Source organism: Vibrio sp. Evd11 (assembly GCF_900382755.1).
In the GTDB taxonomy this organism is placed as follows: domain Bacteria; phylum Pseudomonadota; class Gammaproteobacteria; order Enterobacterales; family Vibrionaceae; genus Vibrio; species Vibrio lentus.
Window position 1 is genome coordinate 1 of record NZ_OSDX01000024.1, and the last position, 57,671, is coordinate 57,671.

General features: G+C 44.5%; 54 protein-coding genes (1 of these 54 running past the window's edge). 30 read left to right on the plus strand and 24 right to left on the minus strand.

All coding sequences use genetic code 11. The features are described 5' to 3' along the window. Nucleotides 1-109: 109 nt before the first annotated feature. Nucleotides 110-688 (minus strand): hypothetical protein, encoded by a 579-nt coding sequence (locus tag ED652_RS12085; protein ID WP_122054944.1) that lies wholly within the window; start codon nucleotides 686-688, stop codon nucleotides 110-112. A gap of 206 nt (nucleotides 689-894) precedes the next feature. After that, a complete protein-coding gene (locus tag ED652_RS12090; RefSeq protein ID WP_122054946.1) occupies nucleotides 895-2,493 on the minus strand; it encodes an isocitrate lyase in 1,599 nt (532 codons plus the stop codon). A gap of 141 nt (nucleotides 2,494-2,634) precedes the next feature. Here ED652_RS12090 and ED652_RS12095 point away from each other — a divergent pair, with 141 nt between their 5' ends. Together ED652_RS12095 and ED652_RS12100 are read left to right on the plus strand one after the other, a co-directional pair. Continuing rightward, the gene (locus tag ED652_RS12095) at nucleotides 2,635-3,588 is read left to right on the plus strand and encodes a LysR family transcriptional regulator (protein ID WP_009845781.1); all 954 of its coding nucleotides are present in this window, start codon (nucleotides 2,635-2,637) and stop codon (nucleotides 3,586-3,588) included. Between the two features lie 155 nt (nucleotides 3,589-3,743). Further along, nucleotides 3,744-5,930, plus strand: coding sequence for a malate synthase G (locus tag ED652_RS12100; RefSeq protein WP_122054947.1), 2,187 nt, complete (start codon nucleotides 3,744-3,746; stop codon nucleotides 5,928-5,930). A gap of 195 nt (nucleotides 5,931-6,125) precedes the next feature. On the opposite strand, the gene ED652_RS12105 is transcribed toward ED652_RS12100, so the two are convergent. After that, nucleotides 6,126-7,553: an NAD-dependent succinate-semialdehyde dehydrogenase gene (locus tag ED652_RS12105; RefSeq protein ID WP_122054949.1), complete on the minus strand. Its 1,428-nt coding sequence runs from the start codon at nucleotides 7,551-7,553 to the stop codon at nucleotides 6,126-6,128. Between the two features lie 147 nt (nucleotides 7,554-7,700). Then, nucleotides 7,701-8,483: an IclR family transcriptional regulator gene (locus ED652_RS12110; protein WP_016784285.1), complete on the minus strand. Its 783-nt coding sequence runs from the start codon at nucleotides 8,481-8,483 to the stop codon at nucleotides 7,701-7,703. Between the two features lie 153 nt (nucleotides 8,484-8,636). Between ED652_RS12110 and pta the strand changes: the two genes are divergently transcribed. Further along, nucleotides 8,637-9,710 (plus strand): phosphate acetyltransferase, encoded by a 1,074-nt coding sequence (pta, locus tag ED652_RS12115; RefSeq protein ID WP_122054950.1) that lies wholly within the window; start codon nucleotides 8,637-8,639, stop codon nucleotides 9,708-9,710. Nucleotides 9,711-9,775: 65 nt separating this feature from the next. Then, nucleotides 9,776-10,543, plus strand: coding sequence for a sulfite exporter TauE/SafE family protein (locus ED652_RS12120; protein WP_122054952.1), 768 nt, complete (start codon nucleotides 9,776-9,778; stop codon nucleotides 10,541-10,543). A 175-nt stretch (nucleotides 10,544-10,718) separates the two neighbouring features. Here ED652_RS12120 and ED652_RS12125 read toward each other — a convergent pair whose 3' ends face one another. Then, nucleotides 10,719-12,437 carry a cobalamin biosynthesis protein CobT gene (locus tag ED652_RS12125; RefSeq protein WP_122054953.1) on the minus strand — a complete coding sequence of 573 codons (1,719 nt, stop codon included), beginning with the start codon at nucleotides 12,435-12,437 and terminating at the stop codon, nucleotides 10,719-10,721. Between the two features lie 3 nt (nucleotides 12,438-12,440). Continuing rightward, complete coding sequence (locus ED652_RS12130) at nucleotides 12,441-13,424, minus strand: MoxR family ATPase (protein WP_165906415.1); 984 nt, start codon at nucleotides 13,422-13,424, stop codon at nucleotides 12,441-12,443. Between the two features lie 262 nt (nucleotides 13,425-13,686). On the opposite strand from ED652_RS12130, the gene xsc reads away from it, so the two are divergent. From xsc to ED652_RS12180, 10 genes are all read left to right on the plus strand, one after another. After that, the gene (gene xsc, locus ED652_RS12135) at nucleotides 13,687-15,498 is read left to right on the plus strand and encodes a sulfoacetaldehyde acetyltransferase (RefSeq protein WP_004731917.1); all 1,812 of its coding nucleotides are present in this window, start codon (nucleotides 13,687-13,689) and stop codon (nucleotides 15,496-15,498) included. Nucleotides 15,499-15,852: 354 nt separating this feature from the next. Further along, nucleotides 15,853-16,668 (plus strand): FRG domain-containing protein, encoded by an 816-nt coding sequence (locus ED652_RS12140; protein ID WP_122054955.1) that lies wholly within the window; start codon nucleotides 15,853-15,855, stop codon nucleotides 16,666-16,668. Between the two features lie 264 nt (nucleotides 16,669-16,932). Further along, on the plus strand, nucleotides 16,933-17,370 hold the full coding sequence (locus ED652_RS12145; protein WP_016767899.1) for a nuclear transport factor 2 family protein: 438 nt from the start codon (nucleotides 16,933-16,935) through the stop codon (nucleotides 17,368-17,370). A gap of 48 nt (nucleotides 17,371-17,418) precedes the next feature. Beyond that, a complete protein-coding gene (locus ED652_RS12150) occupies nucleotides 17,419-18,885 on the plus strand; it encodes an FAD-binding oxidoreductase (protein ID WP_122054957.1) in 1,467 nt (488 codons plus the stop codon). Nucleotides 18,886-19,002: 117 nt separating this feature from the next. Then, nucleotides 19,003-20,004 (plus strand): TRAP transporter substrate-binding protein, encoded by a 1,002-nt coding sequence (locus ED652_RS12155; RefSeq protein WP_010431300.1) that lies wholly within the window; start codon nucleotides 19,003-19,005, stop codon nucleotides 20,002-20,004. Nucleotides 20,005-20,168: 164 nt separating this feature from the next. Next, a complete protein-coding gene (locus ED652_RS12160) occupies nucleotides 20,169-20,711 on the plus strand; it encodes a TRAP transporter small permease (RefSeq protein WP_004731905.1) in 543 nt (180 codons plus the stop codon). Nucleotides 20,712-20,748: 37 nt separating this feature from the next. Next, a complete protein-coding gene (locus ED652_RS12165) occupies nucleotides 20,749-22,089 on the plus strand; it encodes a TRAP transporter large permease (RefSeq protein WP_017109008.1) in 1,341 nt (446 codons plus the stop codon). Between the two features lie 11 nt (nucleotides 22,090-22,100). Then, on the plus strand, nucleotides 22,101-23,021 hold the full coding sequence (locus ED652_RS12170; RefSeq protein ID WP_122054959.1) for a cache domain-containing protein: 921 nt from the start codon (nucleotides 22,101-22,103) through the stop codon (nucleotides 23,019-23,021). Nucleotides 23,022-23,256: 235 nt separating this feature from the next. Beyond that, complete coding sequence (locus ED652_RS12175; protein ID WP_009845766.1) at nucleotides 23,257-23,829, plus strand: malate synthase; 573 nt, start codon at nucleotides 23,257-23,259, stop codon at nucleotides 23,827-23,829. A gap of 495 nt (nucleotides 23,830-24,324) precedes the next feature. Further along, the gene (locus tag ED652_RS12180) at nucleotides 24,325-25,932 is read left to right on the plus strand and encodes a BCCT family transporter (protein WP_009845765.1); all 1,608 of its coding nucleotides are present in this window, start codon (nucleotides 24,325-24,327) and stop codon (nucleotides 25,930-25,932) included. 222 nt (nucleotides 25,933-26,154) lie between these two features. Here the strand turns inward: ED652_RS12180 and ED652_RS12185 are convergent, their stop codons facing one another. Then, entirely contained in the window at nucleotides 26,155-27,081 is a 927-nt protein-coding gene (locus ED652_RS12185) for a M14 family metallocarboxypeptidase (protein ID WP_122054961.1), read from the minus strand. A 175-nt stretch (nucleotides 27,082-27,256) separates the two neighbouring features. Here ED652_RS12185 and ED652_RS12190 point away from each other — a divergent pair, with 175 nt between their 5' ends. After that, a complete protein-coding gene (locus ED652_RS12190) occupies nucleotides 27,257-28,162 on the plus strand; it encodes a DUF808 domain-containing protein (RefSeq protein ID WP_122054962.1) in 906 nt (301 codons plus the stop codon). Between the two features lie 134 nt (nucleotides 28,163-28,296). On the opposite strand, the gene pyrC is transcribed toward ED652_RS12190, so the two are convergent. Then, nucleotides 28,297-29,325, minus strand: a complete 1,029-nt coding sequence (gene pyrC / locus ED652_RS12195) for a dihydroorotase (protein ID WP_122054964.1) — start codon at nucleotides 29,323-29,325, stop codon at nucleotides 28,297-28,299. 192 nt (nucleotides 29,326-29,517) lie between these two features. Further along, entirely contained in the window at nucleotides 29,518-29,676 is a 159-nt protein-coding gene (locus ED652_RS12200; RefSeq protein WP_017059962.1) for a YqaE/Pmp3 family membrane protein, read from the minus strand. A 217-nt stretch (nucleotides 29,677-29,893) separates the two neighbouring features. On the opposite strand from ED652_RS12200, the gene ED652_RS12205 reads away from it, so the two are divergent. Next, entirely contained in the window at nucleotides 29,894-31,765 is a 1,872-nt protein-coding gene (locus ED652_RS12205; protein ID WP_122054966.1) for a hybrid-cluster NAD(P)-dependent oxidoreductase, read from the plus strand. A gap of 108 nt (nucleotides 31,766-31,873) precedes the next feature. On the opposite strand, the gene nadE is transcribed toward ED652_RS12205, so the two are convergent. Further along, nucleotides 31,874-32,704, minus strand: coding sequence for an ammonia-dependent NAD(+) synthetase (gene nadE / locus ED652_RS12210; protein ID WP_122054968.1), 831 nt, complete (start codon nucleotides 32,702-32,704; stop codon nucleotides 31,874-31,876). Nucleotides 32,705-32,813: 109 nt separating this feature from the next. On the opposite strand from nadE, the gene ED652_RS12215 reads away from it, so the two are divergent. Beyond that, the gene (locus ED652_RS12215) at nucleotides 32,814-33,335 is read left to right on the plus strand and encodes a nicotinate-nicotinamide nucleotide adenylyltransferase (protein WP_122054970.1); all 522 of its coding nucleotides are present in this window, start codon (nucleotides 32,814-32,816) and stop codon (nucleotides 33,333-33,335) included. 22 nt (nucleotides 33,336-33,357) lie between these two features. Continuing rightward, nucleotides 33,358-33,846 carry a hypothetical protein gene (locus ED652_RS12220; RefSeq protein WP_017109016.1) on the plus strand — a complete coding sequence of 163 codons (489 nt, stop codon included), beginning with the start codon at nucleotides 33,358-33,360 and terminating at the stop codon, nucleotides 33,844-33,846. A 103-nt stretch (nucleotides 33,847-33,949) separates the two neighbouring features. Here ED652_RS12220 and ED652_RS12225 read toward each other — a convergent pair whose 3' ends face one another. Then, on the minus strand, nucleotides 33,950-34,576 hold the full coding sequence (locus ED652_RS12225) for an AraC family transcriptional regulator (protein ID WP_122054971.1): 627 nt from the start codon (nucleotides 34,574-34,576) through the stop codon (nucleotides 33,950-33,952). 175 nt (nucleotides 34,577-34,751) lie between these two features. Here ED652_RS12225 and ED652_RS12230 point away from each other — a divergent pair, with 175 nt between their 5' ends. Further along, nucleotides 34,752-35,858 carry a 1-acyl-sn-glycerol-3-phosphate acyltransferase gene (locus ED652_RS12230; RefSeq protein ID WP_102560482.1) on the plus strand — a complete coding sequence of 369 codons (1,107 nt, stop codon included), beginning with the start codon at nucleotides 34,752-34,754 and terminating at the stop codon, nucleotides 35,856-35,858. 140 nt (nucleotides 35,859-35,998) lie between these two features. Here ED652_RS12230 and ED652_RS12235 read toward each other — a convergent pair whose 3' ends face one another. Continuing rightward, the gene (locus tag ED652_RS12235; RefSeq protein WP_122054973.1) at nucleotides 35,999-36,598 is read right to left on the minus strand and encodes a hypothetical protein; all 600 of its coding nucleotides are present in this window, start codon (nucleotides 36,596-36,598) and stop codon (nucleotides 35,999-36,001) included. A gap of 101 nt (nucleotides 36,599-36,699) precedes the next feature. Here ED652_RS12235 and ED652_RS12240 point away from each other — a divergent pair, with 101 nt between their 5' ends. Continuing rightward, nucleotides 36,700-36,999 (plus strand): YnjH family protein, encoded by a 300-nt coding sequence (locus tag ED652_RS12240; protein WP_122054975.1) that lies wholly within the window; start codon nucleotides 36,700-36,702, stop codon nucleotides 36,997-36,999. Nucleotides 37,000-37,038: 39 nt separating this feature from the next. Here the strand turns inward: ED652_RS12240 and ED652_RS12245 are convergent, their stop codons facing one another. Beyond that, nucleotides 37,039-37,338 (minus strand): YfcZ/YiiS family protein, encoded by a 300-nt coding sequence (locus ED652_RS12245; RefSeq protein WP_122054977.1) that lies wholly within the window; start codon nucleotides 37,336-37,338, stop codon nucleotides 37,039-37,041. Nucleotides 37,339-37,869: 531 nt separating this feature from the next. On the opposite strand from ED652_RS12245, the gene ED652_RS12250 reads away from it, so the two are divergent. After that, the gene (locus ED652_RS12250) at nucleotides 37,870-38,331 is read left to right on the plus strand and encodes a TetR/AcrR family transcriptional regulator (protein WP_017105619.1); all 462 of its coding nucleotides are present in this window, start codon (nucleotides 37,870-37,872) and stop codon (nucleotides 38,329-38,331) included. 406 nt (nucleotides 38,332-38,737) lie between these two features. On the opposite strand, the gene ED652_RS12255 is transcribed toward ED652_RS12250, so the two are convergent. From ED652_RS12255 to ED652_RS12280, 6 genes are all read right to left on the minus strand, one after another. Next, nucleotides 38,738-39,520 carry a heme ABC transporter ATP-binding protein gene (locus ED652_RS12255; RefSeq protein WP_122054979.1) on the minus strand — a complete coding sequence of 261 codons (783 nt, stop codon included), beginning with the start codon at nucleotides 39,518-39,520 and terminating at the stop codon, nucleotides 38,738-38,740. After that, the gene (locus ED652_RS12260; protein WP_122054981.1) at nucleotides 39,520-40,557 is read right to left on the minus strand and encodes an iron ABC transporter permease; all 1,038 of its coding nucleotides are present in this window, start codon (nucleotides 40,555-40,557) and stop codon (nucleotides 39,520-39,522) included. Before ED652_RS12260 ends, ED652_RS12255 begins: the two co-directional genes overlap by 1 nt. 143 nt (nucleotides 40,558-40,700) lie before the next feature. Beyond that, the gene (locus ED652_RS12265) at nucleotides 40,701-41,591 is read right to left on the minus strand and encodes a hemin ABC transporter substrate-binding protein (protein WP_122054982.1); all 891 of its coding nucleotides are present in this window, start codon (nucleotides 41,589-41,591) and stop codon (nucleotides 40,701-40,703) included. Nucleotides 41,592-41,737: 146 nt separating this feature from the next. Next, entirely contained in the window at nucleotides 41,738-42,151 is a 414-nt protein-coding gene (locus ED652_RS12270) for a biopolymer transporter ExbD (RefSeq protein ID WP_122054984.1), read from the minus strand. Continuing rightward, entirely contained in the window at nucleotides 42,148-42,843 is a 696-nt protein-coding gene (locus ED652_RS12275; RefSeq protein ID WP_076666931.1) for a MotA/TolQ/ExbB proton channel family protein, read from the minus strand. The genes ED652_RS12270 and ED652_RS12275 overlap by 4 nt, the downstream gene beginning before the upstream one ends. Before the next feature lie 2 nt (nucleotides 42,844-42,845). After that, nucleotides 42,846-43,646, minus strand: coding sequence for an energy transducer TonB (locus ED652_RS12280; protein WP_122054986.1), 801 nt, complete (start codon nucleotides 43,644-43,646; stop codon nucleotides 42,846-42,848). A gap of 161 nt (nucleotides 43,647-43,807) precedes the next feature. On the opposite strand from ED652_RS12280, the gene hutW reads away from it, so the two are divergent. The 4 genes from hutW to ED652_RS12305 all read left to right on the plus strand — a co-directional run bounded on the left by hutW (nucleotide 43,808) and on the right by ED652_RS12305 (nucleotide 47,391). Next, nucleotides 43,808-45,217, plus strand: coding sequence for a heme anaerobic degradation radical SAM methyltransferase ChuW/HutW (hutW, locus tag ED652_RS12285; protein WP_122054988.1), 1,410 nt, complete (start codon nucleotides 43,808-43,810; stop codon nucleotides 45,215-45,217). Nucleotides 45,218-45,541: 324 nt separating this feature from the next. Continuing rightward, the gene (gene hutX, locus ED652_RS12295; RefSeq protein ID WP_029405101.1) at nucleotides 45,542-46,063 is read left to right on the plus strand and encodes a heme utilization cystosolic carrier protein HutX; all 522 of its coding nucleotides are present in this window, start codon (nucleotides 45,542-45,544) and stop codon (nucleotides 46,061-46,063) included. A 141-nt stretch (nucleotides 46,064-46,204) separates the two neighbouring features. Continuing rightward, on the plus strand, nucleotides 46,205-46,735 hold the full coding sequence (gene hutZ / locus ED652_RS12300) for a heme utilization protein HutZ (protein WP_004731858.1): 531 nt from the start codon (nucleotides 46,205-46,207) through the stop codon (nucleotides 46,733-46,735). Nucleotides 46,736-46,848: 113 nt separating this feature from the next. Continuing rightward, the gene (locus tag ED652_RS12305; protein WP_122054990.1) at nucleotides 46,849-47,391 is read left to right on the plus strand and encodes an ATP:cob(I)alamin adenosyltransferase; all 543 of its coding nucleotides are present in this window, start codon (nucleotides 46,849-46,851) and stop codon (nucleotides 47,389-47,391) included. Between the two features lie 124 nt (nucleotides 47,392-47,515). On the opposite strand, the gene ED652_RS12310 is transcribed toward ED652_RS12305, so the two are convergent. After that, nucleotides 47,516-48,430, minus strand: coding sequence for a chemotaxis protein (locus tag ED652_RS12310; protein WP_122054991.1), 915 nt, complete (start codon nucleotides 48,428-48,430; stop codon nucleotides 47,516-47,518). 170 nt (nucleotides 48,431-48,600) lie between these two features. Here ED652_RS12310 and ppiC point away from each other — a divergent pair, with 170 nt between their 5' ends. Both ppiC and ED652_RS12320 read left to right on the plus strand, forming a co-directional pair. Further along, nucleotides 48,601-48,924: a peptidylprolyl isomerase PpiC gene (gene ppiC / locus ED652_RS12315; RefSeq protein ID WP_122054993.1), complete on the plus strand. Its 324-nt coding sequence runs from the start codon at nucleotides 48,601-48,603 to the stop codon at nucleotides 48,922-48,924. 283 nt (nucleotides 48,925-49,207) lie between these two features. After that, nucleotides 49,208-50,593 carry an alpha-amylase family glycosyl hydrolase gene (locus ED652_RS12320; protein ID WP_122054995.1) on the plus strand — a complete coding sequence of 462 codons (1,386 nt, stop codon included), beginning with the start codon at nucleotides 49,208-49,210 and terminating at the stop codon, nucleotides 50,591-50,593. 309 nt (nucleotides 50,594-50,902) lie between these two features. Here ED652_RS12320 and ED652_RS12325 read toward each other — a convergent pair whose 3' ends face one another. From ED652_RS12325 to ED652_RS12340, 4 genes are all read right to left on the minus strand, one after another. After that, nucleotides 50,903-52,774: a methyl-accepting chemotaxis protein gene (locus ED652_RS12325; protein ID WP_065111416.1), complete on the minus strand. Its 1,872-nt coding sequence runs from the start codon at nucleotides 52,772-52,774 to the stop codon at nucleotides 50,903-50,905. Nucleotides 52,775-53,199: 425 nt separating this feature from the next. After that, nucleotides 53,200-54,570 carry a YjiH family protein gene (locus ED652_RS12330; RefSeq protein ID WP_017105635.1) on the minus strand — a complete coding sequence of 457 codons (1,371 nt, stop codon included), beginning with the start codon at nucleotides 54,568-54,570 and terminating at the stop codon, nucleotides 53,200-53,202. A 229-nt stretch (nucleotides 54,571-54,799) separates the two neighbouring features. Further along, the gene (locus tag ED652_RS12335; RefSeq protein WP_122054996.1) at nucleotides 54,800-55,474 is read right to left on the minus strand and encodes a YoaK family protein; all 675 of its coding nucleotides are present in this window, start codon (nucleotides 55,472-55,474) and stop codon (nucleotides 54,800-54,802) included. Between the two features lie 150 nt (nucleotides 55,475-55,624). After that, nucleotides 55,625-56,107, minus strand: coding sequence for a GFA family protein (locus ED652_RS12340; protein WP_174214629.1), 483 nt, complete (start codon nucleotides 56,105-56,107; stop codon nucleotides 55,625-55,627). Between the two features lie 32 nt (nucleotides 56,108-56,139). Here ED652_RS12340 and ED652_RS12345 point away from each other — a divergent pair, with 32 nt between their 5' ends. The 3 genes from ED652_RS12345 to ED652_RS12355 form a co-directional block, all read left to right on the plus strand. Next, nucleotides 56,140-56,793 carry a hypothetical protein gene (locus ED652_RS12345; protein WP_122055000.1) on the plus strand — a complete coding sequence of 218 codons (654 nt, stop codon included), beginning with the start codon at nucleotides 56,140-56,142 and terminating at the stop codon, nucleotides 56,791-56,793. A 127-nt stretch (nucleotides 56,794-56,920) separates the two neighbouring features. Then, nucleotides 56,921-57,220, plus strand: coding sequence for an isoamylase early set domain-containing protein (locus ED652_RS12350; protein WP_017105639.1), 300 nt, complete (start codon nucleotides 56,921-56,923; stop codon nucleotides 57,218-57,220). Nucleotides 57,221-57,573: 353 nt separating this feature from the next. Beyond that, nucleotides 57,574-57,671: the beginning of a peptidoglycan DD-metalloendopeptidase family protein gene (locus ED652_RS12355; protein ID WP_017109037.1), read on the plus strand. Its footprint extends 1,195 nt past the window's final position; only the first 98 of its 1,293 coding nucleotides appear in the window; the start codon lies at nucleotides 57,574-57,576; the stop codon falls past the right edge of the window.

Genomic DNA, 57,671 nt, shown 5'->3' on the forward strand with positions numbered 1-57,671 from the left:
GACAGCTCTGAAGGATCGTTCAACCGATCACTTTAGTTCTAACTGATCGGCATTACTCCTACTTAGGAGCTATTTTTTCTCCTGAATAGTGCTAACGTAATGAAGCTTATTAGCAGGTCAGTTCTGGCTCTGACAGCTCTTGCACGCAAGCACGGCTGATGTCTTCATCAATGTAGGCCATTCCAAGCTTATTGAGATAATCCATACGATCCGCAGTGCGCAGTTCGATGTCTGGGCCTGCGATGTTGTTCTCTTGATAGATCTCAGTTAAGTGAGCCATGAATTGCTCGCCAACACTCATCATTAATAGGCTCATTGCGCCAACGTCAGGCCTTACTTTGGCACGTTGTTTGTCCGTTAAATTTACCGCTAATACGATAGGGCGTTCTTCACCCTCAAAACGAGTGCTGCGCTCGCGAATAGTTTGCTGAGCCCAGTAGTATGCCAGTTCTTTACTCTGAGTTAAGAAGACGGGCTCAACGGATTCTGTGTAATTATTGCCAATCGTTGCCATGGTTTTTGAAGCGGCTTCATTGAGTGCTTTGTCTCCTGAGCGTTTCAGCCCTTGGTCTTGGATTGAAGCGAGTAAGGCTGAAGATGTGCCGTGATACCAAGTATCACCAGTAGCGAAACCATTTTCTGACAGCAGTGTTTTAGCATCTTGTAGGTGTGTCGGTATTGAAGTCATAGGCACTCTCAATAAATAGGAAAATCAACAAACAGGAATGTGATCAGTTTAAACAGAATTTTTCAGGGTCACAGTGGTGTGGAACACAAATCTGAGGCTTTGAGATGAAGCCGGCAGTACAAGCTTCATCCCAAAACCTCCTCCCTCCCAGCACCTAACAGGGAAAAGGGAGGGGGAGATTCTAGAGGGGGAAACGCTGTTAACGATTAATCAAATTGATTAGACGTATTCGCTTCACCCGCTGCTTTTAGTGCATTTTCACCAGCAAAGTACTCTTTGTGGTCATCACCCATGTCTGAACCAGACATGTTTTGGTGTTTAACACATGCGATACCTTGGCGAATCTCTTTACGTTGAACATTCGCAACATAGCCCAGCATGCCTTGGTCACCGAAGTATTCTTTTGCAAGGTTGTCGGTAGACAGTGCTGCAGTGTGGTAAGTCGGCAGAGTAATCAAGTGGTGGAAGATACCCGCTTCGCGAGATGCGTCCGCTTGGAATGTACGAATCTTCTCGTCAGCGCTTGCAGACAGTTCAGTTTCATCGTATTCCGCACTCATTAGGCTTGCACGGTCGTAAGCTGATACATCTTTACCTGCTGCTGCCATTGCATCGTATGCTTGTTGGCGGAAGTTTAATGTCCAGTTGAATGATGGAGAGTTGTTGTAAACCAGTTTCGCATTAGGGTGTACTTCACGTACGCCGTCCATCATCTCTTTGATTTGACCGATGTGTGGTTTCTCAGTCTCAATCCAAAGAAGGTCAGCACCCGCGTTGATTGCTTCAATACAGTCGAATACACAGCGGTCTTCACCAGTACCTTCGCGGAATTGGTATAGGCCTGAAGGCAGACGCTTAGGACGAACTAGCTTGCCGTCACGGTTGAAGCAAACATCACCTTCAGCCATATCTGCAACATCAATCTCTTCAACATCTAGGTATGAGTTGTAGATATCACCTTGGTCGCCAGGTTCTTTCACTACTGCGATTTCTTTTGTTAGACCAGCACCTTGTGAATCGGTACGAGCAACAATAACGCCGTTGTCTATGCCTAGTTCAAGGAAAGCGTAACGAAGTGCGCGAAGTTTTGCGTGGAAGTCAGCATGAGGAACCGTTACTTTGCCGTCTTGGTGACCACATTGCTTCTCATCGGCTACTTGGTTTTCGATTTGTAGACAACATGCACCTGCTTCAATCATCTGCTTAGCCATTAGGTAAGTTGCTTCTGCGTTACCGAAACCTGCATCGATATCCGCAATGATTGGTACTACGTGTGTTACGTGGTTGTCGATTTTGTCTTGGATTTGGTCTTGTAGATTCACATCGCCCGCTTCACGTGCTGTGTCTAGTTGACGGAACAAGCCACCTAGTTCACGAGCATCCGCTTGACGTAGGAAGGTGTATAGCTCTTCTACTAGGCCAGCAACTGACGTTTTCTCATGCATAGATTGGTCTGGAAGTGGACCGAAGTCAGAGCGAAGTGCTGCTACCATCCAACCTGAAAGGTATAGGTAACGACGGTCTGTCTTGCCATCAAAGTGCTTCTTAATAGAAATCAGCTTTTGTTGGCCGATGAAACCATGCCAGCAACCCAGTGATTGAGTGTATTGAGAGCTGTCTTCGTCGTAAGCCGCCATGTCTGCACGCATAATATCTGCCGTGTATTGCGCAATATCCAGACCTGTTTTGAATTTGTTTTGAGCTCGCATACGAGCTGCAGATTCAGGGTTGATTGCATCCCATGGAGCACCAGCAGCGCTTTTTGCAACTTCAATCTTTTCGATATCTTGTGTAATTTGCGACATAACTATTCCTTAGTTTCACGTGGACATGTTGGCCAATTTGGCGAGGTCATTCGATTTGGATTAAATCTAACCATGGACAAAGAATAACCATGTATGTGATAATTTTGTTAATTTATAGTTATTATATTCGGTATTTTTCTTATGAATATTGCTCGTATAGACCTTAATTTACTTGTGTATTTAGACATGTTGCTACGTGAAAGAAACGTAACACGAGCAGCAAATCAGTTAGGAATCACTCAGCCAGCCATGAGTAATGGCCTGCGTCGATTACGTGATTTATTTGAAGACCCGCTATTGGTGAGAACCAGTGAAGGGATGATACCGACCGAGCGAGCACATAAACTGCAACCATTGATTAGAAACATCTTGGCGAATGTAGAAAAGACATTGCAGCCGACCACGGAATTTAATGCAGAAGACAGTGAACGTGTGTTTCGTATCATGGCGAGTGACTATGCTGAGTCAACCATTATTCAGCCGCTATTGAAAAAGTTGAGCGAGATAGCACCGAAAATACGCTTGGATATTATGACGCCAAGTGACGTGAGTTATCAGGATGTGGAGCAAGGCACTGTTGATATTATCATCAACCGTTTTGACGACATTCCACAGTCGTTCCATCAGATGAGCCTTTGGCACGACGGGTTTTCTTGCCTATTTAGTTGTGATAACCCGATAGCGGACAACTTCGATATTTTGTCTTATCTAAAGGCGCAACATATCTGGGTAAGTAAGACGGGTATGGGCACCGGTGTTGGGATTAACCCAAGCGAAGCGCAAAAGCTTGGTTGGATAGATGAAGCATTAATGCGCATTGGCAAAACGCGTAATATCACGGTGTTCACACGACACTACCTGTCGGCGATTCTCTTCGCTCAACAGAAGAACCTGATCCTGACCATTCCAACCAAAGCGGCACAATTGCAGCGCAACAACCCTCGGTTGTTAATCAAACCTGCGCCATTTGCTATTGAACCCTTTGAGGTGAAAATGGCTTGGAGTCCATTATTACAAACCAATCCTGACCATCAGTGGATGCGCCGATTGATTAAAAGCGTCGCCAATGAAATAGAGAGTGGTGTGACGGAATAACACAGTTTGTAGGGTATTTTTTATATGAATATCCAGTATAACTGGCATAAATTAGCTAAATTTATGTCCGTTGCGTAAGTTTAAATGAGTTATTGAAATTTAAGTCAGTTAAGTAAATATATTGAGTAGTCATCAGTTAGCTTGAGAGAGATTTTATGAGCAGTCGTATTCAACAGGGAAGCTTGAACATTGATAGCACCCTCTACCAATTAATTAATGATCAGGTCATTCCTGGAACAGGCATTGTCGCTGAAGACTTTTGGCAATCTTTTGCAACCATCCTTGAAGATTTGGCTCCAAAGAACCGCGCATTGCTTATTAAGCGCGACGATCTTCAACATCAAATTGACGTCTGGCACCAAGAGCGTGCCGGGCAAGCGCTAGATCCTGTGGAGTACAAAGAGTTCTTACAGCAGATTGGCTACCTCGTACCTGAAGGCGAAGACTTTCAAGTTACCACTGCAAGCGTTGAGCCTGAAATTGCAACACAAGCGGGCCCGCAGCTCGTTGTGCCTATTATGAATGCACGTTTTGCACTTAACGCGGCTAATGCGCGTTGGGGCAGTTTATACGATGCGCTCTACGGAACCGATGTCATCAGTGAAAGTGATGGTGCAGAAAAGGGTGGCAGCTTTAACCCTGTACGTGGCGCTAAAGTAGTGAGCTACGCTCGAGGTTTCCTTGATGACGCAGCACCTCTCAACGGTGTTTCCCATAAAGATGTGACCAAATACAGCATCAGCAACGTCAGCATTGGCAATACACTAACAGCGACCTTAGATAACGGCGAAGAAGTCACTCTAATCGATCGCAACCAGTTCATTGGTTACCAAGGTGATGCGAGTGCGCCTTCAAGCATTCTGCTTAAGCACAACAATCTCCATATCGAAATTCAAATTGACCCGAGCGCGCCAATTGGCAGCGTTGATGTGGCTGGTATTAAAGATGTGCTGGTGGAATCGGCTCTCACCACCATTATGGATTGCGAAGATTCGGTAGCAGCGGTTGATGGTGAAGACAAAGCATTGGCTTACCGTAACTGGTTAGGCTTGATGAAAGGTGACTTACAAGAGTCGCTAGAGAAAAACGGCAAAACCATCGTTCGTAACCTCAACCCAGATCGTCAATACACCAGCGTGACGGGAGGCGAGATCTCGCTGAAAGGCCGCAGCATGTTGTTTATCCGCAATGTGGGCCATCTAATGACCAATCCTGCCATTATTGATGCTGACGGTAACGAAGTACCTGAAGGTATTATGGATGGCATGATCACTTCACTAATCGCGATGCATGATTTAAAAGGCAACAGCGCGTACCAAAACTCGACCGCGAACAGCATCAATATTGTTAAACCTAAGATGCATGGCCCTGAAGAAGTGGCGTTTACCAATGAGTTGTTTGGCCGTATTGAAGATGCATTAGGCCTAGATCGATTCACGATCAAAGTTGGCATCATGGACGAAGAGCGTCGTACCTCTGTGAACTTGAAAGAGTGTATTCGCGCGGCTAAAGACCGTGTAGTGTTCATCAACACTGGTTTCCTAGATCGAACGGGTGATGAAATTCACACCAGTATGGAAGCGGGTCCGTTTGCTCCTAAAACACAGCTGAAAACCATGACTTGGATTGGCGCTTACGAAGATCAAAACGTTGATCTTGGCTTAGCTTGTGGCCTGCAAGGTAAAGCCCAGATCGGTAAAGGCATGTGGCCAGAGCCGGACAACATGGCCAAGATGATGGATGCGAAAATCGGACACCCAAAAGCAGGTGCAAATACCGCTTGGGTTCCTTCTCCAACTGCCGCGACTTTGCATGCTCTTCATTATCACAAGGTGAGCGTACCAAGCCGTCAGAAAGAGCTTCGTGAGCGTGTGAGAGCGAACGTTGACGATATTCTTACTATCCCGTTACTAGGTAATCAAAAGCTGACAGCTAAAGATATCCAAAATGAATTGGATAACAATACACAAGGTATTCTTGGCTACGTAGTGCGTTGGATTGACCAAGGCGTCGGTTGTTCGAAAGTGCCAGATATTAACGATGTAGGGTTAATGGAAGACCGAGCGACATTGCGTATTTCGAGTCAACATATTGCCAACTGGTTACGCCACGGCATTTGCGATGAAGCACAAGTAATGAAAACCATGAAACGTATGGCGGCAGTGGTTGATGGACAAAATGCAGGTGATTCTAGCTACCGCAATATGGCGCCAGATTTTGAAAATAGCATTGCTTTCTCAGCGGCTTGTCAGCTGGTATTCGAAGGCTGCGCTCAACCTAGTGGTTATACCGAGCCAGTGTTGCATGCGATGCGACTGAAGCTGAAAGGAACCGCACAATAAATAATAAAAAAAGTAGTACCCCTATTTGAACCGAGCCCAAGGTGCCGCGCTAATTTAGCGCGGCTTTTTTTTGGTTTTTTTTCGAGGGAGGGGCGAAGCTCAAAAGAGAGGTATTGTTTGGGCTATTCGATGTTTAAGCTTGCTGATGTTTAAGAGTTAGGCTTAGTTGCGACCAAACCTAACTACTTCCGAGATCTAGTTACTACCAAAGCACAGATACTTGATATCCATGTACTCATCGATGCCTTCTTTAGCGCCTTCACGGCCAATACCTGACTGCTTCACCCCACCAAAAGGCGCGACTTCGGTCGAGATCATACCGTCATTAATGCCAACCATGCCGTATTCCAGCGCTTCTGCGACCTGCCATACGCGGTGAATGTTCTGGCTGTAGAAGTAAGACGCCAAACCATAAATGGTATCGTTGGCCATCTCGATGAGTTCTTCATCGGTTTCGAACTTCATCACAGGCGCGACTGGGCCGAAGATCTCTTGTTGAACGATGTCCATGCTGTGTTTCACCTCTTTAAGAACCACAGGCTGAATGAACAAGCCGTCAAGCGCTTGAGTTGGGGTGACAGGCTGCGCACCTTGTTCCATCGCTCGGTCAATCAACCCTTGGATATTTTGTTTCGCCCTTTCACTGATAACAGGGCCAATAGTGACGCCTTCATCTAATCCGTTACCCATTTTAAGCTGCTGAACAGCTTGGTCGAATTTCGCCACAAACTCGTCATGTACCTTGCTATGAACGTAGAAACGGTTCGCACAAACACAGGTTTGGCCTGCATTACGGAATTTTGAAGCCATTGCGCCTTGAACGGCCGCGTCGATATCCGCATCGTCAAACACGATAAACGGTGCGTTGCCGCCCAGTTCCATTGAAGTGCGCTTAATGCCTTTCGCAGCTTGAGCCATCAAGATACTGCCGACTCGAGTCGATCCAGTAAAAGAGATCTTTTTGATCAGTGGGTGTGATGTGAAAAGCTCGCCAATCTGTTCGGGGCTGTCGCCAAGTACGACTTGAAGTAGATCTTTAGGAATGCCCGCTTGGTAAGCCAATTCAACCACAGCAAATGCAGAAAGCGGCGTTTCATCTGAGGGCTTCACAATAAAACTACAGCCAGCAGCAAGGGCAGGAGCAGCCTTACGAGTGATCATCGCAATTGGAAAGTTCCATGGCGTAATGGCACATGCGACTCCGATAGGTTGCTTGATGGTTACCAAGCGTTTGCCTGCGACTGTGCTAGGAATAGAATCACCATAGGTGCGCTTGGCTTCTTCGGCGAACCATTCAATAAAGCTAGCACCATACACCACTTCGCCCGTTGCTTCTGCTAACGGCTTACCTTGTTCAATGGTCATTAGGCGAGCAAGATCTTCTTTGTTTTCAAGGATCAGTTGATGCCAACCACTTAGCATTGCAGCACGGGATTTAGCGGGAATTTTTGCCCACTCTTTCTGCGCAACATGAGCGCGTTCGATAGCGCTCTCTAACTCCGCCTCGGATGAGATTGGCGCATGCCCAATAAGCTCACCCGTTGCTGGGTTTGTGACTGCAACTGCGTTGTTCGCTTCTGTCACCATAAAAGAGAGTAAGTGCTGGTTCTTAATGTTTAGCATCGTGATTCCTTTGTTGTGATTACTTTAGACGTGTTGCTTATATGCGGGTTGGCGAGTCTTTAAATGACTTCGACCAAATGTTGATTGGTCGAAGGGCATGGATGTTGATTCGCTAATCTTGGTCATTCTCTGAGATAGATCTGCTCACTAGCCCCAGTTATCAGACTCTATCTTCGCGAGCGCTTTTGCTGCTTTTTGAAGAGCTGGCAGAAACTTGATCGCTTCGTCTGGTTTTACGCGAATCACTGGCGCTTGTATTGCTAAGCCAAGATTGGATTGACCAGTGGAAGACGGTATCAATACAGCGATACAGACTAAACCGGGTAAGAACTCTTCATCATCAATAGCAAAACCTTGGATCTTCGCTTCTTCGATGTCTTTCTCTAATGTCGAATAGTCGGTGATGGTTTTTACTGTGTATTGAGTGAGAGGCACATTTTCGATCAGTCTTCTGCGTTGTGATTTCGACATGTGCGCCAAAAACAATTTGCCTGTGGCTGAGCAATGTACGGGCACGCGAGAGCCTGGTTGTAGATGGAAGCGAAGCGGGGCTTCAGTTTCTGCGCGATCAAGATAGATGATCTCACCGCTCGACAGTGCCGTTAGGTTGCAGCTCTCGCCGACTTCTGCTCGAAGGTTTTCAAGAATAGTGCGTCGTGCGCTGTGCATGGTGCTATTGAACAGCAGGTTTTCAGCAAGCTTTCTGAGTCGAATGCCAGAGCTGTAATGCTTTTCGTCACCATCTCTTTGAATAATACCCGCAGCTTCTAATTGTTGCAGCATGCGGTGCAGAGTTGGTTTCGGTAGTCCGGTTTCTTCGACGAGCCCTTGAAGAGAAATAAACTCATCTTTTTGCGCTATCACCTCTAATAGTGCAAAAAGTCGGAGAGTGGGCGTATCTCCTTGAACTTGTGGTGTTTCTGTTTGCATACAGTGATTCATCCTTGCGATATGTCTATGTATAAGAGTGTACATACCAAATTAAAAATCTTCAATTATCTGAATAAAATTTGACCTTTTTTATTATTTCAATAATATAAATATAAATTATGGAACAATTAATCTCAATAAATGGAATTTAAGATGAAAGCGATTGAACGGATTATTGATAAGGCTCACTTAGATCGTAAGCGAGTGGTTTTAAGCGAAGCAGAAGACCCTCGTGTACTCAAAGCGGCACGATTGGCGATAGATAAACAGCTCGCTTACATCACGCTAGTCGGCGATGAAAAGGCGATTATCGAAGCGGCACAGTTGCACCACATTAATCTCGCTGGCATTCATATTGTTTCACCACAAACATCAGCACTCAAAGCTGTGTTGGCTGAACGGCTCTATGAGCTAAGAAAAGCCAAAGGCATGACTTATGAAGATGCATTGGAGAAGGTCAAAGACCCATTGATTTTTGCCAATTTGATGGTGAGGGAAGGGTTAGTAGACGGCACAGTCAATGGTGCGGTTTACACCACGTCTGATGTAGTACGAGCGGCGCTGCAGATCATTGGGCCAGCACCAGATAGTGAGTTGGTGTCTAGCTTCTTTCTGATGATGTTGTGCGAGCCTTTCCATAATCTTAAAGGTGGCATGATTTTCAGTGATTGTGGTTTGGTGATTAACCCCAACGAAACCGAGCTTGCGTCCATTGCAGTAGCGGCATCAAACAGCGCTCAAACCCTGTTGATGGAAGAACCGAAAGTGGCAATGCTGTCGTTCTCTACCAACGGCAGTGCTAAGCATGAATCAGTCGATAAGGTTCGTAATGCCGCTCAGTTAGTGAAACAACGTTGTCCCGGAATAGCTGTCGATCAGGACGTTCAACTCGATGCCGCGATTGTCACTGAAATAGCCGCGAAAAAGCTGCCCGATTCAGAAGTGAAAGGCCAATCTAACGTATTGATCTTCCCCAATTTAGAAGCGGGGAACATAGGCTATAAGCTCGCAGAAAGATTAGGTGGCGCGGTCGCGATTGGCCCGTTACTGCAAGGATTGAATCAGCCTGCCAATGACTTATCCAGAGGGTGTAGCGCGGAAGATATCTTCAATGTAATTGCGGTGACTGCCGTACAAGCGCAGCAAGGGAAAGTGTCTGACTCTAAGGTTGATACTGAAGTTGATGTTGAAGAAAAAGAAGAGTCGGCATTTGAGTTCCGGTATTAACATCTAGCTCTCGAATCTAGCACTCACATTCGAATCAAACCCAAACAACCTAAATAGGATTGCTAATGGAGTTACCTGTTTTACTCGCCATTCTTGCCACTATTGCGGTGGGTACCTACTTCCAAACTGTCACGGGTTTTGGCCTCGGTATCATCGTGATTGGTTTAACGGTCAGCCTTAATTTGGTTTCCTTACCCGTGATTGCCGCTGTGGTCAGTATTGTGACCTTGTTCAATTGCTTGGTGGCGTTGATGGGTAAGCCACTGCTTGGTGAACTCAAGATTCTGGTGGTGTTAGTCATCGGTATAATCCCCGGCGTATCGATGGGGGTGTTCTTGCTGGATGAGTTGAGCGATTCGGCCACGAATATTCTCCGAGGATTATTGGGTGCGATGGTGTTATTCGCAGGTTTGAGTTTTATGTTCAAACCTAAAACCAGAAAGGATCGTTCGGCAACGGTATCTTTCTTGTTATCTGGTTTTAGTTCTGGGCTCGCGGGTGGGTTATTCGGTATGGCAGGCCCACCGATTGTTTACCATCTCTATCGACAACCTTTTACGCTCGATCTAGTGCGAAGCACACTGCTGATGGCGTTCGCTTGTACGTCGATGTCCCGTACCGTCAATGTCTACGCGGCAGGCGACATGGAACCGAGCATACTATGGTTATCAGCGATCGCTGTTCCCTTGGTGGCGCTTGTCACGATGTTTGCTCGGCGCTTCCCACCACCGTTGTCCAATGATCAACTGAGAAAGTTGGTGTTTATTGTGTTGATGTTGATTGGTGGGTACTTGATGGCGATCTCTGCATGGTCGTTGCTTGCTATTTCTTAGTTGCTTGCTGTTTTTTAGTTGCTTGCTGTCTTTTAGTTGCTCGCTATTTCCTAGTTACCTCTTAGCTGCTTGCTACCTATTAAGAACCTTCCGATAAAAGGCTAGCGGTTTGCTAGCCGATACTTCACAGCTCCCCGAAACGTAACTGCTCAGTGAGTGCTCGTATAAAAAAACCTTAACGCTTTAGCATCTCAAATACGCTCTTAGATAATCCAAATAAGCAGCTCTCTTGCACATCTAAAGTGATGTTACTGCGGTAGTACGGGCTTAAATCGACGCCCATTCCCACACCATGAATCTCGATATGGTTTTTGTTTGATTCACGCTCTATCACTTGTTTGAGATGGTTATCCAAATAGAACTGATCGTTGGCGGTGCTGGTGGCAGTATCCATCGGACAACCGTCTGAGAACACAACCAAAACCTTTCGTTGTGCGGTGTGCTGCTGCAACCGCTGACTAGCGAACTGCACCGCTTCGCCATCAATCCCTTCTTTAAAGATGTCAGCTTTACGAAGGCTGGCAATGCCAAGGCGAGAGCGTCTCCAATGTGTATCAAAATCTTTAAACACAATATGTCGAACTTCGTTTAAGCGGCCTGGGTGTTTCGGCTGACCTTGCTTAAGCCATTGCCGATAAACTTTGCCACCGTTCCAATTATTGGTAGTGAAGCCAATAATCTCAAATGGAATGTTGGCCAGTCCAACGGATTTGAGAATTGTATCCATCAGTAGGCTTAGCTTGTGACTGTGTTTCTGCATTGAACCTGAGCAGTCCATCAAAAACGTGATGGCACATTGATGGGATGCGCCAATGTCTGGTTGATAAAAGACGGTGCGTTCCAATGGCGAAGTGATGAGCTTGGTGATCGTAGTGGCGTTAACAATGCCTTCTTCTAAATGATCCTGACGTCGGTTCGTTTGTGGGGTGGCAACAAAGCGAGTGAGCATAGCGGCTAAACGGCGAGTGTTGACTTGTCTCGCCATGATGTCATCGGTGAGTTTCTGCCTCAGTTCGAGTAATAGGGCGCGCCTGACGAGTTTGTCTGCCGCGATGATTTGATCAAATTCTGAATTAAAGACCTGATAATTGGCACCCGACAGTTCGAATACCTTGCTACTGCCTGTAATGTCGGTATCGACATCTTCATCTTGAATGTCACCATCAACAATCAAGGCAAGCTGCGCAAGGATCTTAATGTCTTCTTCGACCGTAGGCGTGGGCGAGTTATCGCTCTCTTGTTCTTGGGTTATTAACTCTTGCGCAAGGGCTGCAAGCTCATTGGCGCAGTGAGCAAACTGTTGTTGGTCGGTTCTATGTTGCTTTAAGCGCTTCAGGCTGTACCCGAAAGTAGGTACGATGCTGGCGCGAGTCGATTCAATGGTTTCAGCGATAGGTTCCGAAACTGGGACACCGGTTAAGCGGGTGTGGATGACTTGCATCAGTGTAAACAGCAACATGCCGATTCGTGATTCGGTGAAGCCATTCTGATGATATTGGTCGCTCCAATACGCAAAATTGAACTGAATACTGGTGGTTACACCTTTTAGATAAGACGGGATTTGCGATTCAATTCGTACCTGTTCGCAGAAATCATATAACAGACGCTCGACTTCGTTTTTCGGTCGCAATGAATAATGAAGAGCAGCATCTGAAAGCAAGAGTCGTAATGCTGATGAATCGATCTTGCCTTGCATCGAAAGCTTGCTGTTTTTCAACTCATGGCGAGACACAAAGGTGAGATCGTTAGTATGTGCAGACTGATAATAACAGGGACTATTGCCTTTATAGAGACGTTCTCCCCGATAATTCAGACTCAACTCACCACTGATCGCTCTGGCGACAGACACGCCAAGATCGAGGATCTTTTTCTGCTGGGAAGAAACATTGGCCATGGTTTACGACTCCGAGTGGGAATAGTTTTGAGTAGGCGTTTCTAAATCTTCACCAAAGCAACGGAAATAGTATTCGCTAACCAGTTCTTTTTCTTCGTCTTCACAACGATTCAAGAATGACAACCTAAATGCGGTGGCTACATCATCGAATATTTGGATGTTTTCGGCCCAAGTGAGCACCGTTCGCGGAGACATCACCGTAGAAAGGTCACCAGCCCGAAAACCGTTACGCGTTAATCCTGCGGTGGCGATCATTTTCTCAACCAGTTGTCGACCACTCTCATTATTCAGATTTGGAAGCTTGGATAACACGATCTTGGTCTCATGCTGTGGATCTAAATAGTTAAGCGTAGCGATAATGTTCCATCTATCTAATTGACTGTGGTTAAGCACTTGAGTGCCCGAATACAAACCTGAGAAGTTACCCAAGCCAAGCGTGTTGCAGGTAGCAAACAGGCGGAAAGAAGGGTGAGGCGTGATCACTCGGTTTTGTTCTAAAGATGTGTATTTTCCGTCTTGCTCTAATAGCTGTTGAATCACAAACATCACGTCAGGACGACCAGCGTCATACTCATCTAACACCAACGCGATGGGTTGTTGAATGCTCTGAGGAAGAATGCCTTCTTTAAACTCAGTCACCTGCATACCGTCTTTAATGACGATGCTGTCTTTACCTATGAAATCCAAGCGACTTAAGTGTCCGTCTAGATTGATCCGCAAGCATGGCCAGTTCAATCTCGCGGCAATTTGCTCAATGTGAGACGACTTGCCCGTCCCATGTGTTCCTTGAATCAGTGTGCGACGATTGGAGGTGAACCCCGCCAATATCGCGAGCGTCACTTCAGGGTCAAAACAGTAATTAGGGTCGACTTTCGGCACATATTCGCCCGCATGTTCAAATGCCATCACGGTTAGATTGCTGTCGATCCCAAAGCGTTCTCTCACACTTACCGGTTGCGTTGGTATCAATTCCGCCTCTTTCATCATATTTCCCTCTATATAGCTCATCACTTGTCGCTGCTATCGCGATATGAGATCGATTATTAACAGCTCCTCTTAAGTTAATGGCACTTTTTGTACGAAAAACTACCAATAATGTGATCCAGTTTTATTAATTAGAATGAATTGTTCCAATTTAATATAAAAAGTTGACGCGCAAAAATTCTACTACTAAGGTGAAAATGAATTCGAAAAAGAGACAATTCATTCCGAAAAATGAAATTTTGGTTAACTCAAGGAGAATGGAAGAATGAGCGAGCAAGAAAAACGTACGGTTGTTTCCGGCACAGTAACAATGACACCATCAGAAGCGTTCGTTGAAACTATGGTTGCTAATGATGTTACCGACATGTTCGGCATCATGGGGTCAGCATTTATGGACGCAATGGATATCTTTGCTCCTGCTGGCATTCGATTGGTCCCAGTGGTACACGAGCAAGGTGCTGCTCACATGGCAGATGGTTACTCTCGTGTATCTGGTCGTCATGGTGTGGTTATCGGGCAAAATGGCCCGGGTATTAGTAACTGTGTGACCGCGATTGCAGCGGCGTTCTGGGCACATAGCCCGGTCGTCATTGTGACGCCAGAGACAGGCACTAAAACAATGGGCTTAGGTGGTTTCCAAGAGTGTAACCAGCTTCCAATGTTCCAAGAGTTCACTAAGTATCAAGGACACGTAACGCACCCAGACCGTATGGCAGAATACACGGGTCGATGCTTTGACCGCGCAATGAGCGAAATGGGTCCGACTCAACTGAATATTCCACGTGACTATTTCTACGGCGAAACTCAAACCGAGATCCCTAAACCCGCGCGTTTAGACCGTGGCCCGGGTGGTGAGAAGTCTCTGAATGAAGCAGCAGACCTGATTGCTGAAGCGAAATTCCCAGTCATCATTTCTGGTGGCGGCGTGGTAATGGCTGACGCAGTTCAAGAGTGTGCGGCACTGGCAGAAAGGTTAGGCGCACCCGTAGTGAACAGCTACCTACACAATGACTCTTTCCCTGCGAGTCACCCATTATGGTGTGGCCCTCTAGGCTACCAAGGTTCGAAAGCAGCAATGAAATTGATGGCTCAAGCGGATGTGGTTATCGCTTTGGGTACACGCCTTGGTCCATTTGGTACCTTGCCTCAACATGGCATGGACTACTGGCCGAAGAACGCGAAAATCATTCAGATTGATGCCGACAACAAGATGCTTGGCCTCGTTAAGAAGATCTCTGTTGGTATCTGTGGCGATGCGAAAGCCGCTGCGGTTGCTCTCTCTGAAAGATTGGAAGGCCGTGCACTGTTGTGTGATGACAATAAAGGCGCTCGTCAAGATACAGTAGCAACAGAGAAAGCACTGTGGGAAAAAGAGCTTGATGAGTGGACACACGAACGTGACTCGTTCAGCTTGGATATGATTGAAGAAAACTCTCACGAGACTCCGTTCTCTGGTGGTGAATATCTACACCCACGTCAAGTACTGCGTGAGCTAGAAAAAGCGATGCCTGAAGACGTAATGGTCTCGACGGACATCGGTAACATCAACTCAGTGGCAAACAGCTACTTACGCTTTGAAAAACCACGTAGCTTCTTTGCTGCAATGAGTTTCGGTAACTGTGGGTATGCGTTCCCGACCATCATTGGTGCGAAAGCAGCGGCACCTCATCGCCCCGCTATTTCTTATGCAGGCGACGGTGCGTGGGGCATGAGCTTGATGGAAACCATGACATGTGTTCGCCATAACATTCCAGTGACAGCCGTGGTATTCCACAACCGTCAATGGGGTGCAGAGAAGAAGAACCAAGTCGACTTCTACAACCGACGCTTTGTTGCTGGTGAACTTGAAAACCAAAGCTTTGCAGAAATCGCAAGAGCTATGGGCGCTGAAGGTATCACGGTTGATAAGCTAGAAGATGTAGGTCCAACCCTGCAAAAAGCCATCGACATGCAGATGAACGAAGGCAAAACAACCATCATTGAAATCATGTGTACTCAGGAATTGGGCGACCCGTTCCGCCGAGATGCACTATCAACACCGGTTCGTTTCCTAGATAAATACAAAGATTACGTATAAGTCATAGGAAGTTTGTCCGGCCACCGCATTATAAAGAGCGTGGTCGGGCAATATTAACGGGTATTGGCAAAGTGCTTAAGTGAAGAACGTAAACGCTTAGTTCAATAATTTCTACTTAAACATTAGAACACTAATTAAATGTTCCATCGGTACATAAGTGGTTCTAGCTATATAAATTTTGTCACTCATTATTATTGTACGATCCTTAACTAATGGATCCATAAATGGTCATCTTTGACGAAGATATATATCTATTATCATTTTTCAATAATTACAACGATACCAATTTAACCATTGATTAACGTGATTATTAATACTTTAACTTTACCGAATATAAATTAAGTGACTTATTGTATGAATGTTGTGAAAAATAAACGTTATATAAGCTCACTCGACGAGCTGTATGAAATAATCGATTCACTCATTGCTGAGTGTAGTGAGCATCGTGGTTTGATTTATAACGTGTGTGATTATGAAAATAATAACCTGATGCCAAGCTTAGGTCGATCAAATCGAAAGAACATTCGCCGTGTCGAACAAGAACTTCTCTCGACCGTGAGAGTTTATGGCGGGCATTCGTTGAGTGCACACGAGATAAACGATTGGTTATTGATGTGTTTAGCCAAGAAACAGGGGTTTCCAACCCGTTTACTTGAGTGGACAGATAACCTGATTAATGCGCTGTGGTCTGTATGTCATAGCCAAAGTAAAGACTGTATCAATATTATTAAAGCCATTGATTATCATAAGGTTAGTGTTTTTAACTCACCATGTGACTTCAATAGGACTCAGATATTCAATGTGGCTGATTGTGATCAGCAAGAGCAACGAAAAGATAAGTGGTATTCCATTCACCCATTTAAGGAAGGTGGCAATGATGCCATTCAGCCTTTGTACGATGAGAAAGAATATTCAAACGGTCTAGTGTCCGTTCATATTCTTCCATCAGCGAAAGTAAATCTGATAAAGGAATTAATCTCCATGAATGTTTTAAATGAACCGACAGAATATATTGAAGAGACACTGGCTGATTTAAAAAATGAAGCCCATGTAGATAGCAATCAAGCAATGAATAAAGGTGAGGGTAATATCGAATTACAAGTTAATACTCATGATCGCCAGCTTGAGCAGTATGGCCGAAAGTACCATCAAGATTTTGATTTCGACTAAAGTCTAATATTTTTACTGATTTTATTTAGAGCTCATATAAATCTAGTGATTACGAGATAAATAAAATTAGAACACCAATTAATTTATAAAAAGATGAAATCTGTGAGCTTAAAGATTGTTTATAAAGTAACTCGAAGTTAGAGTGATGAATCTTGTTATCAAGTTGTTAAATTTTCACAGATCTAGTTTAAACACTCTAATAAAAAAGTGGCGCAAAGCTACTGAAATTTAAACCAATAACGAAAACATAAAGGATTCTGGAATATGAATATGCAAACCAATGCAGCGACATTCGTGCTGGAAAACCAAGTCGACACCGCCTTTTTACAATCTTTTAGTGATGCATGGAATAACCATGATATTGAAGCGCTAATGTCGTTTATGACCGAAGACTGTGTCTTCCACACCGTGGCAGGAGAAGGCGAACTTGGCAACACTATCGAAGGGTACGAAGCCGTTCGCAATAGCTTTGAATTGGTTTGGCAGAACTTTCCAGATGCAGCCTGGAGCGACCCTGTCCACTTTGTGTGTGGCGACCGCGCGGTGAGTGAATCAACGTTCTCTGCGACTAACCCTGATGGCACTGTCATCGAAGCTCGTATGGTTGATGTGTTTACCCTGAAAGAGGGAAAAATCAGCGTAAAAAATGCCTTCCGTAAAACACGACCTCTTTTGACTCCTAACAACACTCCCAAGAGCTAGACACGAAACCACAACCCGTTCACGTGTTATGACTAGGAGAGTCGAATTATGAGTTTAGTAATGGAACAACCGGCAGCCGATGTGCCGCCAAAGGTGACAAGCACCCAAGCACAAGAAAGTACCCAAGCAAAAGAAAGATACGATCCAAAATACGATCCACTTAAAGACAAGAGCCCAGGTCACGGTAAGGAATACGCCCCGACTTATTGGATAGATACCGCAGGCGCGCCACCTGAAGATGATGGCCCAATTACATCGGATATGGATGTCGATGTGGCGATAATCGGTTCAGGCTACACAGGCCTAAGCACTGCGATACACCTTGCTGAAATGTACGGCATTAAAGCGATTGTGATTGAAGCTAACCGTATGAGTTGGGGCTGCAGTACCCGAAATGGTGGTCAAGCTCAGTGTGCGTCAGGACGTTTGAAGCGTTCTCAGTGGATTGAACGCTGGGGACTCGAAACCGCGCTAAAAATGCACCGCGAATGCGTCGATGGTATGAACACCTTTAAGTCTCTGATCAAAGACATTGATTGTGACCCACAGCCGGGCGGCCACTTATACGTTGCCCATCGTCCCAAAGTGATGGCAACACTTGAAAAAGAAGCCAAGTTGCTGCGTGACACGTTCGATTACGATGCGCAGATCTTAGATGCGGAAACCGTAAAACGTGATTACGTTGGTGATCAAGAAGCGGCAGGCGCAATGCATGAACCAGAAGGTATTGGCATCCATGCAGGGAAACTGGCGTTTGGTTATCTAAGAAAGGCGAGAGCACTCGGCGTAAAAGTTCACCCCGCAAGCCCTGTGATGGGGTGGGAAACGCGCAACGGTGTGCACTACCTAAAAACACCAGGTGGTGTGGTTAAGGCTCGCTCTGTTGGTGTTTGTACTGGTGGATATACCAGTCAAGGTTTGCATTCAGAGCTTAAGAATCGCCTATTACCCGTACTTTCTAACTCGATGGTGACGCGTCCGTTAACTCAAGACGAAATCGCTGCGTGTAACTTCAAAACCAATCAGGTGATTACTGATACCAGAATTCTGCGTCATTACTACCGTTTGTTACCGGATAACCGAGTGCAGATTGGTACACGCAGTGCCATCAGTGGCAAGAATGCACCTGAAAAGAAATACGAAGATATGTTGAGAGCGGATTTAACCCGAAAATTCCCTTCTCTCGATCAGATCAAAATCGATTATTCATGGTGGGGTTGGGTTGATGTTAGCCATGACATGATGCCAAGAATCTATCAGCCGAATCCAAAGCAGTCCATATTCTACGCGCTAGGGTATGGCGGCAATGGTGTGATGTACTCCGCTCAAGCAGGCAAGCGCCTTGCCCAGTGGATCGCAGGTGAAGGCCATAAGCTTGACTTGCCAATATTTGAATCAAAACTTCCGTTCCCCAACGTGAGGGAAGTGGTGGAATCTGAGATGTTTGCACCATTTCGAAGAGTAGGGCAACAGTTCCTTTATCAGTGGTATTCGTTAAAGGATGAAGTGCTTTAGCTACTCGAACATTGTTTCCAAAATAGGGAAATAGAACTACGACCAGGAAAGTTGTACCAGGTCACCTTGTGAGCAAAGTACAGGCAGGAAGTCTGTATGATAGGAAAGGTTAAGACTATGAAATTGATTAAAAATAAAATTATTGCTGGCGTCACAATTGTAGCAACAGCGATGCTATCTCATACCGCGGCAGCAGCAAATTTTAAAATGGCTATCGGCGATGCTGCTGGTGGTACTCAGTGGGAATTAGCGACATCATTTTCTGAATTGATGGAGCAAAAAACAGACGGCAAAGTCAAAATCGACCTGTTCCCAAATGGTCAATTGGGCAACGAGCAAGACACCGTCAACGACGCGGCAATCGGCCTTCTCGACTTCTCAGTATTGGCGATCAACAACGTGACGCCTTTCTCTCCAACAGTTGGTCTATTGACCATGCCTTACGTGATTCAAAGCGCTGAAGAAGCGGTGCTATTAACTCAAGGCCAAGTAGGTCAAGACCTTGTTGATAACACGATTCGTGATGCAGGTGTTCGCATCGTAGGTTGGGCTTATTCTGGTTTTAGGGTTCTAACCAACTCTAAAAAATCAGTGGCTTCGCCAGCAGACCTTAAAGGGTTAGTGATTCGCGTCCCTCGTAACGAAATTATGATTGCTTCGTACCAAGCATGGGGCGTAAACCCAACACCAATGGCATGGTCAGAGACATTTACTGGTCTGCAGCAAGGTGTGGTTGATGGTCAAGACAACCCATACATCACTGTTCATGCAATGAAGTTCAATGAAGTACAAAAGTACGTCACAAACCTTCGTTATATCTTCTCTCTTGAGCCACTAATCGTCAGTGAAACTGTCTTCCAACAACAGACGCCTGAAATGCAAAAGATCATTCTTGAAGCGGGTCAGGAAGCGACAGAGCACAGCTTTGCATACTTAGAAAATACTGAAAACAAGATCCGTGAAGAACTGCAAGCAAAAGGCATGGTCTTCACTGACCCAGCAGACAACGAGCAAGAGTGGATCAGCAAGGTCACGAAGTCAGTTTGGCCTAAGTTCTACTCAAGCATTGGGGGCAAAGACAAGCTAGACGACGTTCTTGAGTTACTAGGTAGAAAGTAACGATTAGATACGCCCTATCTGCTGTTCTCCGCTACTTAATCACCTAGCGATAGAACAGTGAGATAGGGCATTTACATGGCTTTACTCGTTGATCTGTTTAGTACCTGATCTGCTCAGTACCGCGAGCGACTGGTTGTCATGTGGAAATCAACATTGGAGGTTATATGTCAGTCGCTAAAACTATAAAAAAGCATCTTAACAACATCGAGGAATATACTTGTTGTCTGTTGCTAGCAAGCTTTGTCTTATTACTGTTCACACAAATCCTTACTCGTCAGCTTTTCGATTACTCCATACCTTGGGGTGATGAAGTCGCGACTTACATGTTCGTTTGGTTTGCCTATCTAGGCGCCGTTGTGGCGGCCAAAATGTCGGCGCATAACCGAGTCAGTTTTCACTTCAAGTTCTTCCCTCCGATTGTTCAGACCGTCTGTGAAACCATCGCTGACTTCTTATGGTTGCTGTTCAACGGTTACTTTGTCTATCTCAGTTACGATTTCGTGTTCAACAAAATGAACCTGTTCTGGAAATCTCAAACGACAGGTATCCCAATGAAGTACTTCTATATGATTTTGCCTATCGCGTTTTCGTTGATGATGATTCGAATTATCTGGAACAACTATGAGCGTTTGTTCAAAGGCGCTAAGAACGAAGATCCAGAAGTCAAAGAACTGCGAAAAATGACGGCACAAAAGTCATCACAGTAGTCGTCACAGAGAATAGCCGTAATAGAGAGATGTAATAATGGAATCCTATTTAACTCTAATTTTATTTGGTGGCTTCTTAACCCTGTTAATTCTGGGTGCACCAATCACAGTATCACTGGCCGGCGCTTCAATGGCGGCCTATATGTTGCTCGACAAAAATCCCATCGCGTTAGTACAAATCGCATTTACTTCGGTGGGTAACTTCCCGTTAATGGCGCTGCCGGCCTTTGTTCTTGCTGGCGCATTAATGGAGGCGGCGGGTATCTCCAAACGTCTGGTGGATATTGCAGAGAGCTTAGCCGGACCCGTGACGGGTGGCCTTGGCGCTGCAACGGTAATGGCCTGCCTGTTTTTTGGTGCTATATCGGGTTCAGGGCCTGCAACCACCGCTGCGGTAGGCATGCTAATGGTGCCTGCAATGGTTAAGCGAGATTACGATAAGAGTTACGCATCGGCAGTAACGGCTGCCTCAGGGGGCTTGGGGATCATCATTCCGCCATCCATCCCGTTAGTTATTTTCGGCATCTCAGCAATGGGATTAATGGCACCGCCTGAAGCCATCGCTCAACACGGGCAATTTGCTTCTTTATCTATTCCTAAATTGTTTGTTGCGGGCGTTGTTCCTGGCTTCATCATGGCATCTACACTCGTCGTCACTAACTACTTCATTGCCAAGCGAGAAGGCTATAAAGGGCTGTCTGAGAATTGGTCATTTGGCGAAGTAAGACACGCTTTGCGCCGTGGCATATGGTCGATACTGGCTCCATTTTTGATTCTCGGAGGTATCTATAGCGGTATGTTCACACCAACAGAGTCAGCGGTTGTGGCAATTTTCTATTCGCTGTTTGTGGGTGTGTTTATTCATCGAGAGTTATCGTTCAAAAGCACCATCAAATCATTATCGACAACCACATGGATTACCGGGCGTGTGTTGCTGATTCTATTTGCTGCAACGGTATTTGGTCGCTTGTTAATCGAACAAAAAATTCCGGTCGTGGTGGCTGAGTCATTGTTAGGTTTCACTGACAACATGTACATGGTGTGGGCACTGACTATTGTGCTATTGCTTTTCGTCGGTATGTTCATGGAAACGTTAGCCGCGATCATGATTATCGTACCAGTGCTGTTGCCAATCATGTACATGCTAGGCGCGGATCCAACCCACGTTGGGATCGTGGTGGTGTGTACGTTATCGATAGGTTTTGCTACGCCTCCGCTCGGTGAGAATATTTTTGTCGCCTCGGGGATCGGCGGAGCCACAGTTGAGCAGATCACCGCGAAGATCCACCCCTTTGTGCTTGCATCCGTTATTGGCGTTTTCGTTATCGCTTTCTTCCCACAAATTACGCTTTGGCTACCGTCCTTAGTGGGCTATTAGGAGAGGTCACTATGAATATATCAAGAATTATCCTTATTGGTTGTGCTGTGTTTGCAGTGATTAGTGGCATTGGGTTGCGTGCTGAACATTCAGAAACAGCGAAAGAAAACGAGCCAGTCAATGTGCTCGATATTTCAGAGCCACATGTGGTCAGCGATGCTGAAAGAAGAGCCAAAACCTTGCTTGCTAAAGCGGTTGTCCATGTACAAAAGGATGGTGATGAGAGTGTCAAAGACTTCATGAGTGATGCCGAATATATAGACGGTGAGCTCTATGTGTTTGCTCTTGGTATTGATGGCCAATTCCTTGCCAGTGGGGGCTCTTCAATGGTGTTGGTGGGCGACAGTGTTTTGGATACTCAAGACGTTTACGGTAATCCCTTTTTCCGTGAAATGATCACTAAGGCTGTGCACAACGGGTTTGGCGAAGTTCAGTACCATTGGACTAATCCGACTGACCGCATGGGCGAGCCTAAAACCACTTTCTTTGAACGTGTGGGCGATGTGATTGTTGCGGTGGGCTATTACCCAGAACGTTCGAGTGCTGCTGAGGCGAAGAATTTATTGGCGAGAGCCATGACAGCGATAGTGGAGTCAGAACAAGAGAGCCTGACTGAGTTCAATGACGCTGAGGGTAGCTTTGTTGAAGGAGACTTGTATGTGTTTGTGATGGACATGATCTCCGGAAAGCTACTTGCACATGGTGTATCCCCTGAGCTTGTTGGACGTTCACACAACGAAATTCTAAGCCCTGACGATAAGCCAATTCTCACTGAGATGTTAAATCTCGCCAAAGAAAATGGCCGTGGTGTTTACACCTATCGATGGCTAAATCCTCTGTCGAGCAAAGTCGAAACCAAGCACACCTACTATCGAGTGATCGACAATAAATTGGTTGGGGTCGGTTATTACACAAAATCAAACAACACGTAAAAGTGTGTCTAATGAGCTCTCAGCCCAATTAAATAAAGGGTTGGGGGCGTAAATTTCGGTTTGTGTAAAAAATCAATTTAGTAAAATTCACACTGTGAAATTTTTGTTGTGAAATTGTTTAAAAAATACAAGTAGTATGAAATACATGGAAGCCACACAGTAAAGAACACATTTGAAAAGGGTCAATCAGGATTTTTGACCTACATGAAATTCAAAGCCGTAAGAGGGAAAGATTATGAATATGCTGACACTAGACAAAACAGAACTTCACAGAAACCATTCAACATTTATTGCTGAAGCTGTCTTTGCCGTAGAAATGGTGAAAGCAGACAAGCAACTCGAAAAACAAAAAATGGCGAAACAGTTGCTTGATACTCTATTCCCTCTAGAGGCGGGTTCACACGAAGATGCAGTGAGCTACGAGATTGATTATCGACATGTTCAGGTTTATTTCAAAAACGGCGAGCACACTGGCCTGAAAAGAGCGAAGCACTTTGTCGCTTATGCGGGTGATAAATCTAAACCATCGTCAATTCTATTTCGTGACGAGAGCGGTACGCATGTTGAAGTGACAATAGGTGCTCGTAAAGGCACTGGCAACTTAGAGTTGGTGAACATCGAAGACATTCAATTAGAGACATGCACCACGTTTGGCCAAACTGAAGCGAACCTCTCTTCTGGTATTCGCCACTGGGTTAGCTTAGTGAAGGGTGATGAAAGCGGCCGACCAAGCGCATCGAGTGAAGATAAAGAGTTCACTGAAAAGAATGGCGAAGACTACAACCTAGGCTTTTGCTTCGCGATTTGATGTACTGCCATTGAAATGTGCAGTCTCTGTGGCGAGAAGCGTAGCAAGACGTAGCACTGACATTTGAATACTGATTTCTCTTTTACCTTTGGTAATTTCCCCGCCCCTATAGCGGGGCTTTTTTATTAGAGCTATAAATAAATCAGGCTGTTGTTAATATTATCTGTAGAAAGTTTGCATGAGATTTTACGGTGCGTCATTTTAATTTAACGTATTGTATTTTAAGATTTTTGTCTGTTTATTTTATTCTGTTTTTATTGGGTTAACTATCACTATCAACGGTGGTTTGGGTAACTATTGAGCTAAAACTCAGTCAAAATGCTTTGAGGTGTGCTATAATACGCGCCTTGGGATTGAGCCAGTAAGTCCATTTATCACCAACCATTGTGATTTTTATCGCCTTTATTTAGGTGGTGCGGCGAGCCAATCAAGTAGTAATTGGATATGGAGAGCGTCCTTATATTCGTTGATTCGGATATGTGAACATCATAATTTATGAGTTTTAAATCAAAAAAATACAGTATCGATTCTACTGACTATCAAGTTGGTCAAGATAACGTCAGTAAATGGGGCATGGATGTCCACAACACCGTCTTCATAGCCTCAGTAGGCCTATCTCTTCTCTTCATCATCACTCTTCTTGCTCTTCCGCCAGCAGACGCTAAAGCTGCTATTGATTCTATTAAGGGTGCTGTTTTATCAAAGTTTGACTTCCTGTTTATGTGGGGAGCTAACATCATGCTAGCGTTTGCTGTTGTTCTAGCATTTTCACCGTTGGGTAAGATTCGCCTAGGTGGTGAAGACGCGACGGCGGACTATTCGATGTCATCTTGGATTGCGATGTTATTCGCAGCGGGTATGGGTATCGGGCTTATTTTCTGGGGTGTTGCTGAGCCAACCGCGTTCTTCACTAACTGGTTCGGCACACCATTGGATGCGGAACCTTTCACAGAAGCAGGCCGTGAACTGGCACTAGGTGCAACCGTATTCCACTGGGGTTTTCATGCATGGGCTATCTATGGCATGACGGCGCTTTGTCTAGCGTACTTTGTTTATAACAAAGGCTTACCGCTATCAATGCGTTCTGTGTTTTACCCAATACTGGGTGAACGAGTTTGGGGTAAAACAGGTGATGTGATCGACGTACTAACGGTACTGGTTACTCTGTTTGGCCTTGCGACTTCATTAGGCCTAGGTGGTACTCAAGCAGCAAGTGGTATTAGCCACGTGTTTGGCTTGGAAAACAACATCTACCTTCAGCAATCTATTATCGTTTTGATTATGGGCTTGGCGATCATCTCTGTTATGCGTGGCATGGACGGTGGTGTTAAGTTCCTAAGTAACCTGAACATGGTTATTGCGTTCGTATTCCTTGGTCTTATCGCTGTATTGAACTTTACGACAGTGCTTGATTCTGTGGCGACTGCGGCAACGGGCTATGTGAAAAATATCGTAGCTTTGAGCCAAAGTGCGGGTCGTGAAGACACAACATGGCTGCATGGCTGGACTGTGTTCTACTGGGCATGGTGGGTTGCCTATGCGCCATTCTTCGGTATGTTCGTAGCACGTATTTCTAAGGGCCGTACGGTTCGTGAGTTCCTACTTTGCGTATTGATTATCCCAACATTGGTAACGTCGGCTTGGATGTCGATCTTCGGTGGCGTGGCTATCGAGCAAGTAATTAACCATGTAGGGCAACTTGGCCTCGACCAAGGCATTACAGACGTATCTCTAAGCTTGTTCTACATGCTAGATGCTTACTCGTTCGGTAGCATTCTGTCAGTTCTCGCAGTCGCACTGATCATTGTGTTCTTCGTTACAACGCTAGACTCAGGCTCTATCGTTATCGATGGCATGACGGCGGGTGGTAAGCTTGAAGTTCCTGTTAAACAGAAAGTGGTTTGGGCGGTTATCTCAGGTGCTATCGCAATGGTAATGCTGTGGATTGGTGGTACTCAATCTATCCAAGCTCTGCAATCGATCACAATCATTGCTGCACTGCCGTTTACGATCATTCTTCTGATTGGCTGTTTTAGCTTGTTGAAAGGTCTACTGACTGAAGTAGATAAAGGACAAGAAAACGTTAGTGAAACCGCTAAATAAAGTAATCGAGTATGGGGAGTATATAGTTCGCTAATTACTCCTTATTCAGTGTTATTTCAAAGCTCTCTTGTACTGTGTGCAAGGGAGCTTTTTTATGCCCAAGAAGAAATCAAAGGTAAGAGAAAAGACAAAAAAAAGAGCCACAAGTGAATCGTCACTTGTGGCTCTTTTTAGTTTTAGGGAGCAGCTTTAGCTAATAGCTAATAGCTAATAGCTAATAGCTTACGCGTTCAATTCATGTTGAATAACGTAATCCAAAGCACCGACTACAGCAGCAACTTGAGCGTCATTACACTCTTCGTCAGTCACTTTGTCGCTGTCTGGGTAAACCTCTGTGGTTGTTCCGTACTTACAGTCGGTCACGCCGCCACATAAGCCAAGCTTCTTCATTGGGTAGTTGATCACACCGTGTTGGGTGACTTCAGAACCAATGATCTTGCCGTCTGCATCTGCTGGTGCAATGTGGGTTACTTTTTCGACCGAAGCAATAACCGCCGCTTGGAATTCTGGTTGCGGGTTTTCAGTATCGCCAACCGTGTAGAAACCATCTGGAATCATACCTTCGATGTACTCAATACCATCACGAGCAGCGAGTGCTGGTCGGAATTCAGTTTCATCAGAGTCTGTCGTCTCATGCAGGTCAACGTGAACCAATACTTCTGGCAAAGAGGCCACTAAAGCACGCAGGTTTGCTGATTCTTCTGCTGGCGTACCGTCATAGAAAGAGCGGTTTGGATCAACAGCATTTGGGTTCCAACGGTTGATCACCTCGTAACCCCAAGGGCTTACACAAGGTGCTACTACAATGTTGAAGTGTGCTGCGTATTTCTCTGCTTGGGTCGCTGCGAATTTGATAGCGCCATGTACACCACTGGTTTCGTAACCGTGAACGCCACCTGTAACAAGAATGGTTGGCTTTGACTCGTCCCAGTTTTTGCTCTTAATTACGAAAAGTGGGAAGCGAGCTTCGTCGTAGCTCAGTGCGCCGTATTGTTCGATGTCGAAGCGGTCTGCAAGTGCTTTAATCTTTGGTACAACTTCTTGTTGGTATTCACGCTTAACCGTTCTTTGAGCTAACCATGCTTCACGTTCTGCTTGTTGCCACTTTTGTCCTGGCTTACCAATTGGGTAGGTAGATTCACTTTTCATCTATACTTTTTCTTTTATGTTCGTGAAAGATTAAGACAGATTATTCCTGTCTAACAGAGACAGCAATAGAAAACACAACTTGTGACTTTATTTTTTACAGACTCATAACTTTGATGAGTGAATTGATGATGTTACATTTCATCGATGGTTCAATCCTTTAAAAAGAGACAATAAAATGGCTGGAGCAAGTTTATTAACACTGCTAGATGACATTGCAACCGTGTTGGATGATGTCGCACTGATGTCTAAGGTGGCAGCTAAAAAAACCGCAGGCGTATTGGGTGACGATTTAGCCCTTAACGCTCAGCAGGTATCAGGTGTTTCTGCTGAAAGAGAAATCCCAGTGGTATGGTCGGTCGCAAAAGGCTCATTTAAAAACAAGCTGATTTTGGTTCCGGCAGCATTATTGATCAGTGCGTTCATCCCTTGGTTGATCATGCCACTACTCGTGATTGGTGGCCTGTTTCTTTGTTTTGAAGGGGCGGAGAAAATCTTAGAGAAGCTCTTTCCTCATGCTCATCAACATGACGAGAAGGAAGAGGATACGAGTACTGGCGAATCCATAGAGGAATATGAGAAGAGGAAGGTCTCAGGCGCGATTCGTACCGACTTCATATTATCTGCGGAAATCATTGTGATTGCGCTAGGTACCGTAACGGGTACAAGTATCCTTACTCAGATTCTTGTCGTGAGTTTGATAGCCGTTGTGATGACGATTGGTGTTTATGGTTTAGTGGCAGGGATCGTTAAGCTGGATGATTTAGGTTTCTATCTCCAGCGCACGTCGAATGGCAGTACCATTAAAACCCGTTTGGGTAATGGGTTAGTCGCCTTTGCACCAAAGCTGATGAAGATGCTTGCTGTGGTCGGTACAGCTGCGATGTTCTTAGTTGGTGGTGGTATTGTGGTGCACAACGTTCCCGCGATTCATCATTTAATTGAACCGATTATTATGGATTTTAGTGGACATACGATCGCGACAGCGGTGGTACCGACGCTATTAAATGGTGTGATTGGGGTTTTAGCTGGCTTGATTGTCGTTGCTGTTTGGACTGCGATTGGAAAAATACGCGGTAAGTAATCGTTAATTATTTTTTATAATAAGACAGTCTTTCATCGAAACAAAAAAGGGTCACCATAATTATTATGGTGACCCTTTTCGTTAAATGGAGGGCGTTTACTTAACAGTAAGCGCTTATTTTACAATATAAGCGCTTACTTTACAGACCAAGCAATCGTCTCGCCGCCACGGATTGGCACAACAATGTCTGAACCGAAAGGCATTGTTTCAGCAACATTCCATTCTTCTTTAACAAGATTGATGGTGTCTGCATTACGTGGCATGCCGTAGAAATCCGGACCATTGTGGCTCGCGAACGCTTCTAGGTTCTCAATCTTGCCTTCTAAATCGAACACTTCAGCGTACAGTTCAACCGCAGCGTGTGCTGTGTAAGAACCTGCACAACCACATGCTGACTCTTTAGCACCTTTAGCGTGTGGCGCAGAGTCTGTACCCAAGAAGAACTTCTTGCTACCGCTTGTTGCCGCTTCGATAAGTGCTAACTGGTGTGTGTTGCGCTTAAGGATAGGTAGGCAGTAGAAATGTGGCTTAATGCCGCCAACCAACATGTGGTTACGGTTGTAAAGCAAGTGGTGAGCTGTGATGGTTGCCGCTACGTTCTCGTTAGCGTTCTTAACGAAAGTCGCTGCATCTGCAGTCGTGATGTGCTCTAAAACGATCTTCAGGTTAGGGAAGTCGTTAACAATCGGTGCTAGAACTGTGTCTAGGAACTCTTTTTCACGGTCAAAGATATCAACATCGTGAGCCGTTACTTCACCGTGTACAAGCAGCAACATACCCACTTCTTGCATCGCTTCTAACACGTGGTAAATCTTTTGAGCTGAAGTTACGCCTGAATCCGAGTTTGTCGTCGCGCCAGCAGGGTATAGCTTCGCCGCTACAACAGCGCCAGATTCTTTCGCTTTGCGAATTTCGTCAGGTGTTGTGTTGTCTGTTAGGTAAAGTGCCATTAGAGGCTGGAACTGTTCATTTGGCTGCTCTGCCATGATGCGTTCACGGTACGCAAGAGCCATTTCGGTATCGGTTACCGGTGGGATGGTGTTTGGCATGATTAACGCTCGACCATTGTAGCGGCTGATATCGCGGACTGTATCTTTTAATACTTCGCCATCGCGTAGATGAACGTGCCAGTCGTCAGGACGAGTAATCGTAAGTTGTGTCATTGAAGGCTCCCACCATTTGAAGTGTTATGTAGTTGGAGCCTAAACTCAGCGAAATCTGTGAAAGCAATCGCTTACGTTTAGGCGACAGGATGATAGTGGAAAAGCACTTTCATTTCATCCTATTTTTAACTCTTCAGGATTAGGAGCTTGTTTTTATGGATATTTTATTCGGTATCTATTTGTTGATAAGGGTTATCTGGTGGCTACCCACAGACCATGGATCATTCCTGGAACCCAGAAGAAGAAAGTAAGAATGATATTGATCACCAAATCTTTCCCGGCGCCGCGAGCGAAGAACACACCAACAGGTGGAAGCAGTACACATAAGATGATAATGACGAGTTTGTTCATGATAAATCCTTTTTATTCAATGAAAGTTCAATGCGGTAATCGTGTTCATATTATAGAACGTCTGGAGAGTGTTACTGCATTGCTGCCTTAATGTATCAAGATAGAAAGCTAAACATCTCAAGATACTAGCTTAGTATCAAGTGTTTAATGCCTGCCAGTTTATCTATTTATAACCATTTGTTAGCATTGGGACAAACAACAAAACATTGGAATCGTTATGTCGCAGTCACCTTTGGATCAAAAGGCTTTGGAGCAAGAGCTTTCAGGTCAACAGCCCTCCTTATCTCAAATTAATGTGTTTCCGGTTAAATCAGTGGGCGGGATCGCACTCTCTTCTGCTTGGGTCGAAAAACAGGGTCTTACTTTCGACAGACGTTTTATGTTGGGACTGGCTGACGGCTCAATGGTTACAGCGCGTAAGTATCCGAAAATGGTCAAGGTATCTTCAAGCTTGCAGCCTGACGGTTTGATCTTCACTTATGAAGGCAAAGAGCCTTTGCGTCTCAAGTATGCAAATTTCAAGATGCAAGAAGCACCAGCAACGGTTTGGAAAGACAGTTTTACTGCTTACACCACCAACGATGAAGCCGATGATTGGTTCAGTGATGTGCTCGGAGTTCGTGTTGAGCTACTGTTCTCTGGTGAGCAATCGAATCGTGTTCGTGAAAAACTCGGTCAGAATGTCAGTTTCGCTGATGGTTACCCAATGTTAGTGATCAGCCAAGCATCGCTAGATGAGCTTAATCGCCGCAGCCCTGAAGTTCACTCTATGGATCAGTTCCGCACCAATTTTGTAGTTTCGAATACCGAAGCTTTTGCTGAAGATGGTTGGAAGCGTATCCGTATCGGTGAGGTTGAGTTCGAAGCGGTGAAGCCTTGTGAGCGTTGTATCCTAACGACAGTTGATGTTGAGCGTGGCGAATTTAGAGCAACAAAAGAGCCGCTTAATACCTTCTCTACATTCAGAGCTAATGAGCGTGGTGGTGTTTTCTTTGGTCAGAATCTTGTGGCTAAAAATGAAGGTTTGGTTAAAGCGGGTGATGTGGTTGAAGTACTCGAAACCAAAGAGAAAGAACACTACGAAGACACATGGGTTGAGTCGTTACATTTAACGTGTGTTGAGCGCGAAGAGATCGCTCGTGACTTCACGACCTTTTGGTTAGAACCTGCCAAAGAAAACCATTCATTGCCAAGTTATCAGCCAGGGCAACATCTTCCGATTGAGATGGTGATTGATGGCGAGAAGGTTTGTCGTCGTTACACGTTATCTTCTAGCCCTTCACGAGCGGGTCGTTTAGCGATTTCAGTGAAGCGAGTGGACGATGGTCAAATCTCTAACTGGTTAAATGATCACTTCCAAGTGGGTGATACTTTGGTTGCTCAAAATCCAGATGGTGCGTTCTACTTAGAAGCGGATCCAACTCACCCGTTACTGCTTTTGTCTGCAGGCAGCGGTATTACGCCAATGCTGTCGATGCTTCGCTACCTCGCCGACCATGGTCAAATTGATGATGTGGTTTTCTATCATCAATGCAGCAGTGAAGAAGACATCCCTTATCAAGCTGAAATTGATAAGTTCGCCAGTGAGCACGCGGGTCTTCGTGTGATTTATTCATTAAGCCAACCAACCAAAGAGTGGGATGGTTTATCTGGGCGTCTAAGCGTGTCGCATGTTGCTAAAATTGAAGCACTACACAAGCGTCAAGCGTTCGTGTGTGGTCCTGATGGTTTTATGGATAATGCAAAGAAACTGCTGATTCAAATGGGACTCAACCCTCAGCATTACCATCAAGAAGCGTTTGGTGTGGCTCAATCGACCGAGGAGGCTGTGAAGCAACTTCAGTTGAGTGTGAATGGCTACCTGTTCGAAGGTAATAACCAATCAACGCTATTAGAGCAAGCAGAGTCGGCGGGGGTATCTATTGCTTCAAGTTGTCGTGCGGGTTTCTGCGGTGCTTGTAAAGTGACCCTTGAGTCTGGGCAAGTTCACCAACCGGATGTGCCAGCGCTGCAAGAGCATGAACGTAACATGGGGCAGATACTGGCGTGTTGCAGTGTTCCGCAAACTGATATCGAAGTTGTCGATTAACGTCTCGTTAGATCATTAAGAAAAACGCATTAAAAAACACTAAATAGAAAAAGCCGGAAGTTCACAAATGAGCTTCCGGCCTTTTTGATTCTGAGACTAATTCAAAAATTAATCGTAGATCGTTGGGATTGGTTGACGTTTGTGTTGTGTCGCTTTGTAGATGCTTACTAAGCGATCGGATACGTCTTGAGGCACTTCTTTACCTTCAAGGAAATCATCAATTTGATCGTAAGAAAGGTTTAAGGCTGCTTCATCGGCTTTCTGTGGATCAAGCTCTTCTAGATCAGCAGTGGGTACTTTCTTAACAAGTTGCTCTGGAGCGCCCAGCGTTGCTGCAAGCTCACGAACTTGGCGTTTGTTCAAACCAAATAGTGGTGCCAAGTCACATGCGCCGTCACCGTGCTTAGTGTAGAAGCCAGTGATGTTTTCCGCTGAGTGGTCAGTACCAATCACAAGACCGCCAACGTAACCAGCAATTTCGTATTGTGCGATCATGCGAGCACGAGCTTTCACATTGCCTTTCACAAAGTCGATTTTTGCAGAATCTGTTGGTAGTAAGCCTGTGCCTTCTAAAGCCACGTGAGAAGCTGCGTGAAGCCCGTCAACACCCGCTTTAATGTTTACAGAAACTGATTGAGAAGGCTCGATGAAAGATAAAGCGAGTTGTGCTTCGTCTTCATCTTTTTGCTCGCCATAAGGTAGGCGAACCGCGATGAATTGATAATCGTTGCTGCCAGACGTCTCATTTAGGCTGTTAACGGCCATTTGCGCTAGGCGACCACATGTCGTTGAGTCGACACCGCCGCTGATACCTAGGATAAGAGACTTACATCCAGATTGTTGAAGTTTAGTTTTGATAAAATCCACGCGACGAGTCACTTCAAAGTGAGGGTCGATAGAAGGTAGTACGCGCATTTCGTCACGAATTAACTGTTCCATTCGTATTCCTTTCCTGCAAGCAAATTAAAAATCTAGTGTTATCATACCTAAATCATCCGATTTAAAAACCTCTTTGCACAAGCTTAGAAAGAGAAGGCAGCAATAAACCATGGAAAAAATAGCCATTTTCGGTAGTGCGTTTAATCCACCGAGCTTAGGTCATAAAAGTGTGATTGATTCACTGGCTCACTTCGACAAAATTCTACTCGTTCCAAGCATTGCTCATGCTTGGGGAAAAGAGATGCTAGACTTTGATACGAGATGTCAGTTAGTTAACGCATTTATTAGCGATCTTTCACTGGATCAAGTTGAGCTTTCTTTGATCGAAAAGAGTTTGTTTACCCCAGGTGAAAGCGTGACCACTTATGCAGTGCTGAGTGAGCTTCAAAATTTATATCGTGACGCGGAACTCACGTTCGTTATTGGGCCTGACAACTTCTTTAAGTTTTCTTCTTTCTATAAATCAGATGAGATTACCGAGCGATGGTCTGTGATGGCTTGCCCTGAAAAAATCAAAATTCGAAGCACCGATATTCGCAATGCTTTGCAAAATGGGAGCAATGTGGCAAAACTGAGTACAAAGTCAGTTACAAAGATATTGCAAGGCAGTGGACTGTATACAATAATGTAAATTCACTAATTCAAGAGGTCTGATGACTATGCTAAAGCGCGCGATACCAGCGACGATGATCATTGCAGCATGCAGTATGCCTGCTCAAGCTGATTGTGATTTCTTTAGTTTAGATTCGATCATGCTGACTTCTGATGATGAAAACAGCTGCTTAGACTTCTCTTCGAGTATTGAGTCTTTTGGCCAACGCATGATGGAAATCAGCGGGCTAAGTGATGAAGAGCCTGAAGCTCCAGACTATTGGTCTGATTGGGTTCTTCAAAGCAAAGACACGCCACTGTTAACTCAGAGCCTTGAATCCAACTATGTTGGTTTGGGTATGTGGTTCCCAGAAGATCTTGAAGATGAGCAGTATGATATGTCGACTGAAGAGTGGTTGATGAATCATGGCCTTCAACTGAGCATCGGTTTTGGCGAGAAAGTTGAAGGGCAACCTCGTATGCGCTTTGATTACCGCTGGCATGATTCACGAGACGCAGACCTTATGATGCAGGTTGAATTGCCATTCTAGATTGCTAATCATTAATCTACGTTTAAATGCTAAGAATTAAAAAAGCCGCAAAAACTGAGTTTTTGCGGCTTTTTAGTATCTGGTTTGTTTAGCTATCGCCAAGCTATAAATCTTCACCGAAAACAAGCATGCACAGTTGTTCGAATTCTTCTTCTTTCCCAGAGAACAAATCATCAATCACAAGCGTACGTTTTTGACCTGATTGCATGCGTTTCTTCGCTTCGCGCATGACCATCACCAAGGTGTGTTCTTGTGGCAGATTCGAATCATCAATGTTCCACTGATTGAATCGCTGAGACAGAGCACTTTCACAAAGCAGTGGTTTAAACGACAACACTTCTTGCTTCAATACAGAAAGCATATCTTTAAACGCTTGTTCCGTATTATTGGCATTGGAAGTACGAGCTTTGGTTTGCTCTAGCTTTTCTAGTAGCGCCGAAGAGAGGTTAGTTTGCGTGATGTAACCCGCTTGTCTTGGGAATGAATCCGTCAAACGAACCGAAAAATCGACACGATTAACCTGTGTATTCGGGAAGTAGGTCAGTGAAGTTAAGCAGTCATAAGGAACCCAAATACTTTGACCGGGTTCAACTGCGTACTCTTGTTTACCGAGCTTTATTAAAACCAAACCACTCTGAACCGATACAAGGCTATGTTTTAGTACTTTCTTGCGAGGTGTGATCACCAAGTGTGAAAAGTAAGCCGATGTATATTCAATAGCGAAGTTCATAGATAGTACCTTAGTTTTGGGACGTCAAGATTACCGCTAATCTTAAAGAATGCCAACAATAACAGGGGATTTTCAATCTTTCTGGTCTGACCTTGTCAAAAGTATGGGTTCTGTAGCTGCGAGAAGTCAAAACAACGCGTAGAATGAGCCAGCTATTTATTATATGAATTAAAAAATGACCTCTCCGACCGATCCATATGTTGATATTCGTCCTTACGGCGATGATGAAATTCCAGCGGCACTAAACCGTCTTATTAATGATGAAGAATTTATCAGTGCGATCCTGCACTACCGTTTTTCAAACCATGCGTCTTGGTTTAAAGCATTAATGAGCCCGATCTTACGCGTTTACTTGAAAATGAAATGGAGCAAGCTGACCAGCGTTGAATCCATTCAGATTGAAGTTAAAAAGTACTTACGCGACACGCTAGCTAAGACTACTAATGGTGTTACATACACTGGCGTAGAGTCACTGGATGCGAATCAAGCTTATTTGTTTGTCTCTAACCATCGTGATATCGCTATGGATCCTGCACTTGTTAACTACGCTCTGCATCAAAATAACCACCAGACTTGTCGTATCGCTATTGGTGACAACCTGCTGAAGAAGCCATGTGCGACTGAACTGATGCGTCTGAACAAAAGCTTCATCGTAAAGCGTTCTCTAAAAGGGCCACGTGAAATGATGAAAGCGCTAGGGCAGTTGTCTTCGTACATTAAGCACTCTCTAGAAACCGGTAACTCTATTTGGATCGCTCAGAAAGAAGGTCGTGCAAAAGACGGCAATGATTTCACAGAGCCAGCAATTCTGAAGATGTTCCATGTTGAAGGGCGTAAGCAAAAAATCGCATTTCCAGAGTACGTGAAATCATTGAAGATCGTTCCTGTGGCTATTTCATACGAAAACGATCCGTGTGATACAGCGAAAGCCATAGAGCTTTTTGAAAAAGACGTAAACGGCAGTTACGAAAAAGGTGAGTTTGAAGATATCGAAAGTATCATTCAAGGTATCATCGGTAACAAAGGACGTGTTCATGTCGGCTTCGGTCAAGTTATCGAGCAAGATTTTGAAACGCCAGAAGCGCTTGCTGAAGAGATCGACCGCCAGATCCATGACAACTACAAACTTTTTCCTGTGAACCTGCTGGCTGCAGAAAAAGATGATGAGTCTATTACAGAAGTCGTTAAGAAAGAGTTTGAAGAAAAGTTATCAGGCTTGCCTAAAGGTGCTCGTCAGTACTTAATCGATAGCTATGCGAACCCAGTGAAGAACATTGGCTAGGTCGCTATTGGTTAGTGCGCATAGCCGCTAACCAACAAGAGATTGAATTGAAAAAGGAGCCTAAGGCTCCTTTTTTGTATCTGTGTGTTGGTATTTTTCTCTAAACGCCAAAATTAAATAGCCAATGAGTCGGGCTGAACTTAGCGAGCAACCGCGCCACCAAGATCTAAGTTGGTTGGCCACGTGGTAATCGTGTTACCTCCGAGGTAGATGTTTCCTTTTACTGTCATCGTATCGGGGAATGCAGTAATCGCAGAACCGCCTATATATAAATCTCCATCAATGACTATCCCATTCGGGAGCTCCCCCAAAGGAGTGCGAATCACACTGAGGTCGCCTTTCACTCGAAAACCGTTAGGCAATCTTTGAAGCGGCGTATCGGTCAGGTTAATAAACCCTCCAACTCTAACGCCTCTCGGCCAACTGGTGATTTGGCTGCCAATCAAGTCGGCATAGCCTTTAATCTTTACCCCCGACGGAACTCGGGCAAGTTGGCTGTTACCGCCTTTAAGGCTACCGTTTACTTCTAACCCTTTGGGTAGGCGTGTTATCGCAGTATTTTCTATATTGAGGTTGCCATCGACCACTAACCCCGTCGGAAGCGACGTGTAAGGTTTATTTCGTAAATATAAGTTTCCGTAATTATCGAGATGGTTCAATATTTGATACTGATCGAGTGGTTCTGCGGCTACATTTGTTATGGTTAAAGAACCAATAATAAGTGCAATTATTCGGATCATAACAAGCTTCTTATTACGAGAGACGTTAACACTATAATGAAAAAATTATTCTCGCATAGTGTTTTACTCATTTGTTGGTAGGTAAAAAGGTATAGAGCGCAATGAAAGATGAATCTGTGATTGAAATAAAGCGTCAAATTCTAAAAGGTTTTGTGATTTTAACCTCTGTGTTTTGTTCAGTATCAGCGAATGCTAATAAAATAATATCCACGCCCGCTAAGGCTGCTGTCGTCGTCACTCAGAGCGGTTCACAGCAACGAGTTTGTTATTATGATGATAAGGCATATAGTCTTGGTGCTGTCGTTGAAGTTTCAGGTGTTTTGATTCGATGTGCGGCTGAAAATGATTTTGAGACCAATGGTGCACTAGGGTGGATTGAAATTATAAAAAAAGACGAGTAATAAACTCGTCTTTTAGTGATATGAATATTAGTGCTTAAATTAACGCGCTAGAGAGCGAGTCTTAAGTTCGAAAATAATCTTCTCAGCACTGACTTCAAATTTAAAGCGTGCATGTAATTCCGTGCTCTCTTCTGTCATCTCTGAGGCTTCAAACTCGACATTGCTAGACACTTGCTTAGCTAACTCAACGTACTTAGCAAACTCAGCTTCAATAAGGGCTTTAGAGCTACCGTAAACAGTTACCTCAGCAACCTCATCGCCTTCTTTAATGATGAAACCGATCTCACCTGCGCAGCCGCAAGCCTCACATACATCATTTTTACCAACATCTTGGCTCATAAATAATCCTCTTACAAAATCTGAGGTTATTCTAACGAGCAATTTGATCTGTATCTACAAAAATTAAAATCTTTGAACTAATTTACACTGGTATGCTATGTTGTTTGAATAGAGGTGAAATTAATATGAACATTCGCGGCGCAAAATATCTATGTGATCTTGATCATGTTTTGCTGAAGATTAATGTTATTAATTTGTCAGAATATCATTCACTTAGTTGCGTCAGGAATGATTTTATAAGACTATCTATCGCTTGATAGGTATTTATACAATGAATTTTTCGTTGGGTATTTCATATTCTAAGTCGTTATTTAAAATTACTGGCTTAGGATCGTAAGGTGGTTATTCGAAGAATAATTAGACTAAGCGTCCAAAGAGGCGTCACTGTCGAATTGTTCGTACATAGTATTTGTGTGAATGTAGTTATAAATACTTGCGATAAAACACCTTGCTCACATAATGCTGATAACGATTTGCATTCTGACTTCAATTGACTGAGTTAGATGGATTTACAAAGAGAAGAGCCTGAATATGCCAAAGCGTAGTAAAGAAGATACAGAAATCACTATCCAGAAAATCATGGATGCCGTTGTAGACCAGCTATTAAGATTGGGTTACGATAAGATGTCATACACGACGTTGAGTCAGCAAACGGGCGTTTCTCGTACAGGTATAAGCCACCACTTTCCAAAGAAAACAGACTTTACAGCAGCGCTAGACGGTCGAATCTTCAAGATGTTCATGGAACACATTGACTTCGAAAATGGTCTTGATGCATTCTCTGCTAGCTGGGTTACAGCACTTGAAGACGCTGAATTCCTAGCAATCTTACGTTTACTTTTCCATCATATCGTTACTGCTGAAAGCGCACATGAGTTTGCGGCAAACGGTATTGATCGTCTTTACAAGCTAACTGAAACTCAATTTGGTGATACTAGCGGTAAAGAACTAGAGTGGTTGATTGGTAAATCATTGATTCGTATGAGCCAATAATCAACACACAATGAAAGAAGCTCCTAAGGGAGCTTTTTTTGTGCCTGTCATTTCACTTCTCCTATCACTTCTTTTCGTTTTTCTGCCGTACGTTTACCGTTTTACCAATTTTTGCATTTGTGTTGAATGGAGTTATTTCTTTTCTTTTTATATGCTTACGTTCACGCCTTATACTTTCGCTCCATTGCGAAAAGCTAAGGAACACCAATTGATAATGTTGATTTCTAGAGCCTCAAACGTTCAGAGTGAGACGTTTGAGGGGTTATTGCTGTGGTAGCTAACAAAGTTGAGTTTAAGGCGAGAGAGGGGCTATGAGCCAATAAAAAGCCTCGAACAAATCGAGGCTTTGAATGACGTCATTGTTATTAGGAACGAATACTCAAAATGAGAAGCTCCTAAATCGAACTTATTGGGCGGGGTGAACTTGAGGGAAGCTCATGGTTGGGTGCTTTTCTACAATACTTGTGTAGCCGTACACATCTTCAATCATCGAAGGCTTAAGTGCTTCCCAAGGGCTGCCATCGCACACCAAATTGCCATCTTTCAATACCACTAATCGATCGGAATACTGCGCGGCTAAGTTGAGATCATGCAAAACTACGATAACCGCGGCATTGTGGTTGTCGGCTAACTCTCTCGCGATCTTTAAGGTGTTGTGCTGGTGGGCAAGATCCAGTGCTGATGTGGGTTCATCAAGCATCAAGATACATTGGTCACCAGAATAGTGAAGCTGGGTTAGCACTCGAGCCAAGTGAACACGCTGCTTTTCACCGCCAGATAGCGAAGGGTAGAGCCTTTCACTCAGGTGGGTTACATCAGCAATATTCATTTTTTGGTTAGCGATGCTGGTGAGGTTTTTGTTGGACTCTTGCAGAGGAATACCACCAAGCTCGACAACTTCATGCGCCAAAAATGGGAAGGTCAACGTACTATGCTGAGGAAGCATAGCCAAGTGCTTTGCCAGCTTTTGAGAAGGCCACTTGTCTTTGGTGTGTCCAAAATATTGAATATCACCGGTGCTCGAAATCTCTTGGCATAAGGCTTTAAGCAGCGTGCTTTTCCCTGCGCCATTTGGCCCAAGCAGTGTGGTTACCTTTCCGGCTTCAATCTCAATAGAAACACCATCTAATATCACTTTACTACCGAACTTCACTTCGATGTCGGTCGCTTTTAACGCTGAAGGAAACATTAAAGGATTCTCCCTTTCTGTTGAAATAGAAGGTACAAGAAGAATGGAGCACCGATAATCGCAGTGACAATTCCCACTGGTAGCTCTGCTGGTGCAAGTACCACGCGTGAGAACATGTCTGCAGCTGTTAATAGTAATGCACCTAGTACCGCTGAAAGGGGCAACAGAATTCGGTGATCTGGGCCAGCTAACATGCGACCTAAGTGAGGGATAACAAGGCCGATGAAGCCAATCATGCCAGATAGGCTAACCGTAACGCCAACGCCTGCGGCCGTCAGTAGAATCAATCTTCGCTTAAGCTTCTGTACTGGGATACCAAGATGCTGCGCTTCTGATTCCCCAAGTAGCAGCGCGTTCAGTGACATAGCTTGACGATAGAAAATAACAAACAATCCAACGAGCGTGACAGCAGCAAGCAAAATGCCAGACCACTTAGCACCCGCTAATGAACCCATTGACCACAATGAAAGATCACGCAGCATTTGGTCATCAGCAATGAAGTTCAAGAAGTCAATACCTGCGCCGGATAGTGCACTGATCGCTACACCCGCTAACAACATGATGGTGACTGAAGTGCCGAATTTGCCTGTACCCATCTTATAAACGAGCAGCGTGGTTAAGGCTCCCCCTAGAAAGGCAAATATAGGCACAGCTGCAAAGTTCATGAAAGCGGGGTATTGAAGTGAAAGCTCAGAGAAAAGCACGATGGCTAATGCTGCACCTAATGAGGCTCCGGCAGACACGCCGATGATTCCTGGCTCGGCAAGTGGATTTCGAAATAAGCCCTGCATAACCGCGCCACACAAAGCGAGAATTGCGCCGATTAGCATGCACAATATCGTTCTGGGTAAGCGAATTTCTTGAATCACCAAATTGATGTGAGGTGCTAAGTCATTATTTGGTTGGAGCAGGCTGGCTGCGCTGTCAGCCAAGCTAATGTTCATTGGCCCAACAGTGATCGAGTACAGCGCGACGAATACTAAGGTAGCTCCTAGGCCTAACATCGATGTTTTCAGTGGGACGGATCGTAGCAACATAAAGAGCCTCAATGTCTATCACTAGCTTCAATCCTCATCACCAGCTCTGCGAAAAGCGAGGCGGTGATGAGGATTGAGAAAGCAACAGTGGAAATAGGGTAGTCGAGTTATAGCGGGTAGATAAGTTATAGCGGGTAGACAAGTTATAACGGATAGATAAGTGCGTTTAATCGCTTCGCTTCAGAAAGGCTTTCAAGACCAAGTCCTCCAACTAAAGCGCTGCCCTTCACTGTAATGATTTGCTTGTTCATGCCTGCTGGCGTCGCCGCTAGCATAGGTAACGATTTAAGAATGGCATCAGCGCCGCCCATTTTTTGGTAGCTACGGCCGCTCACTAAGATGACATCAGGCTGCATTTCTACCAGTGATTCCATCGACAGTGGTTTGTATGACGTCAGGCTTTGAGCGGCAGGGTTAACACCGCCAGCCAATTCAATGATCGCGTTTGGTGAAGTCTCACCACCGGCAACGTTCGCAGGGCGACCTTCATGCAACAACAAGAACAACACTTTCTTTGCTTCGTTGTTGGGTACTTGGTTTGCTTTTAGTGCCGCAATCTTCTGATTTACTTCTGCTTTAACTTGTTCTGAGTGATCTTCGGTATGGGTAATCTTTGCGATTTGGTCGATACGCTTTAATAACCCCTCAACGTTCGCTTCGGTGTTTACGATCTCGACATCGATACCCACAGACTTCAATTGAGAAATCGCATTGTCTGGCCCCATCTCATCTGAGCCGATGAGTGTCGTTGGTTCTAAGGCAATCAAGCCTTCAGCAGATAAGTTTCTGTGGTAACCAATCTTCGGCAGATTCTCCGATTGAGGGAAATGGCTGGTCACATCAATCGCCACTAACTGCTCTTCAGCGCCTAATGCCAAGACCAATTCAGTAACGGCACTGCCTGCACTTATGATTCGAGGTTGTTCTACGTCATTGGCCATTGCCGTTGGCGCAGTCAGTACCAAACTCATTGCTGCTACTGAAAGGAGATGTCTCTTGGTCTTTAATTTGTTGAGCACTTTTAAGTTGTTCATAATCATTTCTTTATATTATCTATTTGTTTCGCGAAGATTCTCAGTGAGCAGTCCGTTCGCATTGTGAGTTCGTATCGATAGAGGTCTAGCTCTGGCTATTGGGTCTTAGTAACTAGAGCTTAACCTCATGAAAATAGAGAGTTGTTCTAGCCATCTTCGGTGAGCAATTGGGTTGCGGGTATTCCATTCTCTTGAAGGAATGACAGCAACTTCACTAGGTTCTCAACGTTGGCTGCTTTATCCGCGCCAATGATGATCGGCTTTTTATCCGCTGAACCTGTTTCTTCGAGTAATGCAATTTTGAAGTTTTCCCAGTCGATGTACTCTCTGCCGTTAATCGCCCAGTAAGGTGCGCGATCTAAGATATTGACGCTGATCGAATCTTTATGAACTTCAGAAACGTTCTTAATATCAGAGCTTGGTAGTTCGACTTCTAATGACTCCAACTTCACCGATGCTGTCAGAAGCAGGAAAACCATCACGATAAAAATGATGTCGAGCAGCGGTGTTAAATCTGGCGCTAAACTTTGTGTTTGAGATGAGTGGGGCGTTTTAATCATGCTTGGCTCACATCACCGACTTTGTTTACTGATGAGCCTTTAGTCTCGTCAGAGTGATTGGTTTGAATCGACATGCCTTCTAGCCACACATTCACATAGTTCAGAGTATGTTCTAACTGAGCCAGTACTCGGTCGGCCCATAGCCCAAGCAGTTGAGCGCCTGAGATCGCAGGAAGTGCAATCATCAAGCCTGCCGCTGTGGTTCTCATTGCTAAGCCAAGGCCGTCAGCTAGATCGTTCGGTGTAATACTGCCGGTTGTAGCAGCAACCCCTTTGAACATCTCAATAAGCCCAAGAACGGTACCAAGCAGGCCAATCAGCGGGCTGATGACGCCGATCAAGCCAAGCAGTCTTAAACCTGCATGCAGCTGGTGGCGTTTTTCTTGTAGCCAGATTCCTGCTGCATCTTCACGTAATCCTTTTGAGAAAGAGTGGTGAGCAAGCAACATTGACACGCCCTTGTACAGTAGCGGTCGTTTACCTGAAATCGAATGAGCGAGTGCTTCAATCTCTTTACTGTTGGTTGGTGAGATCTGGTTGAGCTCGCGACGAATGGCGCGTTTGCCAACACCAATGCTTAACATCACTTGGAAGACACGTTCAGCGATGATCATTGCTGTTAATGCAGAACAGATGAGAAGAGGCCAAGTCATTAAGCCAAGTTGATCTTGTAAGTAACTGATTTGTTGCATGATTAATCCAACCTAAAACGAACAGGTATTTGTACACGGTGAGCAATCGCTCGACCATTGACAGTGTGAGGTGAGAATTTCCATTGTTTAATGGCGTCTAAAGCGGCGTTGTCGAGCATTAGTGCGCCTGATGAATTTACTAATGCTTGTTTAATTTGTTTGCCTTCAGCGTCTAACCAGACCTCATAAGTTGCGACACCTTCAACGCCACGACGTCTAGCTTGGCGTGGGTAATTCGGTGGTGTCGGGCGTGAAGAAAAAGAGGGCTTAGTCACTAATACGGGCTCTTGGTTTGATACGCCTTGGTTTACTTCCTGAGGCTGGTTGGCAGACTCGGCCAGATTTCTATCGACTTTCTTGTCGGCCAGTTTTTCTGGCTGAGGCGTTGGTTTGGACTTTGGCACTGGTTTTAGTTCTGGGCGTTTTTTCTTAACGACCTTTTTCTCTGTTACTGGTTTCTTTTCAACAACCTTTCTCTCTACTTTCTTGGGTTGAGGCTTGTTGGTGATCGCTTTTTTCTTTGGCGTCGGTTTGGCTTGTTTTGGCTCAACGGCCTTGGGTTCGACAGGTTTAGGTTCAGCTTGTGAGACCGTTTCTTTGATTGGTTCTGGTTCAACCGGCTCTGTGATGGTTTTTTGTTGAGCTGGGGAAGGCGTGTTCTTAGGCGTGAAGTTGATCGATACCGTGTTCGATTGGCTACCTGCAGGCATCGCAAATACTTTGGATTCTTGAGCGACAAACAATAGCGCCGCATGAATCACTAACGATGCACCGCCTGCAATAACATATCTAGGAACGTTCACATTCAATCCTTTACCAAATCTAAAATCTGTACCGGATTATTGCTTAGAATCTAAATAAGATCAATTATCAATTGCATTATCATTTGCGTCTATTTATGATTCTCTCAGTTTTTAGCGAATAGTCTTCCAGACTTTGCTATGTAAGTGTTTAGAGAGATTATATGAGTCTTGATATCTATAAATTTGACGAATCAATCCTGGGTGTTTCTAGCCCAGATCCGCTTCGTTTTGCGTTTGCGAAAAAGCATTCGGCACATGCCGGAGGAAGTTCAATTCCGGTCGATCCGAGCAAGAAGTTGGAGCTCTTTGATGAACTGATGCTAAGTGAAGGAAAAAAACAGGATAAACGTTGCTTGTATATCCATATTCCTTTTTGTCGTGTGCGTTGTACGTTTTGTAACTTTTTCCAAAATGCGGCAAGTCGCAAATTAGTCGATGAGTATTTCGATGCGCTGATGGTTGAGTTGAAGCAAAAAGCCAAAACGCCTTGGGCTCAGTCTGGATTATTTCACGCCGTCTACATTGGTGGCGGAACACCTACCGATTTGTCTCCTCATCAAGTAGAGCAGTTAGGCAAGGCTATTCGCCAATATTTCCCACTAGCAAACGATGTAGAAGTGACCTTGGAAGGACGCATCAATCGCTTTGGCGACGAGATGTTTGATCGTGCGCTTGAAGGTGGTTTCAATCGCTTTTCATTTGGTATTCAAAGTTTCAACACTCAGGTTCGACGCAGTGCTAAGCGCTTAGATGACCGAGAAGTGGTGTTGGAACGTATCAGTGCTTTGAGCCATACCGAGCAAGCCCCCATCGTTCTGGATTTGCTGTACGGATTACCATATCAGTCTATGGAAGTGTTCCAGCAAGACTTAGAAGATTACATGTCTACTGGTGCTCACGGTATTGACCTCTACCAACTGATTGTTGGGGGTAATGCTCCTATGCTTAATCTCGTTGAGAAAGGAAAAATTCCACCACCAGCGAATACGCCAGATAAAGCGAGTATGTACTTGGCGGGCGTCGAGTTCATGGCAAAAAATAAGGTTAAGCAACTGAGCGTGAATCACTGGACTCGTGATAACCGAGAACGCAGCATTTACAACAGCTTAGCGAAAACTTATGCCGAAGTTCTGCCGATTGGTTGTGGTGCTGGTGGCAACATCGGTGGCCATGGAGTAATGCAACATCGAACTTTAGACAGCTACATGGAGTCTATAAAACAAGGTCAGCTGCCGATTGCCATGATGACGAAGCAAAGCTCACTAGAGCCAATCTTCTCGACATTAAAGGCTGGCTTTGACTCTGGTTTTGTTAGAAGAAGTACGTTGCCGACCTTTATGGGGCAAGACACGTTTGATTACTTGAAGCCTCTGTTCTCACATTGGGAAAAGAATGGTCTGGTTGAGCTTTCAGAAGATTATCTGACCCTCACTATTGCTGGTAGCTTCTGGGCAGTAAGCCTCGCTCAGAGTGTGATTCAAGTGCTTAACGCTGAATATCAAGCGATGCACCCAGCACCCAAAGCATCAGGTTCAGGCGTTCACCCGCATGCAAGTTTAAAGCACGCTTAATATCGAATTTTTAGTTTATACCTAGGGCGTGTTGACCTTTCGAGGTTAAATTTTGTTCGAGATAAAAGCGTTTTAATCGCGGCGAGGGGGAAGTAGCCTAGTCATTCTAAGCAAACCTCCCTCAACAAAGAGTAGAACGCTTTTAGCCGAACCCTTCGGGCAACGTTTGCTGGTCATTTCTACTACGTTATTGGCTTCTCATGTAGGCTAGCTACACATCAAAGCCTCTGCCTTGTATAAATACCCAGCAACTCGCTGCAAAAATCAGCTCGAGAGATCAACATGCCCTAATGTCAATTACTCGTTTATACGGACACATATTCAATGACAGATACAACATTAGAAATGACAGAAACTCTAGAACAAAGCGTAGCTCGAATTCTAGAAGAAGAACCAAAACTGCTTCCGACAGCAATTGCTGAGAAGCTAGGCGTTTCAGAAGTTGAAGTAGTGGCTGCTTTTCCAAACGACATGGCAGTGATGCTAGATGGCAGCCGTGCTCAAGAGATTCTAGAAGGTTTGGTTGGTTGGGGCCCAGTGACCACAATTATGCACTCATTCGGCTCAATCTTCGAAGTAAAAGCGCCTTTCCCTAAAGGTAAAGTCGCTCGTGGTTACTACAACTTAATGGGCAAAGAGGGCGAGCTTCATGGCCACCTGAAACTCGACAACATCAAACATGTTGGTTTGGTGAGCAAGGCGTTCATGGGTCGTGAAAGTCATTACTTCGGTTTCTTCAGTGAAACGGGCGAGAACATTTTTAAGATCTACCTAGGCCGCAATGAAAAGCGTGAGCTTATTGCCGACCAAGTAGAACGCTTCAAAGCACTAAAAGAACAAGCTTAAGCACAAGTAACGGCAAGCTTAACTAAGGTTGCCTACTCGCTTAAACAGTACATAAATGCTCGAGGATCGTTTAGTTCGCTAATGATCGCTCAACCTCGAGCAAACATAATAAATCAGAGAAAGTGAATAAAGGAATTACCCATGGAACAGCAAGTAAAACAAGAACGTCTACAAGGTCGCCTAGGTCCAGAAATTAAAGAATTTCGCCAAGAACGCCGTACCCTTCAACTTGCAACGGTTGATGAAGAAGGTCGACCGAACGTAAGTTACGCACCTTTCGTTCAGAACCAAGAAGGTTACTTTGTTCTAATTTCTGATATTGCTCGTCATGCTCGTAACTTGAAAGCAAACCCTCAAGTGTCTTTGATGATGATTGAAGACGAAGAGAGCTCGAAGCAGCTTTACGCACGTAAGCGTTTAACGTTTGATGCGCAAGCGAGTGTTGTAGAGCGTGAAACAGAGCTTTGGACTCAAGTGATCGGCCAGATGCAAGAGCGTTTCGGCGAGATCATCGATGGTCTGAGCCAGCTTCAAGATTTCTCTCTGTTCAACCTTAAAGCAGAAAATGGCCTGTTCGTAAAAGGCTTTGGTCAGGCATACCAAGTGTCGGGTGATGATCTGGTGGATTTCGTTCACCTGCAAGAAGGCCACAAAAAAGTATCTAACGAGTAATCTCGTTTAACCGATTTCTTCAGGAGCCCTCCAATGTGAGGGCTTTTTTATGTCTAAATCAAAGAGTTTGGTATATTGGCGTTTGATTAACATTTATGAGTAAGGATCGGTACGTGAAACCAGTAAGTCGAGATTGGGATGAGTTCTGTTATCCGTTTATTTATGAAGACAGTCCTATCTGTGATTTTGAGATTCTGTCGGACGAACTTTGTTGTCGAGTTGGGTTGGTGCTGTCTTTGGAATTGGAGCCTCAGGTTCGCGAGATACTGCAACGCCTGCAGCCGAACCTCTACCACTTGAATGGTTCTGTACGTGGGAAATTAGCCATCACCGAGTCTGAATTGGTCGAGCTCAAACAAGATTATCATCACATTCGCGATCAGCTAGAAGGTGGTTTCAAAGGGTTTGTTTTGCCCGGTGGGCATCGAGTGTCCAGCGAGCTTCACTTATGTCGTTGTCAGGCTAAAAAAGTCGTGCGAGCATTGGTGAGCATTGAACATCATGAAAGCAAAAAATCGCCAGACCCGATTCTTTTTAAATACGCTAACTTAGTGGCAAACACACTCTATGCATTGGCGTCTTTAACCAATCATGTCAATGAAGTCGAAGAAGTGGAATTTGTAAGTAAGAGCTATTCTATGCCAAAGAAATCGTAAGGCAGAGCTCTAAACTGATTCATTTCTAATGTCTAATCCTTAAGAAGCTAAGAAGCTAAGAAGCTAAGAAGCTAAGAAGCTAAACCATTAAGCATGATGCTAGGTTTAGCTTCCAAAATATCATTTAAGCAGCCGTAGAGGCTTCGTTTAAGACTTTTGCACCGCGTAGCATGGCTTCGATTAGCTCGCCCGCATTGAACTTCTCAAGTGCTTCATGAGCACCGACCTGATTGGCACGGTCGACACAGATCTCACTCGATAGTGAGGTATGTAAAATACAGTAGGCATGACTCAGTGCGCTGTCGTTTTGCACTTCAAACGCAAGTTCGTAACCATCCAGTCCTGGCATCTCAATATCACTTACAAGAAGATCAATCGCATTGCCTACGCTGGCTTGGCGTCGCATCAGGTCAATTGCATCTAAGCCGTTATTACAAATGCTGTAAGGGATGTTGATGCTGTCTAAGGCATCTGATAGCTGTTTACGCGCAATCAAAGAATCATCCACCAATAAGATATTCAGCGCCTTTAGGCGTTCCCTTTCGACATCAGTCAGCATTGGAATATGCGCGTTTTCATAAGCCGAGTAGATCTTAGAAAGTAATAACTCCACGTCGAGCATTTGCACGATACGACCTTCAAAACGCGTAATACCCGTCACAAACACATTACGACCGACACTGGTGGGGGGTGATTCAATGCTTTTCCAATCACATTCAATGATCTTATCAATTGAACGAACCAAGAATGCGACGACGGTTCTTAAGCAATCGGTGACGATGAGTACACAATCTTGGTACTCTGCGGGTGTGATAGGGCGAAAACCAATCGCTGCAGACATATCAATGACTGGAACGGTAAGATCGCGGATGGTCATCGTTCCAATCACGTGATGATGGGAGTATGGGATTTGAGTCATCGGCTGAAAAGGCACTATTTCTCTTACCTTAAGCGTGCCAATCGCAAAACTTTGAGTAAGGGATAATTTGAACATCAACATTCCCTGAGACTGACTCGCTTTACTGATCGGTTTGGCCATAAGAGGATCCTACTTAATACGCGCTTAATTTATAATGATTAATTTAAAGGGAAACGGAAGCCGCAGCAAGTCACTATGCGGTTTTTAAAGGGCTTTAAGGTAGTTGTTTTCGGTTATAGAGTGAAGAATGGCGGTTCTTGGGTTAAAATCACGCTAAATACTCGCTGTCGATGAATGTAAGTCGGCAAGCAGACAGCAACAAACTGAGAATTATCATGGCAAGAACAGCAGCAGCGCTTCATATTTTGGTGAAGCATAAAGAACTAGCAGAAGATATCATCACGCAGCTTAAAAAAGGCGCTAAGTTTCAAACGCTAGCGAAGAAGTATTCAACGTGTCCATCTGGTAAAAAGGGCGGCGACCTAGGCGAGTTCAAAAAAGGTCAAATGGTGCCTCAGTTTGATAAGGTTTGTTTTTCTGGCGAGACGCTTGTACCACATCTTGTAAAAACAAAATTCGGTTGGCACGTGGTTAAGGTTCTTTACAGAACTTAGTCATAAGTATGCGTTAGATTGAATAAAAGGAGCGTATATACGCTCCTTTTTTGTGACCTTTTGGCGTATTTAAAAGCACAATGGCTGAGTGTTCATCCCAGACGTTATGCGATAATTTCTGCTACGCCCTCAACTATCCGCCGTGACTAATCGGTGGGAGGAGGAGGGTTTTTAATGAGTAACTCATATAATAAATACCATTCTTAAGGAAATTTATGCAGCTTTGCCTTTTAGCCTTTGTCTTTATCTAGAAAGCTGTAAACGAGTTTGGTAGGAGAACAACATGGAGAGTTCAGCTATGTTAAGCAACCCAGCGACAGATGTCATATTGCATGCTTTTGACTGGTGCTACGCTGACGTAATGAAGAACGCCCCACTGATCCAAGAGTTGGGTTATAAATCTGTTTTAGTATCACCGGCGATGAAGTCGTTACGCGGACCTAAAGGCTGCGACCGTGATTCTGGCACCCAATGGTGGCAGCGCTATCAACCACAAGATTATCGTGTGATCGATAATCAGTTGGGTGACACGCAAGATTTCACTGCGATGGTGAACACGTTGAAGGAGCATGGGCTCCGAACTTATGTAGACGTTGTGTTCAATCACATGGCTAACGAATCGAGTATCCGTGGCGATTTAACATATCCCAACCAACAAGACATGGCATCTTACCAACAAGATTCTGAGTATTACGAATCGATACGCCTGTTTGGTGATCTTTCTAAACCTTTATTCGATGAAAACGACTTTGTTGAAGCGTTTGGCATCAAGAACTGGAAAGACACTTGGGAAGTGCAAAACGGACGTATTACTGGTGGAGCCAGCGATCCTGGCTTGCCAACACTGCTAGACAACGACAATGTGGTCGCACAGCAGCGAGCGTACCTAAAAGCTCTGAAAGATATTGGTGTTAAAGGTTTCCGCATTGATGCTGCGAAACACATGACATTGTCACATTTGCGTAAGGTGTGGACTGATGATATCTGCGAAGAAATGCACATTTTCGGTGAGATTATTACCGATGGCGGAGCGACGAAAGAAGAGTACGAGCTGTTCCTTCAGCCTTACCTCAAACACACTCGCTTAGGCGCTTACGATTTCCCTCTGTTCAATACCATCTTCAAATCCTTTAAAGAGCAGGGCAGCTTTAAGTCTCTGATCAACCCTTACTGTTTTGGTCAGGCGCTATCCAACATGCGAGCGATAACGTTTGCTGTCACTCATGATATTCCAAACAACGAGGTGTTTTTGGAGCATGTGATGGATGAAGTCGACGAACGATTGGCTCACGCCTTCATTTTGGGCCGAGATGGCGGTGTGCCACTGGTTTACAGTGAACTAAGCACCAGCGGTATTCTGGATCAGAACGGTCAGCCTCGTTGGCTTAACGACTGGCAAGCGCCTTACATGAAAAGCATGATTCAATTCCACAACCATGTTCATGGCGAAGCGATGCGTGTGGTTGAAGCGAATGATGATTTGCTGGTGTTTGTTCGTGGTGATAAAGGCATTGTGGTGATCAACAAGTCTAAACGAAGCAAAACAGCCTCATTAAATTGGACTGGCGCAGTAACGGATCTGTTGTCTGGTGATGTATTCGAATGTGTTGGCAAGGACTTAACCATCAAGGTTGAATCTAATCAGTGCATGATGCTGACGGCGAACTAGTTCGAGCCTGTTATGATACCAATCGTAGTAAATAACTGGTCATCCTAGCTTGTTAAAACGCTCGATAACTTCGTTATAAATTTTGATTGTAGAATAACTACTTATCGAAAATTTCTGCCTTGTTCTCAAGCCTTTTTCCTGCGCTATTTATGATCACTTACTTACTGTGATTGGTATGAGTTACGTCTAATCGGTTAGAAAGAAAAGACGAAAAAGAAAGCCCCGCTTACTCGCAATCAGTAAGCGGGGCTTTTTATTTGAAGCTGTTTATTGGTTACTAAGCGGAGCGTTAGTTAAACAGACAGGCTATTAAACCGTGAACTTGTTCAATAGTTCATCCTGTGCACGAACATTGTCAGTTTGTACCTGCATTGCCGTGTTTGCTTCTTGAGCTGCGTTGGATACTTGTGTTGAAAGGTCTTTGATCTTAACAGTGTTGTTATTGATCTCTTCCGCTACCAAGCTTTGCTCTTCTGCTGCTGAAGCAATCTGAATGTTCATATCAGAGATACGCTGAATCGCGTCACGGATTCGGTCAAGTGAAGAGTTCGCTTGCTGAGCACGTTCAACGGCGTCAGTGGCTGTGTCTTTACTTTGATTCATCGCATTAGATACCGAGCTTGCGCCAGCTTGGAGCTGCTCGATCATGTTACGGATTTCAGTGGTCGATTCTTGAGTACGTTGCGCCAGAGTACGAACTTCGTCGGCTACGACTGCGAAACCACGACCTGATTCACCAGCACGCGCCGCTTCAATCGCTGCGTTCAATGCCAATAGGTTAGTTTGGTCTGCAATGTCGTTGATTACCTTAAGAATCGTTTCAATGTTCGCAGTTGCTGATTCAAGTACTTGTACTTCAGCTACAGCTTGGTCGATACGCGCTGAAAGGTTATCAATCGCTTGTGTGGTGTCACTGACGACAGATGTGCCGTCTAGCGTTGCTTCATCAGCTTCACGAGCCGCAGCTGCAGCGCCTTGAGCGTTGTTCGCCACTTCTGTTGCAGTCACCGCCATTTCGTTCATTGCGGTTGCTAGCTGCTCTAGCTCTTGAAGTTGCGTATTCATCGCGTTTGCTGATTCGCCTGCACCTTTAACCGTGATTTCAGTACCTCGTTTAATTTCAACACCAATCGCTTTTGATTGAATGATCTGATTTTGCAGGTTTTCGGTAAAGGTGTTGAAACCTTTCGCTAGGTCAGAGAACTCTTGGTCTGTGTTGGTATCTAGGCGCTTAGTTAAGTCACCTTGACCACTCGCCACATCTTGAATGGCTTGGTTAAGCACATCCAGTGGACGCATTAACACACGAATCAAAACAGTCAGTGCAATGATGCTGAGAATAACCGCAATCAACGAGTAGATCATTGAGCTGTTTTTCAAATCTTCAACGGTTTGGTAAGCGATTTCTTCATCAAGGATTGCACCAATGTACCAGTCTTCACTTGGGATGTGAGTGAAGTTCACTAGGAACATCTTGCCGTCGACCTCAATTTCTTGAGAGCCTTCACGAATGCTTGCTTGTGGCATGTAGCTTGAAAGCATTTCGCCATTGTTTTTCGCATTCGGGTGAGCAATCGTGGTGCCGTCAGCAGTGACTAGGAATAGGTAGCCCGCATCAAACAAGTTCACTTGGTTTACCAATGTCGCAAGGTTGGTCAATTCTAGATCGTAGAACATACCAGCAGTGAAGCGGCCGTTGTCTTTAACTGGTGTACCCACTGAGATGATGACTTTCTTACTTGATGCATCCACATAAGGAGCGGTAACAACTAAACTGTTTTTGGATTTAGCATCAATGTACCAAGGACGAATTCGAGGGTCGTAATCTGGACCCGCTTCCCAACCGTCATCATTTTCAATGACGAAACCGTTTGCTTCGTAACCAAAGCCAACCGCAAGAAAGCTGTTTTTAAGCTTTGGTTTCTCTAAGATTTCTTTTACGTATGTACGATCTTCAGGGTTGATCTCGATGACTTCAGTCGTCGATTGAGCCAACGCTTTCTTGGCGTTCATCTCTGATTCGACGGTATTCTTAACGCCAGAAACCATTTCTTTCAGGCTCGCATTGACGTGGTTTTCTACAGCACTTCTTACGGTGTAAAGTTGTTGTATTGAAAGCAATGATACTGTCACTAGCAGCAAGGCTGATGATGCAGCAACCACCTTATGGCTAAATTTCATTGAGTGTTCCCCTTCTCACAGGCTTTGCGAAGTCTAAAGTTAATCGTGTTTTTCTAATTATATATATCGACGAGATTGGAATTTACTTGAATGTAATTTCACAAAATAGACTACAAAAATACAACAACCTAAACAATACAAAATTCACTAAATCACATATTTGTTACTTTTAGTATTTGGTTCAATGAGTTGAAGATACACGCGAGCCCAGAGCCAGCGGGTATTGATAATTTATTAATTAGACGTTTATGTGTGTGGTTTTCTATTAAAAACGATGGAGAGGATAAATAGATATGAAATCAAGCGAACTGCAGGTTTTATATATTGATGGAGTTTTGGGTGAGAAGGTGAATATGTTCAACGAAAATAAAAAGCCCCACAAAAGTGAGGCTTTAATAGAGGATGTTATATAAGTAGCGTCTAATTTAGAATATTAGATGCGCTACACCAGCGATAACTGGAAGCGTAATTAAAGTACGCAGAATAAAGATAATAAACAGCTCTAGAATGTTCACTGGAATCTTACTGCCTAGAAGCAGAGCGCCTACTTCAGACATGTAGATCAGCTGAGTTACCGACATCGCCGCAATCACAAAGCGAGTCATCTCGTTGTCGATAGAAGCAGCAAGGATTGCTGGGATAAACATATCCGCAAAACCAACAACAATCGTTTCAGATGCTGCAACCGCTTCAGGTACACCAAGTAGCTCTAGGAATGGAATGAAAGGTTGACCTAGGAATGAGAACACTGAAGTGTATTCCGCAATAACCAAAGCCATAGTACCAAGCCCCATAACCACAGGCAGTACGCCGAATACCATATCGACTGCGTTACGAACGCCTTCGCCAAATACAGACTTAGCTGATTTAACTTGTGACGCTTTGTTTACTGCTAGCTCAAGACCCCAAGAGAACGTTGAGTGACCCGCAGGGATCGCGTCAGCGTCTTTGTGTGGCTTGCTGCCATCAATGAAGGTGTCTTTCTTCATGCTTAGTGGAGGAAGGCGAGGGATGATTACCGCAGCCACAATACCCGCTAGACAGATTGCTGCGTAGAAAGGCAGGAATAGGTGCTCCAGTTCTACTTGAGCAATAACCACAAGACTGAACGTAATAGATACTGCTGAGAAAGTGGTACCAACAACCGCAGCTTCACGCTGAGTGTAGAACTTCTTCTCGTACTGTTTGCTTGTAAGAAGGATACCAACACTGCCGTCACCTAACCAAGAAGCCATACAGTCGATAGCACTACGACCTGGCAGGTTGAAGATTGGACGCATTACTTTGCTTAGCAGCGTACCGAACAGTTCTAACAAACCGAAGTTAAGTAGAAGTGGTAATAGTAAACCTGCAAAGATAAATACTGAGAACAGTGTTGGAAGTAGGCCTTCTAGTACAAGACCACCAGTGTTTTCTTCCCAGATAAACTCAGGGCCTACTTGGAAGAAAGCCATGAATGCAGCAGCACCACCGATAAGACGAACCAACAACCATAGTGGAGATGGGTTGAAAAGACCGTTTAAGAAAGAGCTTGATGTAATGAATGTAGGTTTGAAAATGGTGCTTAAAACGGAAGCTACAGACATGAAAGCAACGATTGCAGTGATAATAGAAACTAAGTATTCACCAAAAACCGCTTGAATTGATTTCGCTAGAATAGCGACAGGGATCGTTAGATCACCTTGGTAGCTGATTGGAGCCATGAAAAGGAACAAACCAATCAGAGATGGGATTAAGAAAACCCAGAAACTGCCTTTAGATTTCTCTGGTTGAGCAGTATTCGTGTTGTTAGACATGTTAATTGTTCTCGTATTTCTACATGTAAAAAAGCCACATCCTTGGCGTTTTTATTCTCTAAACATCCGTATTTTCTCACTGGCTGCAAGATTACCCAGTATTGATAGTGCTTGCAATACTATTCATCAAATATCGCTAACTATTCACACTGGTTATTCTGCAACTCATTAAGAGTTTAGAATAAAGTGTTGCGGATGTTACGTATATTGAGGATATATTGCCAGATATTTATAAATTGATTGGGGTTTCAGTCCGATAGGTTAGATATAGCCAGTAGCTAAACGCAATAATGAACGCAAATGAAGCCGGAAAAGCCAGTGCGTTAATCTCAAAGCGTTGAAACAGGCAAGCTCCGGTTAAGCCCCCAAACAAAAAGCCAACCACAATGAACATGAGTAGTTTTGCTTTTCGACGGTCAAACGGTGTGCCTTTGAGGCGAGCGCCAATCATGATCCCAAGATCGGTAATGATGCCACTCATGTGTGTGGTACGAATAATCGCACCGCTGTAAGTGGTAATCATCGCATTTTGCAAGCCACATGCGGCTGAAGCGAAGTATTGCCCTGAAGTAAAACCTTCCAGTAGTGCCCAAAGCGCCAAAAACAGCAATCCACCCTCAATAAATAGCGCAACACCGTATCGACGACCCAATTTCAGAGCTTGGTTTTCAATAAAGAATCCACTGAAAGCAGCGCCCAACATAAAACTCATGATGACCAATAACAGGTGTATTGAAGCACTAGTGGGGGTTAGTAAGCTACTGCCTAACAGAGACATAGTGCCGGATATGTGGGAGATGGCTTGGTGTTGGAAGCCGAGTAAGCCGATAGCATTAACACTGCCTGCTAGGCCCGCTAACAGTAAGGCGCCGTATTCAACCCAGCGAGGTAGCTTAGAAATCATGTGGTTCACCCTGGGTTAGAAAGAGGAGCAGATTATAACGCTAGCGAAAAGATACGCTAGCGTTGTGGAGCGTTGATATTTGATCTTAGGCAACAGTATTGCAGTTTGTTTTAATACGGTTGCTTTATAAAGATAACGGTCAGTAACAAGCTAGTTGTAGTGATTCATTTGATGGTCGAATTTGACCCAACCGTGTTTCCGTTCTTCGTAGATTGAAAAGCTTGGTAACGGAAAGTCTTGCTCTTTAAATAACCCGAGCGGGACAATATAAAAATCAGCCGCGGCTACGGACTGTAAAAGCATGGTGGTGCCACACTTCGGGCAAAATTGATAGGTGACTTCATTACCAGTATCGCTGATACGTGAAAAAGAGGTGACTTCTCCGCTTAGCGTTATTTGCTCTATTGGGTATCGAGCTTGAACACCGAACACACTTCCGGTGCGTTTCTGACATTCATAGCAATGGCAGACAGAGGTTCGTTGAGGCTCGCCTCTGCATACTAGGTTGACTGCTCCACAGCGGCATTCGCAACTTCTGATATTTCTATCTTTAATATGATTGATATCCATCCATGCTCCACTTCCAGTTAACCCTGTATTGATAATTATACTAAAGCCCTTTATGGTCTGCACAACTGGATGAAAATAAAAGAATATAATCGCTCATGAAAAAGAAAATCTTACCTATACCTCTGATTTTACTGATTCCGATTGTCATGCTTGTCGTGGTGATACTGGCGGGTATCTATCGCTTTAGCTTAAGTGACGAAGAGATCTTGGCGAAGTTTCCTTCTTCACAAGTCAGTTATGACCCAGTCGTTGAAACTGTTTTTGATTTGAAGACGACCAACCCATGGACAATTAAAGTCCCTGAGACCAACGCTTACGCTTTTATAAATGAAGTCGATGAGACCAAAGCAATCGCGTTTGGGCGCTATGATTCCGGTGTTGAACGCGGTGTGGCGACAGTAGACACCAAAAGTATTTCTGCAGTGACATTGGGCAAAGCGAGTTTCTTTGTTGCGCCAATGTGGATATCGAACCAAGGCAGCGGCGTATTTTATTACCTTGGACTGTTTAAACACGATCAGCAGCGAAGCCGTGTTGTGCTCGTCGACCAGCTTTTACTCGGCGATCGCGTGCAAATCCAAACCTTAGATGTGACTCAGTCTGTTGAAGATACGAAAAATAGTAAACTTACAGGGAAAGGTTTTATCGGCTTTACACAGCATTCTGCGGAACAATCATTCGCAGAAGCACCGTCTGAAAAGGTGTTAATGAGTTTTTCTTTTGATACGCAATCAATTGGTAAGCAATAACATTTTTGTTCGTATAAGGATCTGTTGTTTATGTGAGCCAAATTACATATTATCGTAGTTAGATGAATGAAATTTAGACACTCCTCAAGGCGGTGTCTGCTTATATTTTTACAAATGGAGCTTGCGAATGATTAATAAACGTTTTTTTAAAACCAAAGATGAAGTGGAAGTGACCTTCGAGCTGGAAGCTCAAGAAGCAAACTCAGTTTCGATTGTGGCTGATTTTCTTGATTGGAAAGCAACCCCAATGAAAAAGTTGGCGAAAGGGAAAGTCTACAAATTTAAAACTCGTCTGCCTAAAGATGGCGAGTTTCAATTTCGTTACCTTGTTGATGACCAAGAGTGGGTGAACGATGCAAATGCTGATCGTTATATCCCCAATGATTTTGGTGGCGATAACTGTTTGGTATCGACGGTTACTGCTTAACCTTAACGTAGTTACGTAGTTACGTAGTTATTTAATTGCTTAACTGCTGACTCGTGAGACACACTGTTATACGGGCGTATTCAGTCAAGATTTTACGATCAATACAGCTTGTTTATTAATTAAGCAAAGCGGGATAACCTAAATCAATAGAAAGCAGAAGCTAGGTGTTTCTGCTTTTTTATTTTTAAATTTAGCGGTTAATTTTATTTGCGATAAAGTGTTTTACAGGGACGGTAACTCAATGACTTAGGTGCGATGAGTAAGATTCGCATCATATTATGACAATGCATTGATGATTTATGCGTTTGAAAAGCATATCCTATGCCTTTATATCGTAGAAAGACCTGTTTACCGTGTATTCAAAAATATTCTCCTCTCCGTTTTCTGAGCTTTCACCTGTAAAAAAAGCAGCTATTTTAGGGCTGCCACTTATTGCAGTTATCGGTGTTGC

Bases quoted from the DNA above. Each gene is read 5' to 3' on its own strand.
- ED652_RS12085 (WP_122054944.1), bottom strand. From the start codon at position 688: ATGACTTCAATACCGACACACCTACAAGATGCTAAAACACTGCTGTCA.
- ED652_RS12090 (WP_122054946.1), bottom strand. From the start codon at position 2,493: ATGTCGCAAATTACACAAGATATCGAAAAGATTGAAGTTGCAAAAAGC.
- ED652_RS12095 (WP_009845781.1), top strand. From the start codon at position 2,635: ATGAATATTGCTCGTATAGACCTTAATTTACTTGTGTATTTAGACATG.
- ED652_RS12100 (WP_122054947.1), top strand. From the start codon at position 3,744: ATGAGCAGTCGTATTCAACAGGGAAGCTTGAACATTGATAGCACCCTC.
- ED652_RS12105 (WP_122054949.1), bottom strand. From the start codon at position 7,553: ATGCTAAACATTAAGAACCAGCACTTACTCTCTTTTATGGTGACAGAA.
- ED652_RS12110 (WP_016784285.1), bottom strand. From the start codon at position 8,483: ATGCAAACAGAAACACCACAAGTTCAAGGAGATACGCCCACTCTCCGA.
- pta (WP_122054950.1), top strand. From the start codon at position 8,637: ATGAAAGCGATTGAACGGATTATTGATAAGGCTCACTTAGATCGTAAG.
- ED652_RS12120 (WP_122054952.1), top strand. From the start codon at position 9,776: ATGGAGTTACCTGTTTTACTCGCCATTCTTGCCACTATTGCGGTGGGT.
- ED652_RS12125 (WP_122054953.1), bottom strand. From the start codon at position 12,437: ATGGCCAATGTTTCTTCCCAGCAGAAAAAGATCCTCGATCTTGGCGTG.
- ED652_RS12130 (WP_165906415.1), bottom strand. From the start codon at position 13,424: ATGATGAAAGAGGCGGAATTGATACCAACGCAACCGGTAAGTGTGAGA.
- xsc (WP_004731917.1), top strand. From the start codon at position 13,687: ATGAGCGAGCAAGAAAAACGTACGGTTGTTTCCGGCACAGTAACAATG.
- ED652_RS12140 (WP_122054955.1), top strand. From the start codon at position 15,853: ATGAATGTTGTGAAAAATAAACGTTATATAAGCTCACTCGACGAGCTG.
- ED652_RS12145 (WP_016767899.1), top strand. From the start codon at position 16,933: ATGAATATGCAAACCAATGCAGCGACATTCGTGCTGGAAAACCAAGTC.
- ED652_RS12150 (WP_122054957.1), top strand. From the start codon at position 17,419: ATGAGTTTAGTAATGGAACAACCGGCAGCCGATGTGCCGCCAAAGGTG.
- ED652_RS12155 (WP_010431300.1), top strand. From the start codon at position 19,003: ATGAAATTGATTAAAAATAAAATTATTGCTGGCGTCACAATTGTAGCA.
- ED652_RS12160 (WP_004731905.1), top strand. From the start codon at position 20,169: ATGTCAGTCGCTAAAACTATAAAAAAGCATCTTAACAACATCGAGGAA.
- ED652_RS12165 (WP_017109008.1), top strand. From the start codon at position 20,749: ATGGAATCCTATTTAACTCTAATTTTATTTGGTGGCTTCTTAACCCTG.
- ED652_RS12170 (WP_122054959.1), top strand. From the start codon at position 22,101: ATGAATATATCAAGAATTATCCTTATTGGTTGTGCTGTGTTTGCAGTG.
- ED652_RS12175 (WP_009845766.1), top strand. From the start codon at position 23,257: ATGAATATGCTGACACTAGACAAAACAGAACTTCACAGAAACCATTCA.
- ED652_RS12180 (WP_009845765.1), top strand. From the start codon at position 24,325: ATGAGTTTTAAATCAAAAAAATACAGTATCGATTCTACTGACTATCAA.
- ED652_RS12185 (WP_122054961.1), bottom strand. From the start codon at position 27,081: ATGAAAAGTGAATCTACCTACCCAATTGGTAAGCCAGGACAAAAGTGG.
- ED652_RS12190 (WP_122054962.1), top strand. From the start codon at position 27,257: ATGGCTGGAGCAAGTTTATTAACACTGCTAGATGACATTGCAACCGTG.
- pyrC (WP_122054964.1), bottom strand. From the start codon at position 29,325: ATGACACAACTTACGATTACTCGTCCTGACGACTGGCACGTTCATCTA.
- ED652_RS12200 (WP_017059962.1), bottom strand. From the start codon at position 29,676: ATGAACAAACTCGTCATTATCATCTTATGTGTACTGCTTCCACCTGTT.
- ED652_RS12205 (WP_122054966.1), top strand. From the start codon at position 29,894: ATGTCGCAGTCACCTTTGGATCAAAAGGCTTTGGAGCAAGAGCTTTCA.
- nadE (WP_122054968.1), bottom strand. From the start codon at position 32,704: ATGGAACAGTTAATTCGTGACGAAATGCGCGTACTACCTTCTATCGAC.
- ED652_RS12215 (WP_122054970.1), top strand. From the start codon at position 32,814: ATGGAAAAAATAGCCATTTTCGGTAGTGCGTTTAATCCACCGAGCTTA.
- ED652_RS12220 (WP_017109016.1), top strand. From the start codon at position 33,358: ATGACTATGCTAAAGCGCGCGATACCAGCGACGATGATCATTGCAGCA.
- ED652_RS12225 (WP_122054971.1), bottom strand. From the start codon at position 34,576: ATGAACTTCGCTATTGAATATACATCGGCTTACTTTTCACACTTGGTG.
- ED652_RS12230 (WP_102560482.1), top strand. From the start codon at position 34,752: ATGACCTCTCCGACCGATCCATATGTTGATATTCGTCCTTACGGCGAT.
- ED652_RS12235 (WP_122054973.1), bottom strand. From the start codon at position 36,598: ATGATCCGAATAATTGCACTTATTATTGGTTCTTTAACCATAACAAAT.
- ED652_RS12240 (WP_122054975.1), top strand. From the start codon at position 36,700: ATGAAAGATGAATCTGTGATTGAAATAAAGCGTCAAATTCTAAAAGGT.
- ED652_RS12245 (WP_122054977.1), bottom strand. From the start codon at position 37,338: ATGAGCCAAGATGTTGGTAAAAATGATGTATGTGAGGCTTGCGGCTGC.
- ED652_RS12250 (WP_017105619.1), top strand. From the start codon at position 37,870: ATGCCAAAGCGTAGTAAAGAAGATACAGAAATCACTATCCAGAAAATC.
- ED652_RS12255 (WP_122054979.1), bottom strand. From the start codon at position 39,520: ATGTTTCCTTCAGCGTTAAAAGCGACCGACATCGAAGTGAAGTTCGGT.
- ED652_RS12260 (WP_122054981.1), bottom strand. From the start codon at position 40,557: ATGTTGCTACGATCCGTCCCACTGAAAACATCGATGTTAGGCCTAGGA.
- ED652_RS12265 (WP_122054982.1), bottom strand. From the start codon at position 41,591: ATGAACAACTTAAAAGTGCTCAACAAATTAAAGACCAAGAGACATCTC.
- ED652_RS12270 (WP_122054984.1), bottom strand. From the start codon at position 42,151: ATGATTAAAACGCCCCACTCATCTCAAACACAAAGTTTAGCGCCAGAT.
- ED652_RS12275 (WP_076666931.1), bottom strand. From the start codon at position 42,843: ATGCAACAAATCAGTTACTTACAAGATCAACTTGGCTTAATGACTTGG.
- hutW (WP_122054988.1), top strand. From the start codon at position 43,808: ATGAGTCTTGATATCTATAAATTTGACGAATCAATCCTGGGTGTTTCT.
- hutX (WP_029405101.1), top strand. From the start codon at position 45,542: ATGACAGATACAACATTAGAAATGACAGAAACTCTAGAACAAAGCGTA.
- hutZ (WP_004731858.1), top strand. From the start codon at position 46,205: ATGGAACAGCAAGTAAAACAAGAACGTCTACAAGGTCGCCTAGGTCCA.
- ED652_RS12310 (WP_122054991.1), bottom strand. From the start codon at position 48,430: ATGGCCAAACCGATCAGTAAAGCGAGTCAGTCTCAGGGAATGTTGATG.
- ppiC (WP_122054993.1), top strand. From the start codon at position 48,601: ATGAATGTAAGTCGGCAAGCAGACAGCAACAAACTGAGAATTATCATG.
- ED652_RS12320 (WP_122054995.1), top strand. From the start codon at position 49,208: ATGGAGAGTTCAGCTATGTTAAGCAACCCAGCGACAGATGTCATATTG.
- ED652_RS12325 (WP_065111416.1), bottom strand. From the start codon at position 52,774: ATGAAATTTAGCCATAAGGTGGTTGCTGCATCATCAGCCTTGCTGCTA.
- ED652_RS12330 (WP_017105635.1), bottom strand. From the start codon at position 54,570: ATGTCTAACAACACGAATACTGCTCAACCAGAGAAATCTAAAGGCAGT.
- ED652_RS12335 (WP_122054996.1), bottom strand. From the start codon at position 55,474: ATGATTTCTAAGCTACCTCGCTGGGTTGAATACGGCGCCTTACTGTTA.
- ED652_RS12345 (WP_122055000.1), top strand. From the start codon at position 56,140: ATGAAAAAGAAAATCTTACCTATACCTCTGATTTTACTGATTCCGATT.
- ED652_RS12350 (WP_017105639.1), top strand. From the start codon at position 56,921: ATGATTAATAAACGTTTTTTTAAAACCAAAGATGAAGTGGAAGTGACC.